At 67.4% G+C, this 56527-nt stretch carries 52 protein-coding genes and 4 pseudogenes (2 of these 56 cut by a window edge); 16 read left to right on the forward strand and 40 right to left on the reverse strand.

Translation table 11 applies throughout. The features are described from left to right. The 6 genes from pgsA to QFZ69_RS13690 form a co-directional block, all read right to left on the reverse strand. Positions 1–625, reverse strand: partial view of a CDP-diacylglycerol--glycerol-3-phosphate 3-phosphatidyltransferase gene (pgsA, locus tag QFZ69_RS13665; protein WP_306918900.1) — the 5' portion only. 14 nt of this gene lie to the left of the window's left edge; only the first 625 of its 639 coding nucleotides appear in the window; the start codon lies at positions 623–625; its stop codon lies off the left edge, out of view. A 9-nt stretch (positions 626–634) separates the two neighbouring features. Further along, positions 635–3613, reverse strand: a complete 2979-nt coding sequence (locus tag QFZ69_RS13670) for a DNA translocase FtsK (protein ID WP_306918902.1) — start codon at positions 3611–3613, stop codon at positions 635–637. A 233-nt stretch (positions 3614–3846) separates the two neighbouring features. Next, positions 3847–5538: a ribonuclease J gene (locus QFZ69_RS13675; protein ID WP_306918904.1), complete on the reverse strand. Its 1692-nt coding sequence runs from the start codon at positions 5536–5538 to the stop codon at positions 3847–3849. 60 nt (positions 5539–5598) lie between these two features. Further along, the gene (dapA, locus tag QFZ69_RS13680) at positions 5599–6507 is read right to left on the reverse strand and encodes a 4-hydroxy-tetrahydrodipicolinate synthase (RefSeq protein ID WP_306918906.1); all 909 of its coding nucleotides are present in this window, start codon (positions 6505–6507) and stop codon (positions 5599–5601) included. Positions 6508–6565: 58 nt separating this feature from the next. Further along, entirely contained in the window at positions 6566–7306 is a 741-nt protein-coding gene (locus QFZ69_RS13685) for a carbon-nitrogen hydrolase family protein (protein WP_306918908.1), read from the reverse strand. A gap of 9 nt (positions 7307–7315) precedes the next feature. Beyond that, the gene (locus QFZ69_RS13690) at positions 7316–7825 is read right to left on the reverse strand and encodes a hypothetical protein (RefSeq protein ID WP_306918910.1); all 510 of its coding nucleotides are present in this window, start codon (positions 7823–7825) and stop codon (positions 7316–7318) included. 115 nt (positions 7826–7940) lie between these two features. Here QFZ69_RS13690 and QFZ69_RS13695 point away from each other — a divergent pair, with 115 nt between their 5' ends. Further along, the gene (locus tag QFZ69_RS13695; RefSeq protein ID WP_306918913.1) at positions 7941–9176 is read left to right on the forward strand and encodes a heparan-alpha-glucosaminide N-acetyltransferase domain-containing protein; all 1236 of its coding nucleotides are present in this window, start codon (positions 7941–7943) and stop codon (positions 9174–9176) included. Positions 9177–9210: 34 nt separating this feature from the next. Here the strand turns inward: QFZ69_RS13695 and QFZ69_RS13700 are convergent, their stop codons facing one another. The 16 genes and pseudogenes from QFZ69_RS13700 to QFZ69_RS13780 all read right to left on the reverse strand — a co-directional run bounded on the left by QFZ69_RS13700 (position 9211) and on the right by QFZ69_RS13780 (position 23663). Further along, entirely contained in the window at positions 9211–9693 is a 483-nt protein-coding gene (locus QFZ69_RS13700) for a hypothetical protein (protein WP_306918915.1), read from the reverse strand. 5 nt (positions 9694–9698) lie between these two features. Next, the gene (gene dapB / locus QFZ69_RS13705) at positions 9699–10457 is read right to left on the reverse strand and encodes a 4-hydroxy-tetrahydrodipicolinate reductase (RefSeq protein WP_306918917.1); all 759 of its coding nucleotides are present in this window, start codon (positions 10455–10457) and stop codon (positions 9699–9701) included. Positions 10458–10525: 68 nt separating this feature from the next. Continuing rightward, the gene (locus QFZ69_RS13710; RefSeq protein ID WP_306918919.1) at positions 10526–11011 is read right to left on the reverse strand and encodes a molybdenum cofactor biosynthesis protein MoaE; all 486 of its coding nucleotides are present in this window, start codon (positions 11009–11011) and stop codon (positions 10526–10528) included. After that, positions 11001–11513 (reverse strand): MogA/MoaB family molybdenum cofactor biosynthesis protein, encoded by a 513-nt coding sequence (locus QFZ69_RS13715; RefSeq protein ID WP_306918921.1) that lies wholly within the window; start codon positions 11511–11513, stop codon positions 11001–11003. The genes QFZ69_RS13710 and QFZ69_RS13715 overlap by 11 nt, the downstream gene beginning before the upstream one ends. After that, positions 11510–11935 (reverse strand): cyclic pyranopterin monophosphate synthase MoaC, encoded by a 426-nt coding sequence (gene moaC / locus QFZ69_RS13720; RefSeq protein WP_306919689.1) that lies wholly within the window; start codon positions 11933–11935, stop codon positions 11510–11512. The genes QFZ69_RS13715 and moaC overlap by 4 nt, the downstream gene beginning before the upstream one ends. Positions 11936–12063: 128 nt before the next feature. Further along, positions 12064–13288: pseudogene (gene glp, locus QFZ69_RS13725) on the reverse strand (gephyrin-like molybdotransferase Glp). A 76-nt stretch (positions 13289–13364) separates the two neighbouring features. Continuing rightward, positions 13365–14927: a molybdopterin-dependent oxidoreductase gene (locus tag QFZ69_RS13730; RefSeq protein WP_306918925.1), complete on the reverse strand. Its 1563-nt coding sequence runs from the start codon at positions 14925–14927 to the stop codon at positions 13365–13367. An 89-nt stretch (positions 14928–15016) separates the two neighbouring features. Then, positions 15017–16216, reverse strand: coding sequence for an MFS transporter (locus QFZ69_RS23360; RefSeq protein WP_373461897.1), 1200 nt, complete (start codon positions 16214–16216; stop codon positions 15017–15019). 207 nt (positions 16217–16423) lie between these two features. Beyond that, positions 16424–17413: a cyclase family protein gene (locus tag QFZ69_RS13745; protein WP_306918927.1), complete on the reverse strand. Its 990-nt coding sequence runs from the start codon at positions 17411–17413 to the stop codon at positions 16424–16426. Further along, complete coding sequence (locus tag QFZ69_RS13750; protein ID WP_306918929.1) at positions 17410–17667, reverse strand: hypothetical protein; 258 nt, start codon at positions 17665–17667, stop codon at positions 17410–17412. The genes QFZ69_RS13745 and QFZ69_RS13750 overlap by 4 nt, the downstream gene beginning before the upstream one ends. An 11-nt stretch (positions 17668–17678) precedes the next feature. Further along, positions 17679–19016, reverse strand: a complete 1338-nt coding sequence (locus QFZ69_RS13755; protein ID WP_306918931.1) for a TRAP transporter large permease subunit — start codon at positions 19014–19016, stop codon at positions 17679–17681. A gap of 81 nt (positions 19017–19097) precedes the next feature. Continuing rightward, complete coding sequence (locus QFZ69_RS13760) at positions 19098–19889, reverse strand: NAD(P)-dependent oxidoreductase (RefSeq protein WP_306918933.1); 792 nt, start codon at positions 19887–19889, stop codon at positions 19098–19100. A 21-nt stretch (positions 19890–19910) separates the two neighbouring features. Continuing rightward, positions 19911–20540 carry a methyltransferase gene (locus tag QFZ69_RS13765; RefSeq protein ID WP_306918935.1) on the reverse strand — a complete coding sequence of 210 codons (630 nt, stop codon included), beginning with the start codon at positions 20538–20540 and terminating at the stop codon, positions 19911–19913. Between the two features lie 36 nt (positions 20541–20576). Continuing rightward, positions 20577–21585: pseudogene (locus QFZ69_RS13770) on the reverse strand (tripartite tricarboxylate transporter substrate binding protein). Positions 21586–21654: 69 nt separating this feature from the next. Beyond that, complete coding sequence (locus tag QFZ69_RS13775; protein ID WP_373461941.1) at positions 21655–23115, reverse strand: tripartite tricarboxylate transporter permease; 1461 nt, start codon at positions 23113–23115, stop codon at positions 21655–21657. A 44-nt stretch (positions 23116–23159) separates the two neighbouring features. Beyond that, complete coding sequence (locus QFZ69_RS13780; protein WP_306918941.1) at positions 23160–23663, reverse strand: tripartite tricarboxylate transporter TctB family protein; 504 nt, start codon at positions 23661–23663, stop codon at positions 23160–23162. A 121-nt stretch (positions 23664–23784) separates the two neighbouring features. Here QFZ69_RS13780 and QFZ69_RS13785 point away from each other — a divergent pair, with 121 nt between their 5' ends. From QFZ69_RS13785 to QFZ69_RS13810, 6 genes and pseudogenes are all read left to right on the forward strand, one after another. Next, positions 23785–24594, forward strand: a complete 810-nt coding sequence (locus QFZ69_RS13785; RefSeq protein ID WP_306918943.1) for an IclR family transcriptional regulator — start codon at positions 23785–23787, stop codon at positions 24592–24594. A 110-nt stretch (positions 24595–24704) separates the two neighbouring features. Then, positions 24705–25754 (forward strand): annotated as a pseudogene (locus tag QFZ69_RS13790) (aldehyde dehydrogenase family protein). 312 nt (positions 25755–26066) lie between these two features. Further along, positions 26067–27221, forward strand: a complete 1155-nt coding sequence (gene moaA / locus QFZ69_RS13795; protein WP_306918945.1) for a GTP 3',8-cyclase MoaA — start codon at positions 26067–26069, stop codon at positions 27219–27221. 8 nt (positions 27222–27229) lie between these two features. Then, on the forward strand, positions 27230–27496 hold the full coding sequence (locus QFZ69_RS13800; RefSeq protein WP_306918946.1) for a MoaD/ThiS family protein: 267 nt from the start codon (positions 27230–27232) through the stop codon (positions 27494–27496). Positions 27497–27602: 106 nt separating this feature from the next. Further along, positions 27603–27884 (forward strand): hypothetical protein, encoded by a 282-nt coding sequence (locus tag QFZ69_RS13805; RefSeq protein ID WP_306918948.1) that lies wholly within the window; start codon positions 27603–27605, stop codon positions 27882–27884. A 117-nt stretch (positions 27885–28001) separates the two neighbouring features. Continuing rightward, a complete protein-coding gene (locus QFZ69_RS13810) occupies positions 28002–29276 on the forward strand; it encodes an MFS transporter (protein WP_306919691.1) in 1275 nt (424 codons plus the stop codon). 39 nt (positions 29277–29315) lie between these two features. Here QFZ69_RS13810 and QFZ69_RS13815 read toward each other — a convergent pair whose 3' ends face one another. From QFZ69_RS13815 to QFZ69_RS13845, 7 genes and pseudogenes are all read right to left on the reverse strand, one after another. Continuing rightward, positions 29316–29801: a DUF1579 domain-containing protein gene (locus QFZ69_RS13815; protein WP_306918950.1), complete on the reverse strand. Its 486-nt coding sequence runs from the start codon at positions 29799–29801 to the stop codon at positions 29316–29318. 76 nt (positions 29802–29877) lie between these two features. Then, complete coding sequence (locus QFZ69_RS13820; protein WP_306918952.1) at positions 29878–31221, reverse strand: pitrilysin family protein; 1344 nt, start codon at positions 31219–31221, stop codon at positions 29878–29880. 192 nt (positions 31222–31413) lie between these two features. Then, complete coding sequence (locus tag QFZ69_RS13825) at positions 31414–33666, reverse strand: polyribonucleotide nucleotidyltransferase (protein ID WP_306919692.1); 2253 nt, start codon at positions 33664–33666, stop codon at positions 31414–31416. 244 nt (positions 33667–33910) lie between these two features. Beyond that, positions 33911–34180 (reverse strand): 30S ribosomal protein S15, encoded by a 270-nt coding sequence (rpsO, locus tag QFZ69_RS13830; RefSeq protein ID WP_104063120.1) that lies wholly within the window; start codon positions 34178–34180, stop codon positions 33911–33913. Between the two features lie 139 nt (positions 34181–34319). Next, positions 34320–35568 (reverse strand): annotated as a pseudogene (locus tag QFZ69_RS13835) (kynureninase). A gap of 95 nt (positions 35569–35663) precedes the next feature. After that, positions 35664–36518: a tryptophan 2,3-dioxygenase gene (kynA, locus tag QFZ69_RS13840; RefSeq protein ID WP_306918956.1), complete on the reverse strand. Its 855-nt coding sequence runs from the start codon at positions 36516–36518 to the stop codon at positions 35664–35666. A gap of 44 nt (positions 36519–36562) precedes the next feature. Further along, entirely contained in the window at positions 36563–37558 is a 996-nt protein-coding gene (locus QFZ69_RS13845) for a bifunctional riboflavin kinase/FAD synthetase (protein ID WP_306918958.1), read from the reverse strand. Between the two features lie 235 nt (positions 37559–37793). Between QFZ69_RS13845 and QFZ69_RS13850 the strand changes: the two genes are divergently transcribed. After that, positions 37794–38594 (forward strand): DUF937 domain-containing protein, encoded by an 801-nt coding sequence (locus QFZ69_RS13850; protein WP_306918960.1) that lies wholly within the window; start codon positions 37794–37796, stop codon positions 38592–38594. Positions 38595–38693: 99 nt separating this feature from the next. Here QFZ69_RS13850 and QFZ69_RS13855 read toward each other — a convergent pair whose 3' ends face one another. Further along, the gene (locus tag QFZ69_RS13855; protein WP_306918962.1) at positions 38694–39206 is read right to left on the reverse strand and encodes a DUF2231 domain-containing protein; all 513 of its coding nucleotides are present in this window, start codon (positions 39204–39206) and stop codon (positions 38694–38696) included. Between the two features lie 927 nt (positions 39207–40133). Between QFZ69_RS13855 and QFZ69_RS13860 the strand changes: the two genes are divergently transcribed. Genes QFZ69_RS13860 through QFZ69_RS13870 form a run of 3 tightly spaced genes read left to right on the forward strand, consistent with a single transcriptional unit; the run spans position 40134 to position 42009 of the window. Further along, the gene (locus tag QFZ69_RS13860; protein ID WP_306918963.1) at positions 40134–40958 is read left to right on the forward strand and encodes a hypothetical protein; all 825 of its coding nucleotides are present in this window, start codon (positions 40134–40136) and stop codon (positions 40956–40958) included. A gap of 39 nt (positions 40959–40997) precedes the next feature. Then, positions 40998–41552 carry an NUDIX domain-containing protein gene (locus tag QFZ69_RS13865; protein ID WP_306918964.1) on the forward strand — a complete coding sequence of 185 codons (555 nt, stop codon included), beginning with the start codon at positions 40998–41000 and terminating at the stop codon, positions 41550–41552. 19 nt (positions 41553–41571) lie between these two features. After that, positions 41572–42009 carry a VOC family protein gene (locus QFZ69_RS13870; RefSeq protein ID WP_306918967.1) on the forward strand — a complete coding sequence of 146 codons (438 nt, stop codon included), beginning with the start codon at positions 41572–41574 and terminating at the stop codon, positions 42007–42009. A gap of 15 nt (positions 42010–42024) precedes the next feature. Here the strand turns inward: QFZ69_RS13870 and QFZ69_RS13875 are convergent, their stop codons facing one another. The 3 genes from QFZ69_RS13875 to truB form a co-directional block, all read right to left on the reverse strand. Beyond that, on the reverse strand, positions 42025–42453 hold the full coding sequence (locus QFZ69_RS13875) for a hypothetical protein (protein WP_306918969.1): 429 nt from the start codon (positions 42451–42453) through the stop codon (positions 42025–42027). 70 nt (positions 42454–42523) lie between these two features. After that, positions 42524–42877 carry a hypothetical protein gene (locus QFZ69_RS13880; protein WP_306918971.1) on the reverse strand — a complete coding sequence of 118 codons (354 nt, stop codon included), beginning with the start codon at positions 42875–42877 and terminating at the stop codon, positions 42524–42526. A gap of 2 nt (positions 42878–42879) precedes the next feature. Then, positions 42880–43821 (reverse strand): tRNA pseudouridine(55) synthase TruB, encoded by a 942-nt coding sequence (gene truB, locus QFZ69_RS13885; protein ID WP_306918973.1) that lies wholly within the window; start codon positions 43819–43821, stop codon positions 42880–42882. A 58-nt stretch (positions 43822–43879) separates the two neighbouring features. Between truB and QFZ69_RS13890 the strand changes: the two genes are divergently transcribed. Beyond that, entirely contained in the window at positions 43880–45037 is a 1158-nt protein-coding gene (locus QFZ69_RS13890; RefSeq protein WP_306918975.1) for a pyridoxal phosphate-dependent aminotransferase, read from the forward strand. Between the two features lie 175 nt (positions 45038–45212). After that, positions 45213–45422, forward strand: a complete 210-nt coding sequence (locus QFZ69_RS13895; protein ID WP_306918976.1) for a hypothetical protein — start codon at positions 45213–45215, stop codon at positions 45420–45422. 103 nt (positions 45423–45525) lie between these two features. On the opposite strand, the gene rbfA is transcribed toward QFZ69_RS13895, so the two are convergent. From rbfA to rimP, 5 genes are all read right to left on the reverse strand, one after another. After that, on the reverse strand, positions 45526–46035 hold the full coding sequence (gene rbfA / locus QFZ69_RS13900) for a 30S ribosome-binding factor RbfA (protein ID WP_306918977.1): 510 nt from the start codon (positions 46033–46035) through the stop codon (positions 45526–45528). A 303-nt stretch (positions 46036–46338) separates the two neighbouring features. Next, positions 46339–49266, reverse strand: a complete 2928-nt coding sequence (gene infB, locus QFZ69_RS13905; protein ID WP_306918979.1) for a translation initiation factor IF-2 — start codon at positions 49264–49266, stop codon at positions 46339–46341. A gap of 152 nt (positions 49267–49418) precedes the next feature. Next, positions 49419–49886, reverse strand: a complete 468-nt coding sequence (locus QFZ69_RS13910) for a YlxR family protein (protein ID WP_306918981.1) — start codon at positions 49884–49886, stop codon at positions 49419–49421. Positions 49887–49984: 98 nt separating this feature from the next. Next, complete coding sequence (gene nusA / locus QFZ69_RS13915) at positions 49985–50965, reverse strand: transcription termination factor NusA (protein WP_306918982.1); 981 nt, start codon at positions 50963–50965, stop codon at positions 49985–49987. Continuing rightward, entirely contained in the window at positions 50965–51582 is a 618-nt protein-coding gene (gene rimP / locus QFZ69_RS13920; protein WP_306918984.1) for a ribosome maturation factor RimP, read from the reverse strand. Before rimP ends, nusA begins: the two co-directional genes overlap by 1 nt. A 105-nt stretch (positions 51583–51687) precedes the next feature. Between rimP and QFZ69_RS13925 the strand changes: the two genes are divergently transcribed. The 3 genes from QFZ69_RS13925 to QFZ69_RS13935 all read left to right on the forward strand — a co-directional run bounded on the left by QFZ69_RS13925 (position 51688) and on the right by QFZ69_RS13935 (position 54925). Next, on the forward strand, positions 51688–52842 hold the full coding sequence (locus QFZ69_RS13925; RefSeq protein ID WP_307000180.1) for a DUF4439 domain-containing protein: 1155 nt from the start codon (positions 51688–51690) through the stop codon (positions 52840–52842). 168 nt (positions 52843–53010) lie between these two features. After that, positions 53011–53745: a VIT family protein gene (locus tag QFZ69_RS13930; RefSeq protein WP_306918987.1), complete on the forward strand. Its 735-nt coding sequence runs from the start codon at positions 53011–53013 to the stop codon at positions 53743–53745. A 73-nt stretch (positions 53746–53818) separates the two neighbouring features. Continuing rightward, positions 53819–54925 carry an aminoglycoside phosphotransferase family protein gene (locus tag QFZ69_RS13935; protein WP_306918989.1) on the forward strand — a complete coding sequence of 369 codons (1107 nt, stop codon included), beginning with the start codon at positions 53819–53821 and terminating at the stop codon, positions 54923–54925. Between the two features lie 14 nt (positions 54926–54939). On the opposite strand, the gene QFZ69_RS13940 is transcribed toward QFZ69_RS13935, so the two are convergent. Both QFZ69_RS13940 and QFZ69_RS13945 read right to left on the reverse strand, forming a co-directional pair. Then, entirely contained in the window at positions 54940–56364 is a 1425-nt protein-coding gene (locus QFZ69_RS13940; protein ID WP_306918991.1) for a pyridoxal-dependent decarboxylase, read from the reverse strand. Between the two features lie 81 nt (positions 56365–56445). Then, positions 56446–56527 carry the final stretch of a TSUP family transporter gene (locus tag QFZ69_RS13945; protein WP_306919694.1) on the reverse strand. It continues 713 nt past the right edge of the window, so only the last 82 of its 795 coding nucleotides appear in the window; its start codon lies off the right edge, out of view — the gene reads right to left on this strand; the stop codon is at positions 56446–56448.

Raw genomic sequence — 56527 nt, forward strand, 5'->3', positions numbered from 1 at the left:
CCCGGACCTGCTGCCGTGCCCGGAGGCCGCTGGCACGCAGCTTGAGGGCCTCGATCACGTATTCCCCGCCCGTCCAGACCGTGATGGCCAGGGCCACCATCATGACGGCGAAGGCCACAGCACCCAGCCACGGCGCGAGGGAGGCGAGCGGGATGACGTACAGGAAAATGGCGACCGTCTGGACGACGGTCTTGAGCTTGCCGCCCCGGGAGGCCGGGATCACGCCGTAGCGGATGACGAAGAAGCGCAGGGCGGTGACCCCCCATTCGCGGACCAGGATCAGGATGGTGACCCACCACGGGAGTTCCTGGAGCAGGGAGAGCATGACCAGTGCGGAACCGATCAACAGCTTGTCAGCGATCGGGTCGGCGATCTTGCCGAAGTCGGTGATGAGTCCGCGGCTGCGGGCGATGTCGCCGTCGAGCTTGTCCGTGTAGATGGCGACGGCGAACGTCGCGGCCGCCACCCAGCGCCAGACACCGTTCTGGCTGTCCAGCCCGGGGGCGTCTGCGATGAGGAACCAGATGAAGAATGGCACCAGCACAATCCGCAGCATCGTCAGGATGTTGGGCAGGTTCCAGATCCGCGAGGCGGAGCCGGGACTCTTTGCTTCGGCGCTAGTCACCTTCCTAGGCTACCGTCCGGTGAGCGACCAGGCGTCCTCGGAGCCGTCGTCGTCCTCCCCGGAGGAGGCCCCGGAGCCATCCGCGCCGTCTGCACCGTCGAAGTAGCGCACGCTCTGGGTCCGGTTGTCCAGATCCGCGGCCACGAGGTCCTCCGCGTAGCCGCCCTGGGCAATGTTGGCGTTGGCGTTGTCGCTGAGCGCCGCGGTCTGGGAATCCGCGATTGCCGGGCCGTCCTGGCCCTTCATCGCGGCCAGGACGGCGGCGAGGTCGTCCGGTTTCACCAGGACGTCGCGGGCCTTGGAACCCTCGGAGGGCCCCACCACTCCCCGGGACTCGAGCAGGTCCATCAGGCGCCCGGCCTTGGCGAAGCCGACGCGGAGCTTGCGCTGCAGCATCGACGTCGAACCGAACTGGGTGGTGACCACCAGTTCGGTGGCCTGCAGCAGCACCTCGAGATCGTCTCCGATGTCGTCGTCGATCTGCTTCTTCTGCGCCTCCGGAGCTACGTCGTCACGGTAGACCGCCTTGAGCTGGCCCTTGACGTGTTCGACCACCTTGTGGATTTCTGATTCGGTGACCCAGGCGCCCTGGACGCGCATCGCCTTGGAGGCCCCCATCGGCAGGAACAGCGCATCGCCCTGGCCGATGAGTTTCTCCGCGCCCGGCTGGTCCAGGACCACGCGGGAGTCGGTGACGGAGGAGGTCGCGAACGCCATTCGGGAGGGCACGTTGGCCTTGATCAGGCCGGTGACGACATCCACGGACGGCCGCTGGGTGGCCAGCACCAGGTGGATTCCGGCCGCGCGGGCCAGCTGGGTGATGCGGACGATGGAGTCTTCGACGTCGCGCGGGGCCACCATCATGAGGTCGGCGAGTTCGTCCACAATCACCAGCAGGTACGGGTACGGCCGGATGACGCGCTTGGAGCCCTCCGGCGGCTGGACCTTGCCGGCACGGACGGCCTTGTTGAAGTCATCGATGTGCTTGAAGCCGTAATTGGCGAGGTCGTCGTAGCGGGCGTCCATCTCCCGGACCACCCACTGCAGCGCTTCGGCGGCCTTCTTAGGGTTGGTGATGATCGGCGTGATGAGGTGCGGGACGCCTTCGTAGGCGGTGAGCTCCACGCGTTTGGGGTCCACCATCACCATGCGGACCTCGTCCGGCGTGGCCCGCATCAGGATGGAGGTGATCATCGAGTTCACGAACGAGGACTTGCCGGCGCCGGTGGCGCCCGCCACCAGGAGGTGCGGCATCTTGGCGAGGTTCGCGACGACGTAGCCGCCTTCGACATCCTTGCCGACGCCCATGACCATGGGGTGGTCCGTCCGGCGGGCATTCTGGCTGCGCAGCACATCCCCCAGCGAGACCGTCTCGCGGTCCGTGTTGGGGATCTCAATGCCGATCGCGGACTTGCCCGGAATGGGGCTCAGGATGCGCACGTCGGAGCTGGCAACGGCATAGGAGATGTTCTTGGACAGCGCCGTGACGCGCTCCACCTTGGTCCCCGGGGACAATTCGATCTCGTAGCGGGTCACGGTGGGTCCACGGCTGAAGCCGGTGACCTGGGCGTCCACATTGAACTGGTTGAGGGTTTCGGTCAGCGAGGCGACAATCGCGTCGTTGGCCTCGGTGCGTTCCTTCGGGATGGAGCCGGGCGTCAGCACGTCCGACGGCGGCAGCGTGTAGGTGACGTCCCCGGCCAGTGAGAGCTGCTCGGTGCGCTGCGGAATCGGGGTCGGCAACGGCGCCGGTGCCACCGGGTTGGAGGGGACCTTGGCCGCGGCCGCGGCCGCGGCAGTTCCGGCGGCGGTGCCGGCGCCTTCGGACGGGTTAAGGGACCCCGTCGCCACCATGCCGGGGGTGACCAACGGAATGGCCTCGGTGGCGTTCTCGCCCACGGCACCGGCAGCTGTTCCTGACGCGCCCAGGCCCTGGGCTGCCTTGATCTTCTCGACGGCGATCTCGGCCTGGGTGGGCCGGCGCACGCCGGGCGCCACGGACCTGGAGCCTGTTTTGGAGCCACTGGCGGATTTGGCGGCCTCGGCTTCCTCGTCTGCGATGAGCGCCCGCTCGAAGGCCTCGTCGCCGACGTACCCTTCCAGGCCCTCGTCGGCGTCGCGGTCCTTGCCGAAGAGGCGCCGGCGCTTTTTCCTGGCCGGTGCCGGGGTGTCGTTTTCGTAGAGGTAGCTGCGGTCGTGGCCGTCGCCGCTGGCTTCGTAGTCCGCCAGGTCGGTGCCCATGAGGTGTTCGTAGGCGTCCCGCAGCCGGCTGGGGATGGCTCCGAACGGGGTCGCCGTCACGATCAGCAGCGAGGTGAAGGCGACCAAGCTGTAGACCGCAATCGGTACGGCGCTGTGGATGGCCGCCAGCGGTGCGGCGGCCAGGTAACCGAGCATTCCGCCGGCCCGGCGCAGGCCGTCGAACCCGTCCGCGACGGTGGGCTGGCCGCCGATGATGTGCGCCAGGCCGGTGCCGGCGAAGGTCATGACCAGGAAGCCGATGCCGATCCTGTTGTTACCGCGGCCGTCGACGGGCTGCCGGAACAGCCGGAACGCGCAGACGAAGAGCATGAGCGGCAGCAGCAGGGACATCCAGCCGAAAGTTCCGTTGACGATTCCGTAGACCGCGTCGGGGAACCAGCCCCGGAAGCCCCACCAGGCGAAGGTCGCGACGAAGACGCCAAGCGCGAGGTTGAACAGAGCGGCGCCGTCGCGGCGGTCCTCGGGGGCAAGGTCGCTGACGTCCGAGCCGATCCGGCGGACGCCCGCGCCCACGACATGGGCGACGCCCAGCCAGGTGCCGGCCACGACCCGCACCGGCCAGGGCTGCCTGGGTTCGACGGCGGCCAGCTGCCGGGTGCGCGCGGTGCCCGCCGCTCCCGAGGACCTGCCGGATTTGGACGCAGCGGGGCCGGAGCCCCGGCCCGTCGAGCTGCCTGATTTACCGCTTGAGTTTCCTCTTGGCGCGGAGGAAGTACGTATCGCCATACCCGCCACGGTACCGGACATAGGGCCGGAAACCGCGGATTTCCGGGGCCGGCCGGTAACCATGTTGCGCTTTCGAGGCTCGTTCAGCCGGCGCCCGGCAGTGTTCCGGCTCGCGTGTGGCAGGGGCCGGGATAACGCAAGACGGCCTTCCCGATCAGCCCAGCCACGGGGCTGCGGGCGGGCCGGGAAGGCCGCCTTGGTGGGGCGCGCGAAGATCTCCGCGCCGAGCGTGCTTATGCCTCCAGGACCACCGGGATGATCAAGGGCTTGCGGCGGAGCTTGCGGTTGACCCAGGTGCCGACGACACGGCGGACAACCTGCTGGAGCTGGTGGGTGGTGTGGTCCGAGCGGTTGAGCACGGCTTCCTCCAGCGCAGCGTTGATCTTGGGGATGATTTCGTCGAAGACCGAGTCATCCTCGGCGACGCCGCGGGCGTGGATCTCCGGGCCGGAGACGACCTTGCCGGTGGCGCGGTGGATGACCGTGATGATGGAGATGAAGCCTTCATCGCCGAGGGTCTGGCGGTCCTTCAGGTCGGCGTCGGTGATTTCGCCGACGCTGGATCCGTCCACGTAGACGAAGCCGACTTCAACCTGGCCCACGATGTCGGCCTGGTGGTCCCGGAGGTCAATCACGGTGCCGTTGTCCGCCAGCAGGATGCTCTCCTCGGGAACGCCGGAATTCAGGGCGATCTTGCCGTTGGCGATCAGGTGGCGGGTCTCGCCGTGGACCGGCATCGCATTGAGCGGCTCAAGGATGTTGTAGCAGTACAGCAGCTCCCCGGCGGCGGCGTGGCCGGAAACGTGGACCTTGGCGTTGCCCTTGTGGATGACATCCGCGCCGAGCTTGAGCAGGCCGTTGATGATCCGGAAGACGGCGTTCTCGTTGCCCGGGATCAGGCTGGAGGCGAGGACGACGGTGTCGCCCTCGCCGACGATCACGGGGTGGTCGCCGTTGGCCATGCGGGAGAGTGCCGCCATCGGCTCACCCTGGGAACCGGTGGACATCAGGACCACGCGGTTGTCCGGCAGGTTGGCGATGTTCTTGACGTCGACCAGGATTCCCGGCGGCACATCCAGGTAGCCGAGCTTGGCTGCGATGGCCATGTTCCGGACCATCGAGCGGCCCACAAAGGCGACCTTGCGGTTATGGTTGGCGGCGGAATCGAGGACCTGCTGGACGCGGTGTACGTGGGACGAGAACGAGGCCACGATGATGCGCTTGGACGCCTGCCCGAAGACCAGGTCCAGGGTCGGCCCGATTTCCTTCTCGGCCGTGGTGAAGCCCGGTACATCGGCGTTCGTCGAGTCGGACATGAACAGATCCACGCCTTCTTCGCCGAGTTTGGCGAAGTGGCGGAGGTCCGTGATCCGGCCGTCAAGCGGCAGCTGGTCCATCTTGAAGTCGCCGGTGTGCAGCACGGTGCCGCCCGCGGTGCGGAGGAACACGGCGAGGGCATCGGGGATGGAGTGGTTCACCGCGACGAACTCGCACTCGAACGGGCCGAACTTTTCGACCTGTCCCTCGGTGACGGTGAGGGTCAGCGGCCGGATCCGGTGTTCCTGCAGCTTCGCCTCGATGAGGGCAAGGGTCAACTGTGAGCCCACCAGGGGGATGTCCGCGCGCAGTTTCAGCAGGTAGGGGACGGCGCCGATGTGGTCCTCGTGGCCGTGGGTCAGCACAACCGCCACGATGTCCTGAAGCCGGTTCTTGATGTAGGAGAAATCGGGCAGGATCAGGTCAACGCCGGGCTGGGTTTCCTCAGGGAAGAGAACGCCGCAGTCGACGATGAGCAGCTTGCCGTCGACCTCGAAGACCGTCATGTTGCGGCCGATCTCGCCCAGGCCTCCGAGCGGAACAATCCGCAGGGTGTCTTTGGCGAGTCGGGGCGGCGTGACAAGGCCGGGAAGGGCGGTTTGGGTCATAGTGCACTACTTTCCAGGCGGTCGCCTGACAGGTCGTTGCCGATCGGGAAAAATGCCCGATCAGGAATAGACCAGTCCGGCTTCCGCCAAGTCCTCGCGGATGGTTTCGATCTCGGTTTCGCCCGGCTCCACGAGGGGCAATCGGACAACCGAGTTGGGCAGGACTCCCTGCCACTTAAGAACTTGCTTCGCAGCAACAGCACCCTGAATGTGGGTCATCACTGCACGGACCACGGGGTCCAGTTCGAAATGTATGGTGCGGGCGGCCGCAAAATCGCCTGCAAGTGCGGCGTCGATCATCGCACGGTACTGCTTCGTGGCCACGTGGGCCGAGACGCTGACGAGCCCGACGGCGCCTGCTGCCATCCAGGGCAGCGTGAGTCCGTCGTCGCCCGAGTAGACATCCAGATCGGTGTTGGCCAGGACGCGGGTCACCGCGGCGAAGTCCGCCTTCGCATCCTTGAGGGCAACCACCCGGGGGTGGTCCGCGATCCGGATCATGGTCTCGGGAAGGATCGGGACGCCGGCGCGGCCGGGGATGTCGTAGACCATGACGGGAAGTTCAGCGGCGTCGGCGACGGCCTCGATGTGGGCCTGGATGCCGGCCTGGCTCGGCTTGTTGTAGTACGGCGTGACGATCAGCTGGCCGTGGGCTCCGGCTTTCGCCGCGCGCTTGGCCATCTCGATCGAGTGCGAGGTGTGGTTGGTGCCGGTTCCGGCAATCACCTTGGCGCGGTCCCCCACGGCTTCGACGATGACGCGGAACAGCTTTTCCTTTTCGTCATCTTCCAAGGTGGACGTCTCGCCGGTGGTGCCGGAGATCACGAGGGCGTCGTTGCCGTCTTCGACGAGCTTGTTGGCCAGCTCTGCCGACTGACGATAGTCAACCTCACCGTCGGTGGTGAAAGGCGTGACCATCGCGGTCACAAGGGTACCGAACGTGTAAGAGCGAATGTCAGAGTCAGCCATGGTAAAAACGTTACCCTGTCCCCTGCGTGTTAGGACAATGGTGGCGGCGTGATGAAGATCAAATCCGGGCGGCCGGGTGCAGCAGGATCGCGGTGAGCACCTCGGTGCCCGTCCCTGCGGCCCGCCGGATGACGAATCCGTCCGGGCCCCAGAAGCCGCTCTTCCCCGCGGAGGGCCCGAGCGGCGTGCTGCCGCCAAGGTTCGCGAGGACGCTGTACATCCGGTGGTCCATGGCCCGGGCGCCGAGATGAAGGTCCAGGCGCCGTCCCTCCGCAGCGGTGTACAGGCCAGAGACGGCGTAGACGTCCGCGCCTTCATCCGCAGCTGCGCCGGCGTGTGTCGGGTGGGCCGCGTCGTAACAGATGGCGAGGGCGACCCGCCAGCCATCGAGCTCCAGGACCGCTGCCCGCTCTCCCGCGGTAAACCATTCGGCCTCGGCACCGTGGAGCCACACCTTGAAGCTGCAGTCGACGCCGCCGGAGGGGCGCACCGCGAGGGAGGCCAGCCGCGGCGTGCCGTCCGGCTCTATGTAGGGCGCGCCGACGACCGCTGTGATTCCGGTCCGGCGGCAGATTTCGCGGATGCCGTCCAGCCGGCTGTCGGCAGGCGTGAGCCAGTGATCCGGGTCCGCCAGCCGCTCCAGTGCGTAGCCGGTCAGGGACAGCTCGGGGAAAATCACGAGCCTTGCGCCGTGGGCGTCCGCGTCCTCGATGAGGCGGACGTGTTCAGGGAGATTGGCCACGATGCCGCCGTCGATGGCCTGGTACTGGACGGCGGAGAGGGTCAGAGGCGTGGTCACCCTGCCATCCTAGGTGCGTCTCACGCCGCGCGCCGGGCCCCGAAGGACGACGCGGCCCCCGGCCGGCGCAACGTCCGACGACGCGGCCCCGGCCGGCGCAACGTCCGACCGCGCGGCGCCGGTCGGGGCAACGTCTGAACGCGCGGCAGCGTCCGACCGCGAAGCGTCCGACCGCGCGGACCCGGACTGGGCTGCACCGGGCGGGGTGGCACAGTACCGTCCGACGGCCGTTACGCGCAGGCCCTCGGCCCAGGCGGCGAGCCGTTGCGCGGCGCGCACGTAGTTGAAGAGTTCGGTGGGGGTAAGTGCATCGAGGTCGGTTTCAGCCAGCCGGCGGGCGAGCTCGGCCCCGGGCGCCTGGGCGGGGAGGGCAGTCCCCTCCTGCTGCCAGCGGCGGTCCTCCGCCGGCTCTCCGGCGACCAGCTGGCGGAAGAGGAAGTCCACCACCCCGGGGCTCATCGCCTTGAGCACTCCGGATGCCTCGTCCGGACGGAAATCGGGTTCTCGTGCTGTACTCATGGCCCCATAGTATTCGAACATATATTCGAACACAAGGCCTGTGCAGAGCCTGTGACTTCCTCGCGCCGGGCCCTGGGGCGGGTGCAGTCCCAGCCGGTCATGAGACGATCGGACCATGACCGCGCGCGGAACCACCCCTCCCTCCCGGACCGCAAAAGGCGGAGCGTCAGGGGTGCGGCTGGCAGGTATCGATGCCGCCCGCGGTCTGGCGCTCCTGGGAATGATGGCCACGCACGTGCTGCTCACCTTCGAGCGCGATGCGCAGCTCACGCCGACCTGGGTGGGACTCGTTTTTTCCGGACGGGCCTCGGCGCTTTTTGCCGTGCTCGCGGGAGTCGGGCTGGCTCTTTCCACCGGAAAGGAACGGCCGCTGCAGGGGCCCGAGCTATCGGCGGCGCGCCGGGGCATCGCGCTACGCGCCCTGGTGGTGGCCGCTGTCGGTCTCACCGTCGGCGGGCTCGAGCTGAACATCGCCATCATCCTGGTCCACTACGCCGTGCTGTTCCTTTGCGTGCTGCCGTTTCTCGGGCTGGACATCAAGCGCCTGCTGGTTCTCGCCGCGGGCTGGGTACTGGTCAGCCCGGTCATAGCCTTCCTGCTGCGCCCCTGGCTCCTCGCGGCCCAGCCTCCCCTTCAGCTGGGCCACAACCCGCAATGGGAGGATCTCTCCACGCCCGGCGTACTGCTTGGCGATCTCTTCCTGACCGGCTACTACCCCGTTTTCCAGTGGATCGCCTATCTGTTGATCGGTCTCGCCATCGGTCGGATGGCCCTCTCGACGGCGGCCGTGCCGGCACTGCTGCTGGCCGGAGGAACCGTCGTGGCGGTCCTGGCCAAGTGGTTCAGCGTCGTGATGATGGAGGACTGGGGCGGCCGGGCGGCCTTGCAGGCGTCCCTGCGCAACCCGTCCTATCCGCTCGAGAGCCTCCTGCAGGTCAACCTGTCCGGCGTGGAACAAACCGGCTCCGGCTGGTGGCTCGCCACCAGCGCCCCCCATTCCGGCACCACGCTGGACCTGGTGCACACCTCCGGGGTGGCCGCCGCCGTCGTGGGCTTCTTCCTGCTGCTGGGCCGGCTCGCCGAGTGGATCGAGCTGGATCTGCTGCTCCCGCTGCGGGGCGCCGGCGCCCTTACTTTGAGCCTTTACACGGCCCATTTGTGGGTCATGGCGACCCTCTACGAAAAGCCGCTCTGGGCCGGCTGGACGGTAGAAGGTGTCTACTGGGCGCAGGCGGCCGCCGTGTTGATTATCGGGTCGGTCTTCGCCGCGCTCTCGTGGCGCGGGCCCCTTGAATGGGTGGCGCATGCCGCCAACCAGCTCGGCCGGCAGCAGCCCGCCCGGGTCCGCTAACCATCCCCGGGCGCCTGGGCGCCAGGCGTGCCGGTCAGGCTGCGGGGGTTACGGCCCGGAACAGCTTGACGGCGTCGCGCATCGAGGCACGGGCCCGTTTGCGGTCACCCGAGGCGTCGTAGGCGCAGCTGAGCCGGAACCACGAGCGCCAGTCCTCCGGGGCCGCCTCCGCCTCGGCGCGGTATTTTTCAAATTCGAGGTCCGCGGCCTCCCGGATGATCCGGCCGGCGGGGGTCCGCGGCAGGGTGTCCTCCGGCAAGCCACCTTCGGCTTCGAGGATTTTCGCCATCTGCTCCGTGCGGGCGCCGAACAGCAACTCCCGGACCAGGGCCCAGGCCCCGACGAGCGGGAGGACAAGGTACGCCACGCCGATGGCCTTGGCCACCAGATTCGGGTCGGACATCAGCAGCACGGAACGCTGGAAGGACACCACCAGGTAGAACACCAGCAGCAGGGTGACGGCGCCGACCCAGATCTTGGTGCGGTTGGCTTTCAGGGCAGTCAGCACATTGGCCACGGTGTTCAGAGTCCCAGATCCAGGTAGCCGTCCAGGCCCACGGTGAGGCCCGGTCGCGCGGCAATGGTGCGTACACCCAGCAGCACGCCCGGCATGAAAGAGGCCCGGTCGAAGGAATCGTGCCGGAAGGTCAGCTGCTCCCCCGGCCCGCCGAGCAGGACTTCCTGATGGGCCACCAGGCCGCGGAGCCGGACGCTGTGGACGCGCACGCCGTCGACCTCGCAGCCGCGGGCGCCGGGAAGTCCGCTGGCAGTGGCATCCGGGCTGGCGGGGACACTGGCGGCAGCCCGCTCCGCTGCGATCAGCTGGGCCGTGCGCACCGCCGTTCCCGACGGCGCGTCCACCTTGTCGGGGTGGTGCAGTTCGATGATTTCCACCGAATCGAAGTACCTTGAGGCTTTGGCGGCGAAGGCGGACGCCAGAACCGAGCCGAGGGCGAAGTTGGGGGCAATCAGGACCCCGACGCCCTGCTGGCCGGCGAGGAGTTCCTCGAGCCGGGCCAGGCGGTCCGCGTCCCAGCCGGTGGTACCGACGACGGCGTGCATGCCGTGTTCGACGGCGAAGCGGACGTTGGCTTCGGTGCTTTCAGGGACTGTCAGGTCCACCACGATCCGGGCTCCGGCAGCCACGAGCGCGTCGAGGGAATCGTTCCGGCCGAGGGCCGCCACCAGTTTCAGGTCCGCGGCGGCTTCGACAGCCTTCACCGCTTCGGCGCCCATGCGCCCGTTAGCGCCCAGGACGGCGACTGCGAGTTGTTCGGTCATGCCATCAACCCTACCGCCGGGGCTCGCAGCCCCATGAACCGGGGTTCCCGCGTTACACGCTGCAGCTCCTACCCGCCGGCACCGACCCATTCCACCGTGCCGTCGGTAAAGAACTGTTCCTTCCAGATGGGAACCTGTGCCTTGATCCGGTCCACGAGCTCGGAGCAGACCTCAAAGGCCTGGCCCCGGTGCGCGGCCGAGACGGCGCAGACCAGCGCCGGGTCGCCGATCTCCAGCAGGCCGATCCGGTGCGCCGCCCAGATCCGTACCGGCTGGCGCGGCGCGCCGCCGGCATCACCGGCGGGGCTCCCGGCGGCCGCCTGCTCCGCGGCGAGGGCCGCGACGACGTCGGCCATCACCTGGTGCGCGGTGGGGTGCGCGCTGTAACTGAGCCGCTGCACCGGTTTGCCGCCGTCGTGGTTCCGCACCACGCCGCTGAAGCTGACCACCGCGCCGGCGGTGTCTGATTCGACCGCGGCGATGGCCTGGTCCACGGAGATCGGAGCGGCGCTCAGCACCGCGTGGACGACTTCAAATCCTGTGTCAGTGCCCATGGCTTCCTTCGAGCTGGTCGCAGAGGTGTCCGAGGACGGGATCCAGCACGCTCAGGCCTTCCATGACGCCCTTTGGGGATCCGGGGAGGTTGACGATGAACGTCTGGCCGGCCGCCCCCGCGTGGCCGCGGCTCAGCATGGCCATCGGGGTCTTGGCGGTTCCCGCGCTCCTGATTCCTTCCATGATGCCCGGGATCTCGCGGTCCAGCAGGGGCAAGGTCTCTTCCGGGGTGGCGTCGGTGGGGCTGAGGCCGGTCCCGCCGCTCGTGATGATGACGGCGGGCTGTTGGGTCAGGAGGGCGCGGAGGGCGGCGCCCACCGGTGCCCCGTCCGGGACCACGAGCGCCGGGAACGGCTCGAAGCCGTGTTCGGTGAGCCAGTCGATGATGACGGGGCCGGTGAGGTCCTCGTAGGCGCCGGAAGCGGCCCGGGTCGAAGCGATCACGACGCCGGCCTTCCGCCCGGTCGCTTCGCCGTGGCGGTGTGGTTCGGGCATGCTCATATGGTCCAGTCCCCGCTCTTGCCGCCGCTTTTGGCCAGCACTTTGATGTCCGTCAGGACCGCGTGCTTGTCCACGGCCTTGATCATGTCATACACGCTGAGCGCCGCCACCGAGGCGGCGGTGAGTGCTTCCATCTCGACGCCGGTGAGGCCGCGGGTCTTGACCGTGGCGAAGACGGTGACGGAGGCGGTGTCCAGTTCGAAGTCGACCGTGACCTTGGCGATCGGGAGCGGGTGGCACAGAGGGATGAGTTCGGGGGTCTTTTTGGCCGCCATGATGCCGGCGATCCGGGCGACGGCGAGCGCATCGCCCTTGGGCAGGTCGCCGGCGCCCAGGAGGGCCAGGACCTCGGCCGTGCTGTTGACCGTGGCGGTGGCGGTGGCTTCCCGCGTTGATTCGGCCTTGTTGGAGACGTCGACCATCTGGGCGGTGCCGTCCTGGCGGAGGTGGGTCAGGGCCGGCTTTCCGGTGGCCGCGTGTCCGGCGTCGGCATTTCCGGCCTCAATGTCATCGGCTGCCGGGTTTCCCGTTGCGGGGATTTCTGCATCGTTCACAACATCCATACTTCCACCTCTGCGCCTTCGGCGAGCGCGGCAATTCCTTCCGGCACATGGATCAGGGCATTGGAGTGCGCCAGGGCGGAGACCAGGTGCGAGCCCGCGCCGCCTTCCAGCCGGACCGTACCGTTCGGCTCCAGCGTGCCGCGCCGGACCTGGTGCTTGCCGCGGGGGGACGTCAGTGCTTCGGCCAGCCGGGCCCGGACGGCTGGACGCGGTGCGGGCGAGCCGAACAGCTCGCCCAGCACGGGGCCGAAGGAACATCTCGAAGGAGATGAGGCAGCTCACCGGGTTCCCCGGAAACCCGAGGACGGGGACGCCGTCGAACGTGCCGATCCCCTGCGGGCCGCCGGGCTGCATGGCGACGCCGAGGAATTCGACGTCCTGGCTTTCCATTGCCTGCCGGACCACTTCGTAGGCGCCCTTGCTGACGCCCCCGGTGGTGACGATGAGGTCCGCGTCCGGGGCATGCCGGCGCAGCAACCCGGCCAGTTCCTCGGGCCGGTCAGTGGAGATGCCGGTGCGGGTCACGTCGAGCCCGGCCTGGCGCATGGACGACTCGAGCAGGGTGGCATTGGAATCGTAGATCTTGCCGGGACCGAGGGGACTGCCTGGTTCCACGACTTCGTCCCCGGTGGTGACGAGCAGGATCCTCAGGGCGCGGTACACGGCGACCTCGGTGAGCCCGAGCGCGGCCAGCAGTCCCAGCTGTCCCGGCCCCAGGAACGTTCCGACGGCAAGCGCGGGTTCCCCGGCGCGGATGTCGCTGCCGGCGGCCCGGACGAAGTTCCCGGTGGGGGCGGACGGCAGGGTCACCGTGGCCAGCTCCCCCGGATAGGGGAAAGAATCGGGAACGGCCTGCTCAATGGGTACGACGGCGTCCGCTCCCGGCGGCATCATGGCCCCGGTCATGATGGGGGCAGCGGTGCCGGGGGCGAGGTTGTCCGGAGCGGCACCGGCGGGAATGGGCGCCACGACGCGCAGTTCCGTTCCGCCGCCGGCCACGTCCACGCTGCGGATGGCGAAGCCGTCCATCTGGGAGTTGGCGAACGGCGGGAGATCCACCGGAGCGACGACGTCGGCCGCGAGTCCCTGGCCGAGTGCCGCGAGCAGCGGGAGCCGTTCAATCCGGTCCGGAGTGCGGAGCGGGGCCAGCAGCCGGCGGACCGACTCCCGGTGCGCTTCCACGCTGACGCTGCGTGTCTGGGTGCGGTGCATAGGTTTCCTGACCCCTCGTTGTGAGCCTATTCCGGCTGTTGGTCCCGGCCCTTGGTCCTGACGCGAGTCCGGCTCGCTAGGACTTCACGTCCACTGTAACCGTGTGATAGCCGGTGGCTCCGCTGGGCGCTACCGGGGCGCGGTCCTCCACCTGCGGGGCGCCGTCGAGGTCGATGGCCCGGACCTGCACCTCGTACTGTCCCGGGGTGAGCTGCAGGGCCAGCTTCCACTGATACCACGTGTCTTTGGAGATGCCGGGCGCCAGGTCGGCCTGCTGCCAGTCGCCGCGGTTGACCCGCAGCTCCACCTTGCCGATGCCGGTGTGCTGGGCCCAGGCGACGCCGCCGAATGCCACCTCGCCGGCGGAGACGGAGCGTCCGCCGCGGGGAACGTCGATGCGGGAGGAGGTCTTGATCGGGCCGCGCTCGCTCCAGCCCCGCGGCGTCCAATAGGCAACGTCATCCGCGAAGCGGGTCACCTTCAGCTCGGTGACCCATTTCGTCGCCGAGACGTAGCCGTAGAGGCCGGGAACGATGAGGCGCGCGGGGAAGCCGTGTTCCAGCGGCAGCGGCTCACCGTTCATGCCGACGGCCAGGAGCGCATCCCGGTTGTCCGTCAGCACCTCCAGCGGGGTGCCAGCGGTCCAGCCGTCCGTGCTGCGGGAGAGCACCATGTCCGCGCCGGCTTGGGGTCCCGCCAGCGCCAGCAGGTCACGGACCGGCCAGCCCAGCCAGCGGGCATTGCCGATCAGGTCTCCGCCCACTTCGTTGGAGACGCAGGCGATGGTCACGTGCCGTTCAACCATGGGCTTGGCCAGCAGTGCGGCGAAGTCAAGTTCGATTTCGCGCTCCACGAGGCCGGTGACCTTCAGCTGCCATTCGCCGGGGTCCACCACCGGGACCCGCAGCGCGGTGTCGATCCGGTAGAAGTCCTTGTTGGGGGTCACGAGCGGGCCGATGCCGTCCAGCCGCAGTTCGGCTCCTGCCGGGACCGGCGGGGCGGGAGAAGCGGGCGCCGGGAGCACGAGCTTGCTCCGCAGCTCGCTGACGACGGCGGCGGCACCCCTCACAGTGGCGGCGAGCACCGCGCCGAGGGCGGCGACGGCGGCCGTTCCGCCGAGCATCCGGAGGAAGCGCCGGCGCGCGGGGTCGCCGGCCTGGGCCTGCCATTCCCCCAGCCGCCCGATCAGCCAGCGCAGCAGGGCGATGCCCAGCGCCGCGACCAGCAGCGGGATGGGGATCGCGGTCGCGGTCGCCTCGGCCCGCCCCAGCACCGCCACGAGACCCACGGCTCCGAAGACCGCAATGACGGCGACCCCGGCGAAGCGGCGACGCAGCTCAAGGATCCCGGACAGGGCCGCCAGCCCGGCAATCGCAAGGGCCATGCCGGCCAGCAGCGCCACCTTGTCGGCGGTGCCGAACAGCGCGATCGCCCAGTCCTTGACCGCCGGCGGCACGGCGTCGATCACCGCGCCCCCGACGGCGGTCACCGGCGAGACGGAAGGGCTCAGGAGGCCGGCGGCGACCTCGCCCAGCACCACGCCGGTACCGACCGCCACGACGCCTGCCGCCGCGGCCCACCAGCGGAGCTGCCGGTTTCCGCTGGGCGCGGCGGGCGGCGCTGTCTGGAGCGTGTTCATGTCTCCAGCATAGGTTCGGCGGCGCGCCGCGGCACGGCATCGACAGGCCCTCGTACGGACTCGCATCTTCTCGCTCGCCCAGCGGAGCGTCAGGTCTTCCTGTCGTCCGGTTTCCTGCCGACGTCGGATCCTGCAATAACGGAGAGGGCGCCGAGCAAGACGGCGGCATTAGTCCAGAAGATGCCCAGGACTCCGAAGGGCGCGGCCAGAGTTCCCACGGCGAGGGGCATTGAAATCTGGGCCAAGCGGTTTGCCGCCAAGCGAAGCCCAAGGACTGCCCCGTGGCGGGAGGGGTCCGTCAGCGCTATCACCCAAGCCATGGTCAAAGGTTGCGGTATCCCCAAGCCAAGTCCCAGGCCGATCATGACAGCTATTGCACCGTACGGCCCCACGAGCGGAAGCGCTATCAATGCCAGGACCGCGGTGGTGATTGAGATGATGAGGACGGCCTTGCGGCCAAACCTGCCGATAAGCCTGGCCAGACCCAGCCTGCTCAACACCGAGACAGCGGCCCGCAACGCCAGCAACAGACCAACCACGGGTGCCCCGATGTTCTTTTCCGTGGCCCACACCGGTACGAAGGCGTACATCAGGTCCACGGTGACCAACACCGCCGCACTGACCGCGAGTGACCGCCACAGACCTGGTGAGGCGATAAGCCGGCCTGTGGCCGAAGCCGTGGAAGCATGCCGCCGTCTTTGGGACCGCAGCCTTGCGTCAGCGCCACGGAGGAAGAAGTAGGGCGGGGCCCCCAGCAGGGTGAATGCCAGACAAACCAGCAGCCCCAAGCCCGTGTCGGGAAGGGCCCCGCTGCTGCCTGCGCCGAAAGATGCCACAACCGTGACGGCCGGTGGTCCGATGAGCTGGCCTATGGACGCCGCGGCAGTGAGAGCTCCGAAGGCGCTGTCCCTGGAATCCGCTGTGCTGGCATGGGCGACGAAGGTCTGCTGTCCCACCATCACCAGAAGGTGGCCCAGGCCGACGAGGGCGCTTGCGGCCAATAGTGCGGGCAGGCCAGGGACCATGAGCATGGCCGCGGTGCCTGCCGCCGCCGTGAGCAGGCCTGCAACCGCCATGCCGGTTCCGCCGAACCGGTCGGCGATGCGTCCTGCCGGCAGTGCCGCCAGCAGGGCAGGTAAGGCGAAGCTCGAGGCGAGCGCGCCCAGGAAAGCCGGATCTGCACCGCTCGCCAGCGCCCGGTAGCCGATGATGAGCCGGATGCCAGTCCAGGCGGCCTGCGCCAGAACAGCCTGGGTGCTGAGGATCAGCCGCCAGGGATTCCTGCTCAATGGGTGGGCGGAATGTTTTTGGTCCCGCCGGGGTGCCGGGCACTGTCACTCATACTTTTCCTTCACCGCCTGGTTCCGCTTTGTTAGGCCGCATCCCGCTGAGGGGCGCCGACCGCTCGGGATCACCGGGACGAGCGTCAAGGGTGAGCGTACCCTCGCGCAAAGAAGGGAGCGAGTGGGCTGTTTCGGATCGGCACTTCGTTCCGGTCAGGTTAATGCGGTGGCATTGGCGGGCGAGCCGGTGCCTCCGGTGATATTCAGTGGTTTGATGCTGATGAAGGCGTCCCAGCAGCCGGTGGTTTTCATGTGCCGGCTGAGGGGGCCGAGTTTCCAGAGTTCGCCGAGGGGCATGCCGAGTTTGGCGAGGAGTTGCTGGTGCATCATGCCGTGATCGTTCGGGGCCGAGAGCTGGAAGGGGCTTTCGGGCACGACGGGCAGGCATTCGAGGGCAAAGTTGTCGGCGGCGATCACTGCGAGCTGGTTGTCCCAGGCCCAGGCGACGAAATCCTGCGACTGGGTGATGCCGCTGGCCCGTCGGCTGTCCCGAGTCCGTTGTTTTTCCTCCGGAGTCAGGGCCAGGAACCATTCGCACCAACCCGTGTGGAGCATGAGGATGTCACCCGGGCGGATGCTGAGGGACTGGGCCGCTATGGCTGTCTGGACCAGGTTCAGGGTGAGCGGTTCTCCGCCTGCATGGTCTATCGGCTCGCCCAGAACGTTACGGTACCCGTCGAGGTCGACCAGGATTCCCCTGCCGGCGATAGGGTTTTCTGCCCATTCCTGGATGCCGAGTTCCGGGGTGCCTTCCCGGACCTGGTCGTCCGGGGTGCCGTTATAGAAGCCGATGTCGTCTGCCCGGCGGTGCCGGAGCCCGTCGATTTGTGTGGATCCCTGAAGGTAGTACCCGTCCAGGTAGTCGTCGCGGTGGGCCGGGTGCGAGGAGTAGATGGTGTGCCGCGGGGCTGTGCGTTTGAGTGACATTCCGGGATCGAAGGCATCGGCCGGGTAGTCCAGGCCGAAGACCTTTCCGGTCCTGATGCAGTTCCTGGCCTCCAGGATGGCGTCCTGGCTGATGAAGGAAGGCGTTCCGCGGTGCGGTGCGGGGAACAGCCCCCAGGAGGTCCCGGCGAGCCTGCCCTCCCGTTCCAGGAGCCCCGCGAACGTCGGGTAGGTTCCGGCCTCGGTGGTGCTTGTCATCGCGTTGTTGCTTCCTGGGGGGTCTGTCCCTGTATCTGGCGGGGTTTGTAGCTCAGGAGGAAGCCTGCGATCGCGCAGACGGACGCCGCGATGCACATCGGGGGCTTGACGGATTCGTTGAAAAACGCCAACCAGCCACCCTGTCCGGCGATCAGGGCGAGGGCCTGCCCTGTCACAAACAGCACCCCGCCCAGCAGGAGGGCTGCCAGGGTATGGACGAAGATGACTTCGACGGTTCTTCTGGTCTTGTACATGTCTTGGTTCCTTAGATCGGCAGGATGCCGAGGATGATCAGCACGCCGATGCCGAGCAGTGGCAGGGCGTAGTGGGTGAGCAGGCGGGCGAAGGTTTTGATCGGGTCCACGTCGGCGATGCCGCAGGCGACATACAACGGGGCGCCTCCCGGGGGAACCGCGGCTTCGCAGGAGGAGAAGACCAGCACTGCGACGGCTGCGGTGGTGGCCGGAACGCCGGCGGCAACGAGTGTGGCGACGCCAACGGTTCCGACAGCGGCCATGGTGGCCGTCGCGGACAGCGGTGCGGCCACGGCGATGACGATCAGCCCGATCAGGATGGCGAGCAGCCACAGGGGCAGGTTCATCTGGTTGAGCAGGGCGGTCATCTGCTTGGGGAGGCCGGTGGCGGCGAGGGCGTTGGCCCCGGCGAAGGCGAAGACGACCGTGACGCCGACGACGCCGAACCTGGGTGCGGAGTGTTGCAGGAGCGCCCACCAGGCACGGCCGTTGCCCGGCAGCCGTTTCCTGCCCAGGAGGGCCCCGGTGATGATCAGGACGACCGGGATCCAGACGATGACGCTGACGGTCTTGGTGATGTCCCCTCCGGTCCAGTCGGAAAGTGCCGTCGCGGCGGCGCCGGAGGTGATGATCAGCGGGATGGCCACCACGACGAACAGCAGGGTCGTGGCCCAGCCGCGTCCGAAGGCTGTCCGGACGGGCAGCCGGTGTGCTGGGTCCAGTGGGGTCATCCCGCTTTTGCGGACCAGCAGCCAGGTGACGATCAGCCGGTGCAGGAAGCACCACAACCCGCCGATGAGCAGGGGAAGGACGAGTTCATTGACGTCCAGCAGGGGCCCGACAGTGGCGGATCCGACGAGGACGAACATGGAGGCACTGAACGGGAACGTGATGCCCATTCCCGCATTTCCGGCGACGAGCGTCGCCGCCGACGGCTTGTCGAGGCGGGATTTTTCCATCCAGGGGATGGTCACGGAACCCACTGTCGCGGCGATCGCTGCCTGGTTGTGGACGACCCCGCCCAGGCCGGCGGACGCCACGGTCGAGACCCAGGCGGGTCCGCCCTTGACGCCGCCGATCAGGGAGTTCAGCAGGTCGATGAGCCGGTCCAGCACACCGGTTTTGTCCAACAGGTATCCCATGAAGACGAACGCCATGGTGGCATAGACGATTTCGTCGGTCACGGCCGAGTAGAGCGCGGCACCTCCGGTCTGTGCCGCGGCGGGCCCGGTGAACGGGAGCACGACCAGGAAGCCGAGGATCATGGCCTCTCCGACGCTGCGTTTGATCACCGTCGTCCATAGCAGAATGACCGTCAGGTAGGCTCCGAGTGCCCAGATGCCGATCATGCTGCTGCTCCTGACGGGGATTTCTTTGCTGGTGGAAGGTTCACCGTTGATTCCTGTCCCTGATTCTGCCTGATGCCGGGATCAGCGCAAGGCCGGTGCCGTCGGTGCGGTTTCCGCGGCGATGCGCGTGAGTGCCGCCGCAGAGGCGGTGGTCATCTCCGCAGGAACGCCGAGGTCGGAGGACAGGTAGCTGGCAGTGTCCTGCATTTCCCGGGAGCGCCTCAGGGCGTGCTTGGCTGTGCCGGTAAGCCACCGGTCGATGACTGCCTGGCCGTCACCGGCCAGCTGCCGGGCAATCTGGGCGCGGATCCAGTCCTCCAGGCCGGCGGCCCGTCCGGCGGTGACGGCTTCGACAACCACGGAAGCCATGCCTTTCATCAGGACGCTGCGGAGGAGTTTGTGGGCCATCGCTGCCCCGGGTTCCCCGTCGGCTATCTCGATGTCCGCGCCCAGCGGGGCCAGCAGGTCAGCGACTGCCCGGGATCCCGGGCCGCTGACCATCAGAGGTGTCTTCACACCCTGCGTGGGCACAGGGCCGAGGATGGCCACATCGACGAACAAGGCCTGGCTGGGCAGCTGACCGAGTTCCCGCATGACGTGCGGTGAGGAGGAGGTGAAGTCTGCGTAGCAGCTGCCAGCCGGCAGTACCGGCAGACATTCCTGTGCGACGCTGCGGGCGGCGGCGGCTCCGGTGAGGACCAGAACGACGTCGGCGCCGATGCAGGCTTCGGCTGCGGTTGCCGCACGGGTTACGCCGGCCGGGGTGGAGGGAGCGACGGGATCAAATCCCGTTACGCTGTGGCCTGCGGCGGTGAGGGCGGCCGCATAGGTGGCTCCGGCCTCACCGAGGCCGATGACGGTGCACGCTGTCATGATTTTTCTGTCTTTCTTACTTTAGTGGCGGGCGGCGACGATGGAGCGCCGGCGGTTGGTTTCGTCGGCGAAGACGGCTTCGGCGGCGTCTGCCACGTTGGCTGCCTGCTCCCTCGGGATGACGACGATGCCGTCGGAGTCTCCGATGATGATGTCGCCGGGCAGGACCGGAACTCCGCCGAAGGCGATGGGCGTGCCCAGGCGCGAGGGGCCATTCTTGTAGGGTCCTGCAGGGGTGATGGCGCGGGCGAATACCGGCATGCCGATTTCGCCGAGGGCTTCGGCGTCGCGGGCCGCCCCGTCCAGAGCGAATCCGGCGATGCCGAGGTTGATCGCCCGTTCTCCGATGAGTTCCCCGAGCAGGGCCCTGGATTCATCCCCGCCGCCGGCGACGACGACGACGTCTCCCGGGCGGGCGGATTCCAGCGCGCGGTGGATGCCCTGGTTGTCTCCGGGGCGGGTCCAGACGGTGAAGGCTGGCCCGGAGAAGCGGGCGCCGGGCCAGATGGCCTGGATGGCTGAGTCGGCGACTCCCAGGCGGTCCATGGCGTCGCCGATGTTGGCGGCGGGCAGTTTGGCGAGTCGGTCGATCACGTCCTGCTCAGGGCGGGGGAAATCGGGGTCGAAGGCTTCAAGGACGGGAGTTGTCATGGTGGATTCTTCCGTGAGTGGCGTTTGGCGGGAGGATTAGTCTTTTTTCTGGACCAGCGGGAGGACCTTCTTGAAGTCCTCTTCCTGTCCGGCCCAGAACTGCTCGTAGTCAGCGCCGTTGAGGTAGCTGGTCTGCAGGCCGAGGTCGTTCATCTTCTGCACCACGGTCGGGTCCTCGATGGCCTTCTGAAGGGCAGCTTCGAGCTTCTTGGCTACGGCATCGGGCAGTCCGGCCGGTGCGGAGTAGCCGCGGGCGGTTCCCGCTTCAACCTCGTAGCCGGATTCCTTGAACGTAGGGACGTCCGGCAGCGAGGGTGAGCGTTCGGCGGTCATGATGCCCAGGACGCGGGCCTTGCCCTGTTTGGTCAGGTCGTTCACGTCGCTGACGTTCGCGACGAGGATGTCCACGTGCTTGCCCAGGAACGCGGTTGTGGCCTGCGAGGCGCCTTCGGAGAAGTGCACCGGGGCGAACTCGGCGCCGGTGGTTTCCTGGATCTGGGCCAGGGCGAAGTGTTCACCGGTCTGCAGGCCGGTGGTGCTGGCGGTCATCGACTTCGGGCTGGCCTTGGCGGCGTCCAGGAGGTCCTTCAGCGTCTTGTAGGGGCTGTCGGACTGCACGGCGATGACGGCGGGGTCGATGACCTGCCGGCCGAGGGGCTGGAAGCTGCTGCGGGTGTATTTGGCGCCGCGGGAGGGATCCAGCGGTGAGACAACCACGGACGGGGAGCCTGTCGCGCCGATGGTGTAGCCGTCGGGCTTGGCGCTGGTGAGCTGGGTGTAGCGCGATCTGTCCGCCGGCGCCGGGCTTGTTGATGACCTCGACGTTGGTGCCGAGTTCTTTTTCCAGGATCGGCTGGACGAGGCGGGCTGCGGTGTCGACTGCTCCGCCGGAGGAGAAGGCCACGACAAGATCAATGGACTTGCCCTTTTTCGGGAAGTCGTCCCCGGCGGCGGCGGGGGTGGCGCCGGGGGTGGCGCCGCAGCCGGTGACGGCGATGAGGGTTGCTGCTGCGAAGGCGGCGGCGATGCGGGTGCGGGTGATCATGGTTCTTCTCCTTTGAAGGGGGGCGTGTCTGGGTGTGCTTGTGGAATGCCGGTGGGCGGGAGGGGTGGTTTAGGTTTCGGGGTCTTCGTTCAATGCCTTGGGCTTACGGAGCTTGAGCAGCGGGCTGAAGACGATCAGCATTCCGAGGCCGATCAGGACTGTGGAGATGGGGCGGTTGACGAAGATGCCGAAGTCGCCCTGGGAGATTTCGAGGGATTCGCGCAGTGATCGTTCCATCAGCGGTCCGAGCACCAGGGTCAGCACCATCGGGGCGAGAGGAATGTCCAGGTGCCGCAAGGCGAGCCCGAGGAGTCCGAAGCCGATCATGACGAACACATCGAAGACGCTGAAGTTGATGGTGTAGGCGCCGATGACCATGAAGAGCAGGATCAGTGCGGTCAGGATCGACGACGGTACGCGGAGGATGGAGGTCCAGAGGCCCACTAGCGGGACGTTCAGCAGCAGCAGGATCAGGTTGCCGATAAAGAGGCTGGCGATGATCGCCCAGGCGATGTCCGAGTTTTCCGTGAACAGGGTCGGGCCTGGGGTGAGGCCCTGCTGGAGGAAGGCTCCCATCAGGACGGCGATCGTTGGGGAAGCCGGGATGCCGAGCGTGAACAGGGGGATCAGTGCGGCGTTCGCGTGGGAGTTGTTGGCCGTCTCAGGGCCTGCAACGCCCTCGATAGCGCCCTTACCGAGTTCATTGCGGTGGCGGGAGAACTTCTTCTCGGCGCCGTACGCCAGCAAAGAGGATACCGAACCGGTCATGCCGGGGATAAGGCCAAGACCGAAGCCGATGCCGGTACCGCGGGCCATGGCCGGAGCGCTCCGGCGCCATTCCTTGCCCGTGGGCAGCAGCGAACGAAGGCCAGGAGCGTGAATCTTGGGAGTCTCAGTCCCTTTTCGGTACGAAAGCAGCTCCGAGAGTCCGAAGACACCAACGATCACAGCGACGAAGCTGACACCATCCAGGAGCCGGTCCATCCCGAAAGTAAAGCGCGGGGCGCCAGCAACGGGGTCGATGCCGACCATGGAAATCAGCAGGCCCAGGGCGCCGGAGATAACGGCCTTGACCATCGATTTGCCCGCCAGGGCGACCAGCAGGGAGATGCCCACCACCATCAGGGCGAAGAATTCAGGTGGTCCGACGAGCAGACCCAGCTCACCGAGCGGTTTGGCGGCTGCAACCAGACCGATTGTCGCTACCGTCCCCCCGACAAAGGACCCGACGGCGGCAATGGTCAATGCCGCCCCCGCTTTGCCCATCTTCGTCATGGCGTAGCCGTCGATGGTGGTGATCGCCGATGCCGCTTCACCGGGGGTGTTCAGCAGGACGCTGGTGATCGTTCCCCCGTAGGCGGTGCCGTAGAAGATGGCGCACAGCATGATGATCGCGCCGGTCGCGTCCAGATTCAGCGTCAGGGGAATCAGAAGGGCCACACCGGCGACAGGGCCGATGCCGGGAAGGACGCCAATGATCGTGCCCAAGAGGCAGCCAACAAAGGCGAACAGGAGGTTCTGCCAGGTCATGGCGGCGGCGAAACCGCCGAGCAGGTCATTGAAAATATCCACGTCTAGAATCCGATCGTGTTCAGCAAGGGGAAGGCAGACACCGGCAGCGAAACGTTCAGGCCGTAGTTGAAGGCATAGAACGCGCCGACGCTTCCGGCCAGGGCGATGATCAGCGAGGAGATCCAGGTTCTCCCGCCGCGCAGCTTCAGGTGGTACATGAGGAACAGGAACATGCTCAGCTGAAAGCCGAGCAGGTCCATAACGGCCGCAAGGACGGCCAAACTCACTACGACGGCGATCACGAGGCCGCGGTCAGCGCCCTCGGCTGCCTCGCTGGGCCGCCGCAGCTCCTGAATGAGCCAGATGATGGACATCGAGACCAGGACTCCGCCCATGGCGAACGGGAACAGCCCGGGCCCGGGGCCCAGCGACGTCCACAGTCCCAGCTCGATCGAACTGATCAGCACGTATGTGCCCACGGCCACGAACGCACCGATACCCACAAGTACCGACGGAGCGACACGGGCCGTGCGGTCGGGGCTTGTCATTACTGACTCCGTTGTCATTGTTTCCTTCTTAAGTTCTGTAGGCCTTCATTTCATAGAATGAAAGATTATTGCGTCTGAAGAAATAGTGACAGGAGACACAAACTCTGTCAAGCGCAATGAAGTTACATAGAATGAAAATATGACGGTGACATCGACGCACTCAGCCAGCTCTGCCGAGAGCGGCCCGAAGGCCGGCAACATGCGCTCCCTGTCCAGGGCGATGGAGGTCTTTGCCGAACTCCAGCGCGCGGAGCGGCCCCAGCGGCTCAGCGACCTGGCCAGGACCTGCGGCATGAGCCTGCCGACCACGCTGCGGATCCTGCGGGTCCTGCAGGACTTCGGCATGGTCAGCCAGACCGACAAGTCCTACCGGATCGGGCCCGCGGTCCTGCCGGCGGCACGAAGCTATCTGGAGAACGACCCCCTCGTTGTTGCCGCCCGGCCGATACTTCAACAGGTCGCAGCCCAGACAGGGCTGACGGCATCGCTTTATACGAGACTCGGCTTCGAAAGAATCCTGGTCGCACGCGTCGACGGCGACTCGCCCCTACGGTATGACCTGCCACTGGGCAAGCGGCTCCCCCTTACAGTCGGGGCGGCAGGCAAAATCCTGCTGGCGTCAGCCTCCTCAGCCCCCGGGGAAGAACTGCAGCAGGTTGTAGCTGCCGCCATTGCTGCGGGCCACGAAGAGCCCACGTTTACGGTCGAGGAACTCCGCGCACGCCTGCCCGAACCCGGGGTCGACTATGCCTACTCGGCGGACGAGCGCGCCACAGGCGTGCTCTCGGTCGCCGTTGCTGTCCCCAACAAGGCGGGTCGGCCCAGCGAATCCATCGCTCTGACCAGCCCCGTGGAGACCGCCACCGAAGCCGGGCTCAAGGCCGGCATTCCGGAACTCCGGCGTGCCGCCGGCCGGCTCTCGGAGCTCCTGACGGGCACTGTCTACTAGTCCGGGTTCGCCGCACCGAGCAGTGCGACTGACCGACGCGCCGTGCGTCAGGGTCCCGGCAAGCGGCCGCAACAGAGGTTACGAGGCCGGGATGCCGATGATCGACATGTTTGACAGACACTCGGAGGCGTGCGAGCACGCGGAAGATCGCCCCCGCGGTTGCCGCCGGCTGCACCATGGTCCTCAAACCCGCCAAGCTCATCCCGCTCACATCGCAACTTTTCGCCGCCGTCATGCAGGAAGCGGGCCTCCCCGCCGGGGTCCTGAATGTTATCGCTTCCACATCAGCCGGTGCTACCACGGGACCGCTGATCAAGGATTCCCGGCTTCGAAAGCTTTCCTTCACCGGGTCCACCGAGGTAGGCCGGCGGCTGCTGGCGGACGCGTCGGAGACGGTGCTGCGGACCTCGATGGAGCTCGGCGGGAACGCCCCGTTCGAGGGTGTTCGAGGATGCCGACGTTGACGCCGCGGTCGCGGGGCGATGCTGGCAAAGCCGTGGAACATGGACGAGGCCTGCACCGCGGCGAACAGGTTCATTGTGCACGAGTCCGTCGCGGACGAGTTCGCGGCAAAGTTCGCGACGAAGTTGGCGGATATGATCACCGCCCGCGGCAGCGAACCGGAGTCCAAGGTGGGTCCGCTGATCGACGCCAAAAGCCGGGACAAGGTGCACGAACTTGTCAGTGATGCCGTGGCATCCGGGGCTGTGGCCGTGGCCGGCGGCGGGCCGGTGGATGGGCCGGGGTACATCTACCAGCCCACCATCCTCATAGGCGTCACCGAGGGCACCCGGATCCTGTCCGAGGAAATCTTCGGGCCCGTCGCGCCGATCATCACCGTCACCAGCGAGGACGATGCCGTGCGGCTGGCCAACAACACCGAATACGGCCTGGTCGCCTACGTCTTCACGAAGGACCTGAACCGCGGCATCCGGATGGGCGAACGCCTCGAAACCGGCATGCTCGGCCTGAACGCCGGAGTCATCTCCAACGCCGCGGCCCCCTTCGGCGGCGTCAAGCAGTCCGGCCTCGGCCGCGAAGGCGGCCTCGAAGGCATCGAGGAATACCTCTACACCCACTACATCGGCATCGCCGACCCCTACGCCGTACATCTAACCTGCGCCGCGAAGCCACATACACAAGGCAGCGGCAGGGCGTGACTAAGTCAAGCATGCGGTGCGGATTTCGAACGCCGGCTATAGAGAGCATGGCCACTATTGGGTACGCCGCGGTCAAAGGTGTCTGACGGGGCCTCGAAGAGGCCTGCCAGACAGTGCAACTGACGGGGCTTCTATTCCGATTGCCTTTGGGTCGCGGGACCACGTGGCACTTCGGCGGTAGTCGACGCGAACCCTGCGAACCGCCGCGCCGGTCCCCTCAATGATTGGGAAGAAAGATTCAAGCTCCGCTGAGGGCCTGTGCAATGGAGTAACGGGAGTGATGCTTGCCGCAAGGTGGCGTAGCCTGATTTTATGAGTGTTCAGCTTGGCATGCCCCAGCCCCGTGGAGGAACCGGCTCCACCGGTGACGGTTCCGGCGCGGGCTCGACCGGAACTCCGCCGCTGCCCGGCCGCCCGGCCGGGATGCCCGCCGGACTCGTGGACCGGTACGGCCGCCGCGCCACCGACATGCGCCTGTCGCTGACCGACAAGTGCAATCTGCGCTGCACCTACTGCATGCCCGCCGAGGGCCTGGAGTGGCTGGCGAAGCAGGCCGTCATGTCCGCGGCGGAAATTATCCGGATCGTGCACATTGGGGTCGATCAGCTGGGGGTGCGTGAACTCCGGCTGACCGGTGGCGAACCGCTGGTCCGGGCCGATCTGCTGGACATCATTTCCGCGCTCCGCCAGGCCCACCCGGAACTCCCGATCTCCATGACCACCAACGCCGTCGGCCTGGACAAGAAGGCAGCCGGGCTCAAGGCCGCCGGGCTATCGCGGATCAACGTTTCGCTTGATTCCCTGCATGAGGAAACCTTCGCCAAGCTCACGCGCCGCCCCTTCCTGGACAAGGTCCTCGCCGGCGTGGACGCTGCGTGGTCCGCCGGGCTGGGTCCCGTCAAGCTCAACGCGGTGCTGATGCGCGGCATCAACGATGCCGAGTCCCCCGCACTGCTGGCCTGGGCCCTGGGCCGCGGCTACGAGCTGCGCTTCATTGAACAGATGCCGCTCGACGCCGACCACGGCTGGACGCGCCGGAACATGATCACCGCCGCGGAAATCCGCGAGCTGCTCTCCGTCGACTACGTGCTCAGCGCCGATCCGCGGGACCGCGACGGCGCCCCGGCGGAGCGCTTCGAGGTCCGGGCACGGGTGCCCGGCACCGCCGGCGCCACCGGGCCGGTACTGGGAACCGTGGGAATCATCGCCTCCGTCACGGAGCCGTTCTGTTCAGACTGCCGCCGGACCCGGATCACGGCCGAAGGCAAGATCATGAGCTGCCTGTTCTCCCGCGAAGAGGTGGATCTGCTGGGACTGTTGCGCGAAGGCGCCAGCGACGAACAGCTGGCCGAACGCTGGCAGGACGCCATGTGGATCAAGCCCAAGGCCCACGGCATGGACCATGTGGGGCTGGACGCCCCGGACTTTGTCCAGCCGGACCGCAGCATGAGCGCCATCGGAGGCTGAGTAACCCCATGAATGTACGTTACTTCGCTGCCGCGCGCGCTGCCGCCGGCGTGGAAGAGGAACGCTTTGAGCTGTCCGACGGCGACACCCTTGCGTCGCTGCTCGAGGCGATCCTCGCCGTCGAGCGTCCGGATCCGCCCGCGGGGACGCCGCCGCTGGCGCGCATCCTGTCCCGCTCCAGCTTCCTGCTCAACGAGGTTGCCGTGCGGGACCGTAGTGCGGCGCTGAAGTCGGCCGACGTCGTGGACGTGCTGCCGCCCTTCGCCGGCGGCTAGCCTCCTCCGGCACCCACCTTTTCGGGGCTAGCGTGCGGGCCCCTGCCCGGCCTAGCGTGGTTAAATCCCGGCAGCGACGGGACAACAGCCAAGAGGAGTGAGTGCGGTGTACACCTTGCAGATCGAGCACGGCATCAAGGATTTTGACATGTGGAAGGCGGCCTTCGACCGCGATCCGGCGAACCGCGCGGCCTCCGGGGTTACGGCGCACCGGATCAGCCGGCCGGTAGACGACCCGCGCTCAGTGCTGGTCGAACTCGACTTCGGGCAGCCCGGGCAGGCCGAGGCCTTCCTGGCCAAGCTGCAAGCGACGGTCTGGAACTCCCCCGAGGCCGCGCCCGCCCTTCTGGGGGCTCCGAAAACCCGGATCCTGGAGTCCGCAATGTGATGGCGCGCGCGCGTCCCGCGGCGGCCGCTTCGGCCGCTTCCAGGACAAGGCGTAGCGCCGCGGTGACGAGGGGACGAGAATGGGCACGTGCTACCACTTCGCCCGGACGGCGACGCGATGAACGCCGCCTCCCGCAAGATTCAGCGCATCTATCTCACGTTGACGCTGGGCAACACCCTCGCGGCCTCGTTCATCTGGGGAATCAACACCCTCTTCCTGCTGGATGCCGGACTCAGCAACCTCGAGGCCTTTGCCGCCAACGCCTTCTTCACGGCCGGCATGGTCCTCTTCGAGGTGCCCACCGGAGTGATTGCCGACGGGTGGGGGCGCCGCGTTTCGTTCCTGCTGGGCACCGTGACCCTGGCGGCGTCGACCTACCTCTACTACCTGCTCTGGCAGCTGTCCGCCCCGTTCTGGTCCTGGGCAGTGGTGTCGGTCCTGCTCGGTCTGGGTTTCACCTTTTTTTCGGGTGCGGTCGAGGCCTGGCTCGTCGACGCGTTGCGCTTCTCGGGATACGAAGGCGGGCTCGAGCCGGTGCTCGGGCGCGGACTGATGGTTTCTGGCGTCGCGATGCTGGGCGGTTCGGTGGCCGGCGGCGTGATCGCACAGGCCACCGACCTCGGGGTGCCGTTCCTGCTGCGCGTGGGCGTGCTGCTGGCCATGTTCGTCGTGGCCTTTTGGCTCATGCGCGACGTTGGCTTCACCCCCGAACGCTCACCCCATCCCCTCCGGGCGACCCGGGCCGTACTCTCCGCCTCGGTCGAGAACGGCCTGAAGAACCCGCCGGTGCGTTTCGTGATGCTGGCCGCCCCGTTCAGCGCCGGCGTCGGGATCTACGTGTTCTACGCCCTGCAGCCGTACCTCCTTGAGCTCTTCGGCGACCCTCACGCGTATTCCGTGGCGGGCCTGGCTGCGGCAATCGTCGCCGGGGCGGAGGTGCTCGGCGGCTGGATCGCGCCCCGCATCCGGCGCCTTGTCCGCAAGCGCACGACGGTGTTGATCCTGAGCAGTCTCGGCGGGTCCCTGATTCTGGTGGTGCTCGGGTTCACCCGGGTGTTCTGGGTTGCCCTGGTGCTGTTGGCGCTCTGGGCCGTGGTGTCCTCGGCGGGCACCCCGGTGCGGCAGGCCTATCTGAACGACATGATCGCCTCGAAGCAGCGGGCAACCGTGCTCAGCTTCGACTCACTCATGGGATCAAGCGGTGGCGTGGTGGTGCAGCCGGCGCTCGGGCGGGCGGCCGATGTGTACGGCTACCCGGCGTCGCTGGCGATCAGCGGCGTGATCGAGTTGATCGCGGTGCCGTTCCTGCTGGCGAGCCGGAGGCAGCATGCCCCGGCCGACCAGGCGAACGCCCCGGCCAGCGCGCCGAACGCGGGATCCCAGCCGTTATAGGGATGGGTATCGTCTGCAGCGGGCACCTCCTGGCGCCGCTCAGGCCGGAGCCGGAGCGGTCTCGGGGACGCGCCTGCAGACCGAGGTCAGGAACGGGGTGAATTCGCTCGCGGTGCCCAGCCGGAGCCCGGCACTGTGGGTCAGGACGCCGTCGTCCACCCGGAAGGTGTGCCGGGCGATGCCCCTCTCACTGCGTCGCTCGACGGTGAGGGTTCCCTCGCGCCAGCTGGCCCGCGCCGGCGGCTCTGGCGGAAGGCCCAGGCTGTTGACGTGGTACCAGAGGGTGTCGGGCCGGTCCTTGTCGACAGTGAACACCCCATGGCCTTCGGTACGGCTTCCGTCCGCCTCGGTATGGCGGTAGCTGGCAGTAACCGCCAGGCCGGCCGCCGCGCGGGCAAAGGAAATCGCGACCTCGGCAGTGCGCGCGGGTCCCCAGGGCGTGGCCTCCCACTGCGTGATGCCGGCCCAGTGCCCCAGGAAAGCTTCGAGCGCCGCATGCGCGCTGCCCGGCAGCGGACGGTCCATGTTTTCCTTCCAGGCAGGTCCCCCCGAGTGGCCCGCCCCCATCATTCCGCGGCGCCGCGCCGGTGTCTAGCCCGGCTCAGAGACCGAAGGTCTCGGTCTCCTCGAAGGGCCCCACGACGGTGATGGTCCGGGGGGCAGCCGCCAGCTCGCGGGCAAGCTCCTGGACCTCGGCGGCGGTCACGGCTTTGATCTGGCGCAGGGTCTCGTCGATGTCCTGGTATTCGCCGGACACCAGCTCGGCGCGGCCCAGCCGGGACATCCGGGAACCGGTGTCCTCCAGCGCCAGCACAATGCCGCCGCACAGCTGCCCCTCGGCCTTGCGGAGTTCCTCGTCGGAAATGCCGCCTTCGGCGAGCTTGTCCAGTTCGGCGCCGAGAAGCTCCAGCACCTGCCGGACTTTGGACGGTGTGCAGCCGGCATACATGCCGAAGTATCCGGCGTCGGCGTAGGAGGACGCGAAGGAGTAGGTCGAGTAGACCAGGCCGCGCTTCTCCCGTACTTCCTGGAACAGCCGGGAGGACATGCCTCCACCCAGCACCGCATTGAGCACGCTCATCACGAAGCGGCGGTCATCGGTGGCGACGATCGTGGGGCAGCCCATGATGATGTTGGCCTGCTCGACGGGCCGCTTGACCACGTGCAGCCCGGCGGTGCCGGTGATGTCGGCGCGTTCGGTGGAGCGACGCTGGACCGGCGCGGCATCAGGTGCCAGACTCCAGCCGGCGGAGTGCAGGGCGTCCACCACGAGCCCGCAGACGACGTCGTGGTCCAGTCCCCCGGCGGCGGTGATGACCAGCTCACCGGGACGGTAGTAGCGGCGGTAGTGGTCCCAGACAGAGTCGCGGGCGACGGCGCGGATGGCATCGGGGGTGCCGCCGATCGGGCGTCCCAGCGGGTGTGTGCCGAGGACGGCGGCGACGAAGTGTTCGTGCGCGACGTCGGTTGGGTCGTCGCTGTCCATCGCGATTTCCTCGAGGATGACGTCCCGTTCCTGTTCCATCTCCTGGGGATCGAGGACGGCACCGGTGATCATGTCCGCGATCACGTCGATCGCCATGGGCAGGTCGGTGTCCAGCACACGGGCGAAGTAGCAGGTGCTCTCCTTCGCGGTGGCGGCGTTGGATTCCCCACCGACCTCGTCAAAGGCCGAGGCGATCTCCATGGCGGTGCGGCGCCTGGTGCCCTTGAACAGCAGGTGCTCCAGGAAGTGTGTGGAACCGTGCTGGCCCGGGGCCTCATCGCGGGAGCCGACGCCGACCCAGAAACCGATGGTGGCCGAACGCTGGCCGGGCATCGCTTCGGTCAGCACGCGGACGCCGCCCGGCAAGACCGAGCGGCGCACCTCGGAACCACCGTCGGCTCCATGGATCAGGGTGTCAGCGTGCTGGTTCTGCTCAAGCGGCAGGGGGACGACAGTCATCAAGGCCTTTCAGTAAACAGTGCCAAATCTGCCTGCTATCGTACCAGCGGACCACTCCCCCGAAGGCCGTGGCAGGCATGGGGACGAGCGCCGGACGGCGGCAGCTTAACGGCGGCGGTTTAACGGCGGCAGCTTAACGGCGGCGGGGCCGGTGGAATCATCCACCGGCCCCGCCACTTCGTTCAGGAGAGACTACTCTGCGGACTCCACGGAGACCTCAGCGTTGTTGTCTGCGTCCTCGGAGCCTGCCTCGTCGGCCACGACGGGCGACAGGGAGAGCTTTCCGCGGTCATCGATCTTGGTGATTTCCACCTGGATCTTCTGGCCCACGGAGACGACGTCCTCGACGTTGTCCACGCGCTTGCCGCCGGCGATCTTGCGCAGCTCGGAGATGTGCAGCAGGCCGTCCTTGCCCGGGGTCAGCGAAACGAAAGCGCCGAAGGTCGTGGTCTTGACGACCGTGCCCAGGTAGCGCTCACCGATTTCGGGGACCTGCGGGTTGGCGATGGCGTTGATGGCGGACCGTGCTGCGTCGGCAGACGGGCCGTTCGTGGCGCCGATGTAGACAGTTCCGTCGTCCTCGATCGAGATGTCGGCTCCGGTGTCTTCCTGGATCTGGTTGATCATCTTGCCCTTCGGGCCGATGACCTCGCCGATCTTGTCAACCGGGATCTTGACCGCGATGACGCGCGGCGCGAACTCGGAGAGCTCGTCCGGGGTGTCGATCGCGGAGTTCAGAACGTCCAGGATGTGCAGGCGGGCTTCGCGGGCCTGCTTCAGGGCTGCTGCCAGGACGGAGGCCGGGATGCCGTCGAGCTTGGTGTCCAGCTGGATGGCTGTGACGAACTCGGCGGTACCGGCGACCTTGAAGTCCATGTCACCGAAGGCATCTTCGGCGCCGAGGATATCGGTCAGGGCGGCGTAGCGGGTCTGGCCGTCAACCTGGTCGGAGACCAGGCCCATGGCGATACCGGCAACCGCGGCCTTCAGCGGCACACCTGCGTTGAGCAGGGACAGCGTGGAGGCGCAAACGGAACCCATCGACGTCGAACCGTTGGAGCTGAGAGCCTCAGACACCTGGCGGATCGCGTAGGGGAATTCCTCGCGGGATGGCAGCACCGGCATGATGGCCCGCTCCGCCAGGGCACCGTGGCCGATTTCGCGGCGCTTCGGGGAACCGACGCGGCCGGTCTCACCGGTGGAGTACGGCGGGAAGTTGTAGTTGTGCATGTAGCGCTTGCGCGTCACGGGAGACAGCGAGTCGATCTGCTGTTCCATCTTGAGCATGTTCAGCGTGGTGACACCCATGATCTGGGTCTCGCCGCGTTCGAAGATGGCCGAACCGTGCACGCGGGGCAGAACCTCGACCTCGGCGGTGAGCTGGCGAATGTCCGTCAGGCCGCGGCCGTCGATGCGGATCTGGTCCTTGAGGATGCGCTGGCGCACAACCTGCTTGGTGACGGAGCGGAAGGCAGCGGACAGTTCCTTGTCGCGGCCCTCGAACTGGCCGGCCAGGGAAGAAGTGACTTCGTCCTTGAGTGCGTCCGAAGCGTCGTTGCGCTCCGTCTTGTCCGCAATCTGGAAAATAGCAGCCAGCTTGTCGGCGGCAGCGGATTCCACGGCGGCGTAGACGTCGTCCTCGTAGTCCAGGAAGACCGGGAACTCGACGGTCGGCTTGGCGGCGCGGGCTGCCAGGTCGGACTGCGCTTCGCACAGGGCCTTGATGAACGGCTTGGCGGCCTCGAGGCCCTCGGAAACAACCTCTTCGGTGGGGGCGGTGGCGCCCTGTTCCTTGATGAGGTTCCAGGAGTTGTCGGTGGCTTCGGCTTCAACCATCATGATGGCGACGTCGTCTCCTGCAACCCGGCCGGCAACGACCATGTTGAAGACGGCGTTCTCGAGCTGGGAGTGCTTCGGGAAGGCAACCCACTGCGAGCCGTTCTCGTCGGCGATCAGGGCAACGCGGACGCCGCCGATCGGGCCGGAGAAGGGCAGGCCGGAGAGCTGGGTGGACATCGAGGAAGCGTTGATGGCGACCACGTCGTAGAGCTCGTCCGGGTCGATGGAGAGCACGGTGACCACGATCTGGACCTCGTTGCGCAGGCCCTTGACGAAGGCGGGGCGCAGCGGGCGGTCCATCAGGCGGCAGGCCAGGATGGCTTCCGTGGAGGGGCGGCCTTCGCGGCGGAAGAACGAACCCGGGATGCGGCCGGCGGCGTACATACGCTCTTCGACGTCGACGGTCAGCGGGAAGAAGTCGAAGCCTTCGCGCGGGTGCTTGCCGGCGGTGGTGGCGGACAGCAGCGCGGTCTCTTCGTCGATGTAGACCATCGCTGCGCCGGCTGCCTGCTTGGCAAGACGGCCGGTTTCAAAGCGGATTACACGCTTGCCGAAGCGGCCATTATCAATGACTGCTTCTGAGAACTGGATTTCGGGACCCTCCAAGAGAGTCACCTCCGTTTCATGGTTCACGGAGTCCAGCCGCATCAACCCAGGCCAGCATCTGTCTACTGGCCTGCACTGCACCCGGTCATCGATCGAGACCCACGGGCCGGGCTTCAATCCTTGAAGCCGTTCCCGGGGATCACTACCGAGGACCGCGAATGCGTGATGCGGTTGATCCTCCTGTTGAGTTTTTTGAAGAAGGCGGCCCCTTTCCGTTACGGAAGGGGCCGCCCCTTAAAGCTGACTAGCGGCGCAGGCCGAGACGCTCGATGAGCGCGCGGTAGCGGGTGATGTCAGTGTTCTTGAGGTAGGTCAGCATGCGCTTGCGACGACCAACCATGGCCAGCAGACCGCGCTGGGTGTGGTAATCGTGCTTGTGCACCTTCATGTGCTCAGTGAGATCCTTGATCCGCTGAGTCAGGACTGCAACCTGGACCTCCGGCGAACCGGTGTCGCCCTCAGACGTTGCGAAATCCTGAATGATGGACTGCTTTACAGCGGCTTCAAGTGCCACAATAACTCCTAGAGATGTGCCGTGAGGCCCGAATCAGTAACTCACTGCCGGGGTGCCGCGCCGGGGGTCGTCCCGGGAAGAGGACGATCGCCGTTCACAACAAGAGCCAGCCGCCACGGACTGCAGCCGGATCCAACGTTTAGTTTACCGGCACGGCCGTGATCTTGTCGAAACCAGGGCCCTGCAGCCGGTCCCGGATCGCGGCGACGCCGCGGTACAGCTCAGCAAAGGACGTGCTGAGGGGTGAGAGCCCGATCCGGATGCCGTGAGGCGCCCGGAAATCGGGAATGACATCCTGCTCCCACAGGGCGGCGGTCATTTCCCGGAACGCCGGGTGGTCCACTGTGATGTGGCCGCCGCGCTCCTCGGGGTCCCGCGGCGTTGCGAGGGTCACGCCCGCGGGCGCCAGCCACGCGTCGTGGAGTTCGACGGCGAACGCGGTCAGCAGCCGGGACTTCTCCCGGACGGCTGCCATCCCCACTTCCTCCAGCAGGTCCAGCGTCCCGCGCATGGCCAGCATCCCGAAGATGGCCGGGGTTCCGCTGAGGAACCCGCGGATGCCGCTGGCGGCCTCGTAGCCGGGGCCCATTTCGAAGGCGTCCTTGCGCCCCATCCAGCCCCAGATCGGCTGCTGCAGACCGGGCAGGTGCCGGGCGTTGACGTAGGCGAAGGCCGGCGAGCCCGGTCCCCCGTTCAGGTACTTGTAGGTGCAGCCGGCCGCGAAGTCGACGTCGGCGTCGTCCAGGCCGATCTCGACCGAACCGGCGGAGTGGCACAGGTCCCACACGATCAGCGCGCCGGCGTCGTGCACGGCAGCGGTGATTCCCGGCAGATCCGCGAGGTACCCCGAGCGGTAGGCGATCTGGCTGAGGACCACGACGGCGGTGGCCGGGCCGGCCGCCGCGCGCACCTGATCGACGGACACGCCGGAAGCGGGATCGGCGTCGATCCAGCGCAGCGTGAGCCCCTCCTCGCGCGCGATGCCTTCGACGAGGTAGCGGTCGGTGGGGAAATTGTCGGTATCCAGCACGATTTCCGTGCGGGCCGGATCGGTGACGGCGGCCACCGCGGCGCGGATCAGTTTGTAGAGCACGACCGTGGTGGAGTCGGCGATGATGGTCTGCCCGGGTGCGGCGCCGAGGAGCGGACCGTCCGAGCTGGTCACCGATGGCCTGCGGGAGTTCCAGCCATTCCTCGTCCCAGCCGCGGATCAGCCGGCCACCCCAGCTCTCCTCGATGAAACGGCCGATGTCCGCCGTGGTGCGTTGGAGCGGGCGGCCCAGCGAATTGCCGTCGAGGTAGGACAAGTCCGTGTCGGTGCCGATGAAGAGCGGGCGGTACGCGGCCAGCGGATCGGCGGCGTCGAGTTCGAGGGCGCGCGGCCACAGCGGGTCGGTGCCAGCGGTGGCCCGGGTACTTCCGGTGCCGGCGGTGGTTCGGGTACGTCCGGGGGCGGGGACCTCCGTCGCTTCGGGGTTCGTGCTCACTGACCGATCTCCGTCCGTACCGCGAAGAGCTCGGGGAAGAAGGTCAGCTCGAGGGCCTTCTGCAGGAAGGCGGCACCGCTGGAACCGCCCGTGCCGGACTTCATCCCGATGGTCCGCTGCACCGTGCGCAGGTGACGGAAACGCCACAGCTGGAAGTTGTCCTCGAGGTCCACGAGCTCTTCGCACGCCTCGTAGGCACCCCAGTTGTCGGCCGCGTTTTCGTAGATGTACTTGAAGACCGGGACCAGCTCCGGGCAGAACTCGTGTGCCTTCGTGACGTCGCGCTCCAGCAGGGATGCCGGGACGTCGAAGCCCTGGCGTTTGAGGTAGGCCAGGAAGTCGTCGTAGATGCTCGGGGCCTCGAGGAGTTCCAGCAGCATCGCGTGGGCCTCGGGGTCGGATTCGAACACCGGCAGCATCTTGGGGTTCTTGTTGCCGAGCAGGAACTCAACCGCGCGGTACTGGCTGGACTGGAAGCCGGAGGAATTGCCCAGGAAGCCGCGGAACTGCGAATACTCGGTGGGGGTGAGGGTGGCCAGCACGGACCACTGCTCGGTCAGCGTCTTCTGGATGTGCTTGACCCGGGCGATCGCCTTCAGCGCCGAGCCGAGATCGTCGGCGCGGAGCCAGGCGGCGGCGCTGCGGAGCTCGTGCAGGACCAGCTTCAGCCACAGCTCGGTGGTCTGGTGCTGGATGATGAACAGCATCTCGTCGTGGTGCTCCGGCGCACTGACCGGCTGCTGGGCGCTGAGCAGCGTCGGCAGCTGCAGATAGGACGCATAGCTCATCCGGGAGCTGAAGTCGCGGACAATGCCCTTGTCCAGCTCCCTGGTGTTCTTCTCGATGGTCACAGTCTTGCCTTTCTTGCCGACTGGCCGTGCATGCGACCGGACGGTCAGCGCGTGCGGCCGGCGCGGAACAGGATCTGGTGCGCCTGGACCACGTCCAGGCGCATCTGGTCCACCAACGCTTCAGGGCCACGGTACGCCACCATGCCGCGCAGTCGGGCGACAAATTCCACTACTACTGTCTGGCCGTACAGATCGAAGTCCTCCACGGCCTCTTCCGGGCGGTCGATGACGTGGGCCTCCACCTGGCGGCTGACGCCGTCGAACGTGGGGTTGGAACCGACCGAGATCGCGGCCGGCCAGCGGGTGCCCGCCTCGTCCACGAGCCAACCAGCGTAGATGCCGTCCGCGGGGATGTAGCCGGTCGAGCTGGAGGCGAGGTTGGCGGTGGGAAAGCCGAGGTCCCGGCCACGGGCGGCGCCGTGCACCACTTCGCCACGCATCCGGTGCGGCCGGCCGAGCACGGCGGCGGCGGTGGCGACGTCGCCCTCCCGCAGCGCCTCCCGGACCCAGGTGGAGGAGCAACGGCGGTCCTCGCCGGCGTCGTCGTGGATGGGGAACCCTTCGGAACCGAACTCGCTGATGACCAGCACCTCAAAGCCAAGCTTTTTCCCGAGTTCCTGCATCGTGTGCAGGTCCCCGGCGTTGCCGCGGCCGAAGCGGGCGTCGTGGCCGATTACGACGTGGCTGGCGCGGAGGCTGCCGACCAGGACGGTGGCGACGAATTCCTCCGGAGTCAGGCTGGCCAGTTCGAGCGAGTACTTCATCACCAGCACGGCGTCGAGGCCCAGCTCGCCGAGGGCGGCCAGCTTGTCCTCCAGCCCCATGATCAGTTCCGGGGCCGCCTCGGGCCGATGCACCTGCGCGGGGTGCGGGTCGAAGGTGATGGCGACCGCGCGGGCATGGTTCAAGCGGGCGATGCGGATGAGCTTGGAGAGCACCTGTTGGTGGCCGCGGTGCACGCCGTCGAAGTTGCCGAACGTGACAACGGAAGGACCAAAGTCCGCCGGGACTTCGGACGGATCGTTCCAGATGTGGACCATCAACCTCGCCTTTGCTGCCTGCCATGAACTCTTCCGGAGAAACGGTGCCGGCTCCGGAACTCTCTAAGATTACCTGCAATCAACGCGGGCCCCGGACGCCCCGGCCTGGCCTGCAGGCGCCGTCTTCCACGGTCCTTTGGCCCGGACTACGATGCTAGGGCAACACCTTCGCGGCGTCCGCGCAGTCGCCGATTCACCTCGTCCCCGCGCGCTGGCGCGGCTGAAGGAGTAGACCATGACTGAGCTCAACGACATCCTCGGGCAGATCCCGGTAGACCAGATTGCCGGCATGCTCGGAACGGACCGGCAAACGGCCCAGGCAGCAGTGGAGGCCGCCGTCCCCACGCTGCTGGCAGGAATGCAGAACAATGCCCAGGCCCCCGACGGCGCCGCCTCGCTCGAGTCGGCGCTCAGCCAGCATCAGGACGGGCTGATTGAAGGGGGTGTTGACCTGGCGCAGGTGGATACCGCGGACGGTGAAAAGATTGTCAGCCACGTCTTCGGCGGGCAGCAGGACCAGGTGGCGAGCCGGCTGGCCGGCTCCGCGCAGTTGGGCGGGGCGGGCGGGGACCTCGTCAAGAAGCTCCTGCCGATCCTGGCGCCCATCGTGATGTCCTACCTTGCCAACAAGGTCCTCGGTGGACGCGGGCCGTCGTCCGGGGCGGGCGGTGCTGATGGATCCGGCCAGGGCGGCATCGACCTCGGCGGAATTCTGGGCGGGATCCTGGGCGGTACGGGCGGTGCTGCCGCCGGCGGCGGACAGGGCGGTTTGGGTGACTTGCTGGGCGGGTTGCTCGGCGGCGGCCAGGCGCCGGACCGGCAATTGGCTCCCGACGCCGGGCTGGACAGCAGGCTGGACCCGCAGACTGTGCCGCAGTCCGTGCCCCAGTCCATGCCACAGGACCAGCCCGTCGGCGGCGCGCCGCGGCCGGGTGAGCTGATCGAGGTAGACCGTCCCGAGAGCCAGCCGGAAGAGCGGAAGAACGACGAGGGCGGCCTCGGCGGCGTGCTGGGCGGACTTTTCGGGAAGAAGTAGCAGGCCAAGGGAGCACTCGGCCAGGGAAGGTCCTGTCCCGGGCCTCCGGCCTTCAGCAGTTTTTGTTGTGCCGGGCGTTCGGCAGAAGCGCGGGCTGGTTCACAAACCGGCCTGGTGTGGTCCGTGCTTGAGGGAGATCCCGGTGGTGAACTTGGCCGGGGCATCCAGGCCGGCGCCGTCGTCGACGCCTACTCCCAGCCTGCCGACGAGCTCCCCGCCAAGCCAGCCTGCACCGGCGGCGATGACAAAGGCCAGCAGTTCCAGCACAAAGGCCAGGATGGACGGCACGTTGTCCTGGGCGCCCCCGCGCATGAACCAACTGATTGCGAACAACACGATCATCACGACGTTTCCTGCACCGTGGAGCCGTCCGATGCGTTTGGCGCGGGTCCCGTCTGGGACGGCAATAAAATCGATGAGTCCGAATATGGCCGCGAGCAGACCCATCAGGACGCCTGCGGCGATCATCAAGTAGGCCGCGGAGGTGAAATGTCCGTTGTTGGCCAGCAGTCCGATCACATCGAACACGACCGCTGTGCTGAGAAGCCCCAGCGGAAAAACAACCAGTTGCTGGTGGATGGCGTGCCCTGCGGCTTTTGCTCTGCTCTCCATGTCCGCCTCCATGACGAATATTCCGGGGAGGCGAAGACAGGAATGCCTCCAACTGCAACACTAACCCCGGTTGGCATTAGACGCCAGGGTCCGGCGTTCGTCCCTGGACCTGCCCAAATCCCAGCGCTTCACCAGGGATCAGCCTGGCGCAGCAGAAACCTGCCCGCTGCTCCGGCGCTGCAACATACGGCCCTGACACGCCGCTGGTAATTCCTTGAAGGAGGGCCAGATTCATGGCACAGACTGTGTCACGGTCTTGGTCCGCGAGCTCGTGGAAGGGGCAGTTGAGCAGGTCGATGCACCGTCCAGGCGCCGGACGTGGCTCATACCCCAGAACGGATAGCAACTGCTCCAAGTCCTGATTCGGTGTCTGTTCGGCCAAGCTGCGGCCGCAGCGCTGCGCCTCCGCCAGGATCCGTTCCCGGCTGCCTCCCGCACGCCCTGCAACGGAATGCAGGAGAATCATGGCACCAATGTCATGCCGGCGGGGCGGCACCGTGATGTCAAAACCGTCGGGGCTGGCCACGTACCACTTGGGGGGTCTTCCCGACCCCGGTCCGCCTTTCCGGCCGGCAGGTTTGGCGTAATGCGCGCTGAGCAAGCCTTCGTCCACGAGCTTGTCGAGGTGGAAAGCCGCGAGCCGGACACCGATCCCAAGCGCCGCTGCCACGTCCGCCCTGGACACCGGCCGGCGCGCCTCCCTGACTGCTTCGTAAGCCCGCCGTCTGGTCGGTTCGCCAAGGGCACTTAACAACCACGTTAGGGCTCCTGGGCCCCGATGGACCCTGTTCATCCCGCCGCTCCAACACTGCTTCGGCTGCATCTGCAACCAGTATGGATCTTTGTATCGTCAGTGTCTATCGTTGAAACCCAGAGGGAAAGCACAACCGGAGACCCTGAATGGGCCCCAGAAGGGGGGCGGGCAAAATGTCTGAAACAGCCTCCGAGTTCCAGCCAAAGGACCTCGATACAAGGGAGCGGCTGGCCACGGCCGGACGCGCCGTGGCACAAGGCATCAGGTATAAGGCCAGAGGTGAACACGAGACCCAGAGGGGCGCGGACCTGGTGGTGGACGAGGCAGATGTTGCCGCGCTCATCGAAGAGTGGCCGGAAGCGCAGAAGAAAGTGGCCGAGCAGATGCTGGCCAAGTACGGCCCGCCCAATGAAGCCACACCAACACGCTTGACATGGCACCGGAACGGGCCGTGGAAGCGGACCGAGATCACCAGCGACGCCGTCGTGCACAACTGGCCAACGGTACACACGGACTTTCTGACCCAGACGATCGACTACCGCGTCCCGCCACCCATGATCGGTGCCGTCGCCGAGTTTGACGGCTCCATCACTGTCGACCGGACAAGGGGCGAAGTATCTGCCCGTTGCGATTCCGAGGCAGCCAACGTCCTGGGCTTGAACATGGTCCACGAGCTGGTTACCGGCAAACGCGATGTAGCAGGGGCCCGCCACACCTCCGAGCAGAACACCGTGGGCTATAGCCTCGGGCGGGAAGCACCCTACGCAGAGCGGCTCCTGTTCGAGATTCCGCAGGGCGGTACCGAAGACCTGGACGAAAGCTCCATCGGTGAGGCCGCGACACAGCAGCTCGCCGGCAAAGGTCAAAGACACCGTGGGACACCCGGAAGAGCCCACCGAGCGGCTGAGTGGGAGCTGACGACCAAGCAGTTTTTTGGCGCGCCGCCGACCATCACCCCGCTGTCCGCGGCTGAATGGTGGCGTTTGCAGCGGTCTTGAAGCTGCCGTAACAAGGGGCACCCGTGGCAAGCTGTAACGATGGACAGAACAGCTGCCCCGAACCCAAGAAATTCCGGAGCGCCGCACCACGGTGCGACCCTCCCCGAGGAACTGCGACGCCCCCGCGGGCCGCGCGATCCGGGCGACGCCTGGGTCGAGGGTGACCGCGGACGGTTCTGGGGCCGCTTCGGCTCGGCCGGGCTGCTCGTCCATGACCCCGCCAAGGGCGTCCTGCTGCAGCACCGGGCGTTGTGGAGTGACCAGGGCGGAACGTGGGGCCTCCCCGGCGGTGCCCTGCACCAGGGCGAAGAAGCTGTGCACGGGGCACTGCGGGAAGCGCAGGAAGAAGCCGCCGTCCCGCCGGAGAGCGTCCGGGTCCTGTTCACTTCGGTGTTCGACGTCGGCTACTGGACCTACACGACAGTCGCCGTCGAGGTGGTTGAGCAGTTTGACCCGGCGATCAGTGACCCGGAAAGCCTTGAGCTGCAGTGGGTTCGGCTGAACCTGGTCGGCGACAAGGACCTGCACCCCGGATTCGGCGCGTCCTGGCCGGAGCTGCACCGCCGGTTGCTGAAGGGTTCCGCGACGTCCTGACAGGTTCTAAAGTGCGAGCATGACTACAGAAAATGGAACCCCGCCCCCGGTCCGCCAGCTGAGGCTGGTCGTCGAGACCGAGGACTACGAAGCTGCAGTGGCGTTCTACCGGGATGTTCTCGGGCTGGTGCAGCGTGAAGCAGTCCAGGGTGAAGGGGATGCCCGCATCACCATCCTGGAAGCCGGCCGGGCCACTCTTGAGCTCTCGAATCCGGCACAGGTCCGGCTGATCGACCAGGTGGAGGCCGACGGCCGGCCCAGCGCGAAGCTTCGCGTCGCCTTCGAGGTCGACGACTCGGAAACTGCCACCCAGAACCTCGTGGCGGCCGGTGGAACACTCATTGCGGAACCACGGGAAACGCCCTGGCGGTCCCTGAACTCCCGGCTCACCGGCCCCGACGGGCTCCAGATCACGTTGTTCCAGGAGCTGGACGCGCCCGCCGAACCCGGAGACTAGGGTCCGCGCTGAGGTTTAACTGGCCGGCTTCAAGATTGGACGACGGCGGTAAAGCCAGAGTAGCCCCAGGATGGGGAGCAGGAGCGGGATGAAAGCGTAGCCGCGGCCGAACAAGGACCAGACGGTCTCGTGCGGGAAGTTCACCGAGTCGAACAGACTGAGCGCCCCGACCACCAGTACACCGATCAGCTCCACCAGCACAGCGACGACGGAAACCTTGAACCAGGTGCGGCCGGCCTTCGCGAGGGACACCGTAGCCACGACATAGACGACGGCGGCGAAGGCGGACAGCGAGTAGGCCAGCGGCGCTTCGGAGAACTTCGTGAGGATCTGGTAGCCGGCCCGGGCGGTCGCCGAAATGGCAAAGACCGCGTAAACGGCAATCAGGAGCCGGCCCGGACCGGTGTTCCGGGTGTCCGTCACCGGTGCTGCATTGTGTGCCAAAGTCGCGCCTGAAGCGGTCCCGGCGCCCTCGGGGGAAGGTGTTGGCGTCACGTCTCTTGCCTCTTCCAAGTCAGTACCAGATCTGGTTCATTCGAGCGGCCATTACCAGTGCCGTGACGCCGACGGCGGCCAGGACGAAGTTGCTCCAACGCGTGCGTTCCAGGACGGACCAGTACACCGCGCCGACGGGCAGCAGGAGGGCGGTCAGCAGGTAACCCCAGAATTCCCAGGTCTCTCCCGCGATGCGCTCTCCGGCCGCGACCCGGACGATCGAACCGACCAGGTACACCAGCAGCGCCAGTTCGACGGCGGCGACGGACAGGATTGTCACGTCGTTCGGGGCCTTTTTCAGGATGCCGGCGGTGAGGCAGATGACCGTGGAGATCAGCCCGACCGCCAGGATGATGTAGAAGTACGCGTCCAAGGCTACTCGGCCCGCTGTTCCTGCTGGGCCGCGCGCTTTTCGTTGTCCGGGGCGAAGACGAGCACGGGCTTGGCGTAGCTCCCTGCATCGGCCAGCAGTGCCACGAGCGTGCCGTCCGGGGCGAACGCCGCGGCCGGCCTGTCTGCCGTCGCCGCCTCCGGGGTGCCGGCGGCCTGTCCCGCGGCGATCCGGCGGCCGAAGGAAATCTCGATGGTCTCCTCGTTGCTGAGTTCACGGTTCGGCATCAGGGCGCGCGCGGCCTGGGACATTTCCAGTACGTCCAGTTCTTCGGCCAGCTGCTCCAGGGTGTGTGCCTGGTCGAGGGTGTACGGGCCCACCTGGGTCCGGCGCAGCGCCGTCAGGTGACCGCCGACGCCGAGGGCGTTCCCCAGATCACGTGCAAGGGCGCGGATATAAGTGCCGGAGGAGCATTCAACGGTGACGTCGACGTCCAGCGCTTCGCCCTCGCGCACCGGGCGCAGCCCGTGGACCTCGAAGCGGTGGATGGTGACCGGCCGGGCCGCCAGCTTCACGGCCTCACCGGAGCGGACCCGGGCGTAGGCCCGTTCACCGTTGACCTTGATGGCGCTGACGCTGCTGGGAATCTGTGCGATCTCGCCGGTCAGGGCGGCGACGCCGGCCCGGACGGCCTCCTCGGTGACCGCGGCGGCGCTGCGGGTGGCAGTGACTTCGCCCTCGGCGTCGTCCGTCACGGTTGATTCGCCCAGGCGGATGGTGGCCGTGTAGGTCTTGGACGTGCCCACGATGTAGGTCAGCAGCCGGGTGGCCTTGTTGATCCCGACCACCAGCACGCCGGTAGCCATCGGATCAAGGGTGCCGGCATGGCCCACCTTTCGGGTACCGGCGAGCCGCCGCATCCGTCCAACCACATCGTGGCTCGTCCAGCCTTGCGGCTTGTCCACTATCACCAGTCCAGAAAGCACGCTCCCCAGTATATCTGCGCCGCCCTGCCCGGATGTGCGGCCCGTTAGGATGGCAGACATGCCTGAGCTTGCCGCCCACATCCGCGACGTACCCGTCAACCAGATCCGGGAGATCACCGAAGCCGCCTGGCGTACCCCCGGCGCCATCGTCCTGAGCATCGGCGAACCCGGCTTCCCCCTGCCGCGCCACATCCTCGAGGCCGGCATGGCGTGCCTGGACCGCGACGAGACCAACTACACGCCCAACGCCGGCATCCCTGCCCTGCGGGAGGCCTTTGCCGCCAGGTTCCGGGAACACAACGCGGCGCCGGTCGGTGCGGACCGCGTCTATGTGGTGGACGGCGCCCAGCAGGGACTGCACTTGGCGATGAGCCTGTTGCTCTCCCCCGGCGACGAGATCCTTATCCCCAACCCGGGCTACCCCACGTTTGCCATGACAAGCAGTCTTCTCCATGCCGTTCCGGTCCGGTACCCGCTGTACCCGGAGTACGACTTCCAGCCGCGGCTCGAGGACATCGAAGCGCTCATCACGGCGCGGACCAAGGTGCTGATCCTGAATTCACCGTCCAATCCTTTGGGGGCGGTGCTCGGCGCGGAGCTCACGCGCGGCCTCGTGGAACTGGCCCGGCGCCACGACCTGTGGATCATTTCCGACGAATGCTACGAGGCGTTCACCTACGACGTCCCGCATGTGAGTCCTGCCCGCTTCGACAGCGACGTCCCCGGTGAGGCCCGCGTGTTCACCTCGCTGACGCTTTCCAAGACCTACGGGTTGACGGGGCTGCGGATCGGTGCGCTGATCTGCCCGCCCGGCCTGGAGCAGACGATGAACAAAGTGATGGAGTCGATTGTCTCCTGCGTCGCTTCACCCTCGCAGTACGCGGCGCTGGCCGCGCTGACCGGACCGCAGGACTACGTCAGCCATGCCCATGCCCACTACCGGTCCAACCGGGACGCGGCCTCGGCGGTTCTGGCGTCCAAGGGGATCCCTTTCCTCACCGCGCAGGGAGCCTTCTACCTCTGGGCCGACGTCTCGCATGTCAGCGGCGGCGACGTCCGGGCCTGGGTCCGGCGCTTCCTGGCCGACTCCAGGGTGTCGTTCGCCCCGGGCACGGCGTTCGGCTCGATCGGCGAGGGCTGGATCCGGATTGCCCTCTGCAGCGTCCAGGAGGAACTCGTTGAAGGCCTCAGCCGGCTCCCCGCCCGGCAGGCCTGAGTCCGCCGCGTGCGGCACGCCGGGCCCGGCGTCCGCGGGCAAGCCTTCCGTGGCCTCCGGCGCAGAACACGGGCCGGTGAAGGGGTCCATAGCCCCTACCGCTCGGGCGGGGCTGCTCCTACTCTGAGCCCACGGCGCGTTGCGCCGGAGTTTCCGGGCATCGGGGAGGTAAGGCATGTGGTGGCAGGACTTGCTCTGGGGCATCTGGAACGGGCTGACGGCCTGGATTGTGCTGATCGTCCATGTCTTCGGGCAATGGGCAGAGTTCCCCTTCTACAACACCGCCCGCGCCGGAAACTGGTATGACTTCGGCTTCCTGCTGGGGATGGGTTCGCCCTTGTTGGGCGGCCTGGGTGCCCGGCGGTCGGGGTTCAGGCGCCGCTGAGAGCCTCGACGTATGCCGCCGTCAATTCTCAAGGGACGGACGGAAATGGCCGGCCCCGTGAACGGGACCGGCCATTTCGCTGCACAACTGCAGGACTTGAGGACTACTTGCTGCTGTCCTCGTCGACTTCGCCGCCGTCGACCAGGTCGATGTCCTCTTCGTCGAAATCGTCCGCGTCCAGCTCGACGTCCTGCGGGACGTCGCTCTTGTACGGGTCGGCGTCGCCGGCGTGCTGGGCGCTCGCGGCGAGGGCCGCAACTTCGGCGTCCCGCTTCTTCGCGGCCCGGAGGAGTTCCTCCAGGTTGGAGGCGGTGACCGGAATCTGGTCGGCCACAAACTCCAGGGTCGGGGTCAGCCGGACCGTGATGTTCCGCCCGACTTCCTGCCGGAGCACACCCTTGGCCTTCTCCAGCCCCTTGGCGGCCTCGGCCTGGACGAGCTGGTCACCAAACACCGTGTAGTAGACCGTGGCATGCTGCAGATCATTCGTGACACGCGCGTCGGTGACCGTGATGCCCTCAAGCCGCGGGTCCTTGACCTTACGGCCCAAAGCCTCAGCAACAACAACCTTAATCCGCTGCGCCAACTTGGCAGCCCGTGCGGGATCAGCCATTTCCACTCCTAAAAATTTGGGTTGTACGACGGCGGCCTGGTGGGCAACGCCGCTCGTTTCAGTTTTCTGCCACGCACTACGGCGAGTCAACGACGGACCCCCGTTGGAATTTTTCCGGCGGCCTGGGAGTGGCATCCAAGGCGGCAGCCGAGGGCCCCGATGCGAGGTTGCGAGCATTGGGAAGGCTGACGCCGCTGCCGAAGCTGGGTGGCCTACGTCGTAAGACGTAGGCCACCCAGCGAAGGGGCGGGGCCGCCGGAAAAATTCCAACGGCCCCGCATGCCTTTACTGCATTAGGACACCTTAGACGCGCGGCTTTTCGCGCATCTCGAAGGTCTCGATGATGTCACCTTCGGTGATGTCATTGAACGAGCCAAGACCGATACCACACTCGAAGTCCGTGCGGACCTCGGTGGCGTCGTCCTTGAAGCGCTTGAGCGTCTCAACGGCGAGGTTGTCACCGATGATCTTGCCGTCGCGGCTGATCCGGGCCTTGGCGTTGCGTCGGATGACACCCGAGCGCACGATCGAGCCTGCAATGTTGCCGAACTTGGAGGAACGGAACACTTCGCGGACCTCGGCGGTGCCAAGCTGGACCTCTTCGTACTCCGGCTTGAGCATGCCCTTGAGGGCCATCTCGATGTCATCAATTGCTGCGTAGATGACGGAGTAGAAGCGCATGTCCACGCCTTCGCGGTCTGCCAGTTCGGCAACACGCTCGGCGGGCTTGACGTTGAAGCCGATGATGACGGCGCTGTCGACCGTTGCCAGGTTGACGTCGTTCTGCGTGATCGCACCGACACCGCGGTGGATGATGCGGAGCTGGACGCCTTCGCCGACATCGATCTTGAGCAGCGCGTCTTCGAGGGCTTCCACGGCACCGGACACGTCACCCTTGAGGATGAGGTTGAGGGTGTCGATCTTGCCTTCGGCGACGGCCTGGTCGAAGTCTTCCAGGCTGATGCGCTTACGACGCTTGGCCAGTGCGGCGTTGCGGTCGGCAGTTTCACGCTTCTCGGCGATCTGGCGGGCGGTACGCTCGTCAGCGGTCACGAAGAAGGTGTCACCGGCGCGCGGGACGTTGGACAGACCCAGGACCTGCACGGGGCGGGACGGGCCTGCCTCGGTCAGGGCACTGCCGTCGTCGTCGAACATCGCACGGACACGGCCGTGGGCCGTGCCTGCCACGATGGTGTCGCCGACACGCAGGGTACCGGACTGAACCAGGACGGTAGCAACGGATCCGCGGCCCTTATCCAGGTTGGCTTCAATCGCGATACCGCGGGCATCCTTGTTCGGGTTGGCGCGCATGTCCAGGGCAGCGTCCGCGGTAAGCAGGACCGCCTCGAGCAGCTCGTCGATGTTGAGGTTCTGGCGGGCAGAGACCTCCACGAACATGGTGTCGCCACCGTATTCCTCGGGAACCAGTCCGTACTCGGTCAGCTGACCGCGGACCTTCTCCGGGTTGGCGCCTTCCTTGTCGATCTTGTTCACAGCCACGACGATCGGCACGTTGGCCGCCTGTGCGTGGTTGAGGGCCTCAACAGTCTGCGGCATAACGCCGTCGTCCGCTGCGACCACCAGGATGGCGATGTCGGTGACCTTCGCACCACGGGCACGCATGGCGGTGAACGCCTCGTGGCCCGGAGTATCGATGAAGGTGATCTTGCGGTCGAAGCCTTCGTGCGGGTGGGTGACCTGGTAGGCACCGATGTGCTGCGTGATGCCGCCGTGCTCGCCCGCCATGACGTCGGACTTGCGGATGGCATCGAGCAGTCGGGTCTTACCGTGGTCAACGTGACCCATGACTGTGACAACAGGAGGACGCGCCTCGAGGTCTTCGTCGCCTTCGGCTTCCAGCTCGGCTTCGAAGTCGATGTCGAAGCCGGAGAGCAGCTCGCGCTCCTCATCCTCCGGAGACACAACCTGGAGCTTGTAGCCAAGCTCCTCGCCCAGCAGGGCGAAGGTTTCCTCATCCAGGGACTGCGTGGCCGTGGCCATTTCGCCGAGGTGGAAGAGGACGGTCACGAGAGCGGCGGGGTTTGCCTCGATCTTGTCGGCGAAGTCCGTGATGGACGAGCCACGGCGAAGCCGGACAACGGTGTTGCCGTCGCCGCGGGGAACGCTTACGCCACCCAGCGACGGAGCACTCATCTGCTCGAGTTCCTGACGCTTGGCACGCTTCGACTTGCGCTGCTTGCCACGGCCTGCGCCGCCCTTACCGAAAGCACCCTGGGTGCCACCGCGACCGCGGCCACCCTTGCCGAAGCCACCGCCGGCCGGAGCGCCGCCGCCACCGGTACCGGGAGCACCGGTTCCTGGAGCGCCACCCGGACGGCCCGGACCACGGGCACCGCCACCGGGACGGCCTGCACCAGCGGGTGCGGGACGTTCGGTGCGGTTGGGCATCATGCCGGGAGTCGGACGGTTTCCGCCGGCGCCGGGACGTGCGCCGGGAGCGCCGGCCGGACGCGGAGCGCCCGGGCGTGCACCCGGAGCGCCGCCGGTGCGGGGGGCACCCGGACGGGGACCGCCTGCGCCTGCTGCGGGACGGGGACCGCCGGGGCGTTCGCCCTCGGTACGGCTTCCGCCCGGACGGGGCATGCCCTGGGAGGGTGCGAACGGGTTGTTACCCGGACGCGGGGGACGTTCGTTGTCTCCGCCGCGGCCCCGGGGCATGCCCTGGGACGTGGCGAAGGGGTTGTTGCCGGGACGGGGGCCGCCCGGGCGAGGCGCCGAGCCGCCCTGGCGTGCCGGAGCAGCCGGAGTTTCAGCCTTCGGGGCAGGCCGTGCGCCGGGCTTGATGCCCGAGGACGGAGCCGTCGAAGGAGCAGCCGGAGCCTGAGCGGCCGGAGCCTGGGCAGCCGGAGCCTGCGCGGCAGGGGCTGCGGGCGCGGCTGCGGCTGGTGCCGGTGCAGCTGCTGCCGGAGCCGGAGCTTCGGTCTTGGGTGCTGCTGCCTGCGCCGGGGCACCGGGCGCAGCCGGAGCCGGCGCGGGCGCCGGACGGGTTGCTGCCGGGCTGGCGGGTGCCTTGGGGGCCGCCGCGGGGGCTTCGGACTTCGAAGCTGCCGGGGCGTCGGGGAATGCGTTGCGGAGTTTCCTCACAACGGGGGCCTCAATGGTTGAAGAGGCAGAGCGAACGAATTCGCCCAGTTCCTGCAGTTTGGTTACTGCATCTTTGGAAGTAATACCGAGCTCTTTAGCAAGCTCATGTACGCGGACCTTGGCCACATTTCTCCTGTCTCGGTCCGCACCGAGCCAGGCACGAACCGTCTACTTCTTACTGCGGGCCTCCGCCGCGATTGCAGCTGAAAGGCCCATTGCAGAGCGCAACAAAGTTGTCATCGTTGCGCACTCATCACTGGGAACTCATCGGGTTTCCATCAGTTTTCTGACCCGCTTTCAGGTTGGACGGTTGTTGCTGCGGCCACCGGAGTGTCCACGGCTTTCGTGCCTGCCGTGATCCGGCGTTCGACGTCGGCAGTACCGGTTGCGCCGTTGAGGGCGCGTCCGAACGCTCGACGTTTGACCGCCAGTGCCAGGCACTTTTCGCTGGGGTGCAGCCATGCACCCCGGCCAGCCATCCGGCGTCGTTCATCCACTACGACGGCGGATGAACCGCTGCCGCCGGAGACGAGCCGGAGTAACTCAGACCGCGGGCCTTTCTGTCGGCATCCGATGCAGGTGCGCTGCGGTTGATTCTCGAGGTGTTGCACTTGTGCCACGTCCGAGTATCTTCCTGCCAGTACCTGCCTGCCTGCCCGGGGCTTCCGGGGCCTCGCCAGCCAAAGCGTCCGGTAACTACGACTCTGCCAAGCTAAAGCCCGGATGCGCTGAGGGCACGCGGACACCGGCCCTTAGGCGCGGTCATGTCTATTCTAGCCCCTCCAGCGGCCGGACCCCGAACCTGAGGGGACACGGACGCCCCGGGGCCGGCCGGAAGTGCGGCCTATTTGCCGCGGGCCACCGCGGCGTCGGAGACGATGTCGATCCGCCAGCCGGTGAGCTTGGCGGCGAGCCGAGCGTTCTGGCCTTCCTTGCCGATGGCCAGGGAGAGCTGGTAGTCGGGGACGACGACTCGGGCGGAGCGGGTCGCGTCATCCGTGATGGTGACCGAATTCACCCGCGACGGGGACAGCGCGCTGGCGATGAAGGTGGCCGGATCGTCGCTGTAGTCGACGATGTCGATCTTCTCATCGTTCAGCTCGGTCATGACAGCCCGGACACGGGAGCCCATTTCACCGATGCAGGCCCCCTTGGCATTGACGCCCGAGGTGTTGGCCTTGACCGCAATCTTAGTGCGGTGCCCGGCCTCACGGGCCAGCGCCACGATCTCGACGGAGCGGTCGGCGATTTCCGGGACTTCCAGTTCAAAGAGCTTCCGGACCAGGCCCGGGTGCGAGCGGGACAGCGTGATGGAAGGGCCCTTGGTGCCGCGGTGCACATCGATCACGAAGGCGCGGAGCCGGTTGCCGTGGATGTACTTCTCGCCCGGAACCTGCTCGGGTGGCGGGAGCAGTGCCTCGACCGTGCCGAGGTTGACCTGGATCATGTGCGGGTTGTTGCCCTGCTGGATGGTCCCGGCCACCAGCTCGCCCTCGCGGCCCTTGAACTGGCCGAGGACATTGTCGTCCTCGGCGTCGCGCAGGCGCTGGAGGATGATCTGGCGGGCGGTGCTGGCGGCAATGCGGCCGAAGCCCGCCGGAGTGTCCTCGAACTCGCCGATCGGCGCGCCGTCGTCGTCGATCTCGGTAGCCCAGATGGTCACGTGCCCGCTCTTGCGGTCCAGCTCCGCGCGGGCCTTCTCGAAGGCTCCCGGAGTCTTGTGGTAGGCCACCAGGAGGGCCTGCTCGATGGTCGGAATCAGGAGATCCAGCGGGATTTCACGCTCACGCTCCAGGAGTCTCAGTGCGCTCATGTCAATATCCATCAGGCCTCCTCAGAAGGTCCATTGTTTGCGTTTTCCAGCCCGGCCTCGTCGAGGTGGCTGAACTCTATCTCGACTTTTCCACTGCGGATCCTGTCGAAAGGAATCTTGACCGGTTCGCCCTGCTTGGGCTTCATGCCCTTCTTGACAGCGATTTCCGGAACGAGCGTGACGCCGCCGTCGTCGACGGCCTGGATCCTGCCGGTGACGTTTTCACCCTGCAGGACGTTGACCTTGACCAGCCGCCCGCGGGCACGGTGCCAGTGCCGTTCCGCGGTGAGGGGACGCCCTACGCCGGGCGATGAAACCTCGAGCTCGTAGGGGCGGGCATCCGTGCTGGGATCGTTGTCCAGGATGTCGGAGAGGGTCTTGGAGATCTCGGCGATGACGTCGAGGGTGACGCCGCCGGTCTCTTCCTGCGGCAGGTCCACCACCACGTGGACCACCCGGTTGGCGCCGGCGACGTGGATGGAAACGTCCTCGAGGTACAGGCGGTTTGCCAGGACTGCGGGTTCAAGGAGGGCGTGCAGACGCTCGGCCTCCAGGTTCTGGGCGGGTGCGGCTTCAGCCTTTCCCGTCCTGGTCCGGTCTGTTGAAGTCGTGGCTTCTGCATTGGTCATGATGCCGGCCGCCTCCCGTTAGATGATGTTGTGTGTACTAGCCTAGCGATTTTCCCGGCGCCGTGGTGCACCGAGATCCCGGCCGGCATGACAACATGGTTTGTTGTGAAAGACGACACCGGGGAAAAGCGATGGCGCGGGCTCGCTCCCCGGTTTCTGCCCCGCCTCGCCCTCCTGGCGTGCATCGCCCTGGTGGTGGTCAGCCTCGGTGTGGCCTTGACGCCCGGGAGCCCGAAACAGCCCGTGGAACCGGCGTTTTCCGAGCAGGCGCGGGCCGCTGCACTCTCCGAAACCCTGCGTCTCCGGGCTGCCGGTGAGCAGCTGGGCGGTTCCGCCTCGGGCGCCGGACAGGCCGCCCTCGGGCAGACTGTGACGTTGCTGACAAGCCAGGCCCGGGCCCTGCTCTCCCCTGGCGAGGTCGCCCCGGTTTTTCCGTCCACCGAGGCCGCGCAGGCCAGCCCCGCCACGCAGGCCGGGCAGACCTCGCCCGGAACTGCTTCGTCCCCGCCGGCTCCGCTGCCGGATTCGCCGGCCGGGCTGGCCGCCGCCCTCGCCGCGAGCGGCTCCCAGCGCATCGCCGACGCCGCAGGGGCCGACGGCGGGATGGCCAGGCTCCTGGCCGCCGTCGGGACCGCGCAGCTGCTTCAGGCGTCCTCCCTCGCGGCGGCCACCGGTGCGCCCGTTCCCCCGCAGGCCGATAGGCTCCCGCCCCGGCTGTCCGGGGCCTGCCCGGGTCCGCTGGCGTCGGTGTCGCCGGCGGGAGGAGGGGCAGGCAGCGGCGTGACGGTTGCGCAAGCGCTCCAGGCGGCCGTGCGGACCGAGCTTCAAAGCGTCTACGGCTACCAGCTGGCCCTGACCAGGCTCGGCGGCGACGCCGCGAAGGCCGCCGCTGGTCAGCTGGCCCGGCACGAAGCACTCCTCAGCGAAGCCGAGTCCCTGAGCCTGCGCCACTGTGTCTCCCCGTCCCCGCGGGAGGCCGGCCATAGCGTGGCACCGTCCTTTCTGGCTGCGCCGGGCGCCGGACTGGCCGGGCTGGAAACCGGCGCGCTGCCGGTCTATGGTGACCTGGTGGCGCTGGGCGAGGGAGAAACCCGGGAGTGGGCCATCTCCGCACTGCTGCATACCGCCCGAGCGGCCGCCGGGTGGGGCGCCCAGCCGGGCCCCCTGCCCGGACTGGCGGCAGACCTGGAGTCCTTCCCGCCCTTGCCGGCCCCCCAGCCTCCCACCCCCACCCACGGCGGCGGCGACGTCGGGCGCTGATGATGCCCATCCGGGGTCACATTGACGTCGGAAGTCCACGATTCCGCGCTAACTGACGGCGTGTCCGTGTCAAAGTTGCCCCGCCGCCGCCGGCGGAGCGAGCTTGGGCTTACTTTGCTTAGCCTCGCAATACTGGCCAGCCGGCGGCACCGATGCTTTGCTGTAACCATGGACAGCACCAACGCCCCTACGCTTCATGAGAACGAGCCGCATCACAACGACCTTGCACACCGGCTCAATTGGCTGCGTGCCGGCGTGCTGGGCGCCAACGACGGTATCGTCTCGGTCGCCGCGATCGTTGTCGGCGTCGCCGGTGTCACCACGGACTCCGGCCCCATCCTGATCGCGGGTGCCGCGGGCCTCGTGGGTGGTGCGATCTCCATGGCTTTGGGCGAATACGTCTCGGTCAGCAGCCAGAAGGACAGCCAGCGGGCCCTGATCGACAAGGAACGGCTGGAATTGCTGGAACAGCCCGAGGAAGAGCTCGAGGAGCTCGCCGCCATCTACCAGGGCAAGGGCCTCAGCCGGGACACCGCCCGCACCGTCGCCAGGGAACTCACCGCGCACGATGCCCTCGGCGCCCACCTTTCCGCTGAACTTAACATCGACGAGACCGATATCGTCAGTCCCTGGCATGCCGCGTTTGCGTCTGCCATCGCATTCCTGGCCGGCGCGATCCTGCCGATGCTGGCCATCCTGCTGCCACCGGAAAACATCCGTGTGCCGCTGACGTTCGTGGCCGTCCTCGTGGCTCTGGCGGCGACCGGCGCACTGGGTGCCTGGATCGGCGGCGGGTCGCAGCTGAAGGCCGCGGCGCGCGTGGTGATCGGCGGCGCTCTGGCACTGAGTGCGACCTTCCTGATCGGCAACCTGCTCGGCGCGAGCGGCGTCGTCATCGGCTGACGCCCGGTCCGCGGCGGCCCTGCCTTGCGGTGTCCCAACGGGATGACCCCACCCAGCAACTACGCTGGATCCGATGAGCCAACCCGCAGATGTCCCTATCCCGCCCGATCTCAACCGCCGTTACAGCGCCACGGCCTCCGGCCGCGACTGGCTGGCGTCGCTCCCCCGGCTGGTCCATCGCTGCCTGGACCAGTGGAACCTGGCGCTGGACTCCGCGCCGGGTCGCCTGCCCTGGCACGGACACGGGGCCATTGTCGTGCCGGTCCGGCGCCTCGACGCCGACGGCGGGACGCCGGAATCAGCCGTGTTGAAAATCGCCTATCCGCACGACGAGGCGATGGTGGAACGGCACGCGCTCACGTTGTGGGCCGGCGACGGTGCCGTGCGGTTGTTGGCTGCCGACGCCGATGCCGTCGCCCTGCTGCTGGAGCGTCTGGACGCCGCCCGCTCGCTGCAGGACATGCCGGTGGATGCCGCTGTCCCCGTCTGGGGAGAACTGGTGCGCCGGCTCAGCCTGGTGCCCGACGGCCGGCCGGAGTGGCGGGAATTCGGCCACGTGGCCGCCCGTGCCGAACAGTGGAGCGATGAGCTGCCGGAGAGCTGGGAACACCTGGGCCGTCCCTTCCCGCGCTGGCTGCTGGAAGCGGCACTGGAAGTCTGCCAGACGCGCGGCGCCGTCGGCCGGCGCGCGGGGAAGGATGTGCTGGTCCATGCCGACCTGCACTTTTTGAACGTCCTGGCCCGTCCGGCCCCGTCCGCCGGACTGGCCGGACTGGCCGGACTGGCCGGACTGGGCGGACTGGGCGGTGCAGACGCTACGAAAGGTGCGGCCGCGGCCAGCTACGCCGCCATCGACCCGCAGCCCATGATCGGCGAGGCAGAATTTTCGGTGGCTCCGCTGCTGTGGAACCGGATTCCCGAGCTGTCCCGGGCGGATCCGGAACGGGGCCTGCTGGAGCGCTGCCGGGACTTCGGTGCCGCCGCCGGCCTCGACGCCGAAGCCGCCCGTCAGTGGAGCCTGGCCCGGGAAGTGGACAACGCCCTCTGGTACGCGTCGAAACCCCGCCACGAAGGGGACCTGGCGCGCTCGCTCTGGGTGGCCAGCACGCTGGCCGGACGCACCCTGCCGGGGCTGCCCGCAGCGCATGATCTGCCGACTCCAGGGACGGCGGCAGCTTAACTGACGCCGGCAGCCTAACTGGTGTGCCCGCGGACTGCCGCCACGGCGTCCCGGACGGCACCGACGGCGGTCGCCACATCGGCGTCGTCCGTGCTCCAGTTGCTGACCGAGATCCGCAGGATGTCCCGCTCCTGCCACCGGGAACCCGACATCCAGACCCGGCCGTCAGCCATTATCCGTGCCGTCACCGCCCGGGTCGTGGCGTCGTCGCCGAAGGCCAGCGAAACCTGGGTGTAGTCGACGTCGTTCAGCACCTCGACGCCGTCAACGGCAGACAATTGTTCGGCCAGCTGCGAGGCATGCCGCACGAGCCCACGGACCTGCGCGGCAACGCCGTCCCGGCCCAGCTCTTTCAGCGCCGCCCACACCGGCACCCCGCGGGCCCGGCGGGACAACTCGGGAACCTTCTCAAACGGGTCCCCGGGACCATCCGGGTCCTGGATCAGGTAGCTGGTGTGCACTCCCATCGCCGAACGCAGTGCCCGGACATCCCGGACGATCGCGATCCCGCAGTCGTACGGGGCATTGAGGGTCTTGTGCGCGTCGGTCCCCCACGAATCGGCGAGCTGCAGCCCTGCCGTCAACCCGGAGAGCTCCGGAACGGCGGCTGCCCAAAGCCCGAACGCCCCGTCCACGTGGACCCAGGCGCCGTGTGCCTTCGCGGCGGCAATTGTCTCGGTGAAGGGGTCGAAGGCGCCGGAGTGCAGGTTCCCGGCCTGCAGGCAGACCAGCAGCGGGGCCGGGCCTGAGCCGCTGGCGCCGCTCAGCGCCGCGCGGTCCAGGGCGCAGTCCAGTTCCGCCGCGTCGATCCGACCCTGCCGGTCGGCAGGCACAACGGTGGGCCGTCCCAGCCCCAGGTAGCGCAGGGCAAGATCAATGGTGTCGTGCCGTTCCTGCCCCACAAGGCAGTGGATCCGGGGCGCGCCCGACAGGCCGTCGCGGTCCAGGTCCCAGCCTGCCTCGGTCAGCAGCCGCCAGCGGGCCGCAGCCAGGCCGGTGAAGTTTGCCATGGTGGCGCCGGTGGTAAAGCCGACGTCGGACTCTTCCGGGAGCCCCAGGAGCTCAAGCAACCAACTGCCGGCAGCTTCCTCGATGGCCGCCGTCGCGGGAGTGGCATAGCGGAGCCCGGTGTTCTGGTCCCAGGCGCTGACCAGCCAGTCTGCGGCCAGGGCCGCCGGGAGGGTGCCGCCGATAACCCAGCCGAAGAATCGTCCGGAAGGCATCGCCATCAGGCCCGGCTCGGCCTTCGTGGCCAGGTAATCCACGACCTCCTTGGCCGGCATGCCGGCTCTGGGCAGTGGACCGCCGAACTCGGCCGCCAGTGCCGCCGCGGCAGTGCGTGGGCTGACCTGGCGGGTTTCCTGGCTCTCCAGCCACCGGTGTGCGTGCCGGGCTGCAGCCTCCAATGCGTCGCTGTAGCGGTCTTCTGGTGCTGACATAGCTGCATGCTACGCCCGCTGCTGCCGTCCCGGGAGTGGCTCGGGAGGAGCGCTCGAGGGGGCCGGCCCGGCGGAAGCGCCTCAGGGATAAGAATCCTGCCAGATGTCGTAGCCGAGCTTGAGGATCAGCGCCGCCACGACCACGAGGAACACGATCCGGATG

It is taken from the genome of Arthrobacter sp. V1I7 (assembly GCF_030817015.1).
Taxonomy (GTDB): Bacteria; Actinomycetota; Actinomycetes; order Actinomycetales; family Micrococcaceae; genus Arthrobacter.

What these genes read in the sequence shown, in the direction of transcription:
- QFZ69_RS13785 (WP_306918943.1), top strand. Translation starts at nt 23,785, where the DNA reads ATGACGGTGACATCGACGCACTCAGCCAGCTCTGCCGAGAGCGGCCCG.
- dapB (WP_306918917.1), bottom strand. Translation starts at nt 10,457, where the DNA reads ATGACCGAACAACTCGCAGTCGCCGTCCTGGGCGCTAACGGGCGCATG.
- QFZ69_RS13780 (WP_306918941.1), bottom strand. Translation starts at nt 23,663, where the DNA reads ATGACAACGGAGTCAGTAATGACAAGCCCCGACCGCACGGCCCGTGTC.
- QFZ69_RS13815 (WP_306918950.1), bottom strand. Translation starts at nt 29,801, where the DNA reads ATGGACCGTCCGCTGCCGGGCAGCGCGCATGCGGCGCTCGAAGCTTTC.
- QFZ69_RS13715 (WP_306918921.1), bottom strand. Translation starts at nt 11,513, where the DNA reads ATGAGCATGCCCGAACCACACCGCCACGGCGAAGCGACCGGGCGGAAG.
- QFZ69_RS13695 (WP_306918913.1), top strand. Translation starts at nt 7,941, where the DNA reads ATGACCGCGCGCGGAACCACCCCTCCCTCCCGGACCGCAAAAGGCGGA.
- QFZ69_RS13865 (WP_306918964.1), top strand. Translation starts at nt 40,998, where the DNA reads ATGGACAGAACAGCTGCCCCGAACCCAAGAAATTCCGGAGCGCCGCAC.
- QFZ69_RS13870 (WP_306918967.1), top strand. Translation starts at nt 41,572, where the DNA reads ATGACTACAGAAAATGGAACCCCGCCCCCGGTCCGCCAGCTGAGGCTG.
- QFZ69_RS13755 (WP_306918931.1), bottom strand. Translation starts at nt 19,016, where the DNA reads ATGATCGGCATCTGGGCACTCGGAGCCTACCTGACGGTCATTCTGCTA.
- rbfA (WP_306918977.1), bottom strand. Translation starts at nt 46,035, where the DNA reads ATGGCTGATCCCGCACGGGCTGCCAAGTTGGCGCAGCGGATTAAGGTT.
- QFZ69_RS13895 (WP_306918976.1), top strand. Translation starts at nt 45,213, where the DNA reads ATGTGGTGGCAGGACTTGCTCTGGGGCATCTGGAACGGGCTGACGGCC.
- QFZ69_RS13690 (WP_306918910.1), bottom strand. Translation starts at nt 7,825, where the DNA reads ATGAGTACAGCACGAGAACCCGATTTCCGTCCGGACGAGGCATCCGGA.
- moaC (WP_306919689.1), bottom strand. Translation starts at nt 11,935, where the DNA reads ATGGTCGACGTCTCCAACAAGGCCGAATCAACGCGGGAAGCCACCGCC.
- QFZ69_RS13940 (WP_306918991.1), bottom strand. Translation starts at nt 56,364, where the DNA reads ATGTCAGCACCAGAAGACCGCTACAGCGACGCATTGGAGGCTGCAGCC.
- QFZ69_RS13765 (WP_306918935.1), bottom strand. Translation starts at nt 20,540, where the DNA reads ATGACAACTCCCGTCCTTGAAGCCTTCGACCCCGATTTCCCCCGCCCT.
- QFZ69_RS13745 (WP_306918927.1), bottom strand. Translation starts at nt 17,413, where the DNA reads ATGACAAGCACCACCGAGGCCGGAACCTACCCGACGTTCGCGGGGCTC.
- rimP (WP_306918984.1), bottom strand. Translation starts at nt 51,582, where the DNA reads ATGACCAATGCAGAAGCCACGACTTCAACAGACCGGACCAGGACGGGA.
- QFZ69_RS13850 (WP_306918960.1), top strand. Translation starts at nt 37,794, where the DNA reads ATGACTGAGCTCAACGACATCCTCGGGCAGATCCCGGTAGACCAGATT.
- QFZ69_RS13820 (WP_306918952.1), bottom strand. Translation starts at nt 31,221, where the DNA reads ATGACTGTCGTCCCCCTGCCGCTTGAGCAGAACCAGCACGCTGACACC.
- QFZ69_RS13935 (WP_306918989.1), top strand. Translation starts at nt 53,819, where the DNA reads ATGAGCCAACCCGCAGATGTCCCTATCCCGCCCGATCTCAACCGCCGT.
- QFZ69_RS13855 (WP_306918962.1), bottom strand. Translation starts at nt 39,206, where the DNA reads ATGGAGAGCAGAGCAAAAGCCGCAGGGCACGCCATCCACCAGCAACTG.
- QFZ69_RS13845 (WP_306918958.1), bottom strand. Translation starts at nt 37,558, where the DNA reads ATGGTCCACATCTGGAACGATCCGTCCGAAGTCCCGGCGGACTTTGGT.
- QFZ69_RS13890 (WP_306918975.1), top strand. Translation starts at nt 43,880, where the DNA reads ATGCCTGAGCTTGCCGCCCACATCCGCGACGTACCCGTCAACCAGATC.
- QFZ69_RS13760 (WP_306918933.1), bottom strand. Translation starts at nt 19,889, where the DNA reads ATGACAGCGTGCACCGTCATCGGCCTCGGTGAGGCCGGAGCCACCTAT.
- QFZ69_RS13775 (WP_373461941.1), bottom strand. Translation starts at nt 23,115, where the DNA reads ATGACCTGGCAGAACCTCCTGTTCGCCTTTGTTGGCTGCCTCTTGGGC.
- QFZ69_RS13930 (WP_306918987.1), top strand. Translation starts at nt 53,011, where the DNA reads ATGGACAGCACCAACGCCCCTACGCTTCATGAGAACGAGCCGCATCAC.
- QFZ69_RS13750 (WP_306918929.1), bottom strand. Translation starts at nt 17,667, where the DNA reads ATGTACAAGACCAGAAGAACCGTCGAAGTCATCTTCGTCCATACCCTG.
- QFZ69_RS13710 (WP_306918919.1), bottom strand. Translation starts at nt 11,011, where the DNA reads ATGGGCACTGACACAGGATTTGAAGTCGTCCACGCGGTGCTGAGCGCC.
- QFZ69_RS13860 (WP_306918963.1), top strand. Translation starts at nt 40,134, where the DNA reads ATGTCTGAAACAGCCTCCGAGTTCCAGCCAAAGGACCTCGATACAAGG.
- QFZ69_RS13800 (WP_306918946.1), top strand. Translation starts at nt 27,230, where the DNA reads ATGAATGTACGTTACTTCGCTGCCGCGCGCGCTGCCGCCGGCGTGGAA.
- QFZ69_RS13670 (WP_306918902.1), bottom strand. Translation starts at nt 3,613, where the DNA reads ATGGCGATACGTACTTCCTCCGCGCCAAGAGGAAACTCAAGCGGTAAA.
- QFZ69_RS13675 (WP_306918904.1), bottom strand. Translation starts at nt 5,538, where the DNA reads ATGACCCAAACCGCCCTTCCCGGCCTTGTCACGCCGCCCCGACTCGCC.
- dapA (WP_306918906.1), bottom strand. Translation starts at nt 6,507, where the DNA reads ATGGCTGACTCTGACATTCGCTCTTACACGTTCGGTACCCTTGTGACC.
- QFZ69_RS13810 (WP_306919691.1), top strand. Translation starts at nt 28,002, where the DNA reads ATGAACGCCGCCTCCCGCAAGATTCAGCGCATCTATCTCACGTTGACG.
- moaA (WP_306918945.1), top strand. Translation starts at nt 26,067, where the DNA reads ATGAGTGTTCAGCTTGGCATGCCCCAGCCCCGTGGAGGAACCGGCTCC.
- nusA (WP_306918982.1), bottom strand. Translation starts at nt 50,965, where the DNA reads ATGGATATTGACATGAGCGCACTGAGACTCCTGGAGCGTGAGCGTGAA.
- QFZ69_RS13730 (WP_306918925.1), bottom strand. Translation starts at nt 14,927, where the DNA reads ATGAACACGCTCCAGACAGCGCCGCCCGCCGCGCCCAGCGGAAACCGG.